53 protein-coding genes and 1 riboswitch (2 of these 54 running past the window's edge) are annotated in these 57,671 nt (G+C 53.6%); of the genes, 18 read left to right on the top strand and 35 right to left on the bottom strand.

What is annotated here, in order from left to right; all coding sequences use genetic code 11:
- From EDM54_RS07070 to EDM54_RS07080, 3 genes are all read left to right on the top strand, one after another.
- A protein-coding gene (locus EDM54_RS07070; RefSeq protein ID WP_122957980.1) for an amino acid deaminase/aldolase crosses the window boundary here: on the top strand, window positions 1-768 show its 3' portion. It extends 420 nt beyond the left edge of the window; only the last 768 of its 1,188 coding nucleotides appear in the window; its start codon lies beyond the left edge, outside the window; its stop codon occupies window positions 766-768.
- Window positions 756-2,084: a D-arabinono-1,4-lactone oxidase gene (locus EDM54_RS07075; RefSeq protein WP_122957981.1), complete on the top strand. Its 1,329-nt coding sequence runs from the start codon at window positions 756-758 to the stop codon at window positions 2,082-2,084. Before EDM54_RS07070 ends, EDM54_RS07075 begins: the two co-directional genes overlap by 13 nt.
- Window positions 2,085-2,258: 174 nt before the next feature.
- On the top strand, window positions 2,259-2,642 hold the full coding sequence (locus EDM54_RS07080; protein WP_122957982.1) for an OsmC family protein: 384 nt from the start codon (window positions 2,259-2,261) through the stop codon (window positions 2,640-2,642).
- A gap of 525 nt (window positions 2,643-3,167) precedes the next feature.
- On the opposite strand, the gene EDM54_RS07090 is transcribed toward EDM54_RS07080, so the two are convergent.
- Complete coding sequence (locus tag EDM54_RS07090; protein ID WP_122957983.1) at window positions 3,168-4,514, bottom strand: uracil-xanthine permease family protein; 1,347 nt, start codon at window positions 4,512-4,514, stop codon at window positions 3,168-3,170.
- A 220-nt stretch (window positions 4,515-4,734) separates the two neighbouring features.
- Here EDM54_RS07090 and EDM54_RS07095 point away from each other — a divergent pair, with 220 nt between their 5' ends.
- Complete coding sequence (locus EDM54_RS07095; protein ID WP_122957984.1) at window positions 4,735-5,709, top strand: aromatic ring-hydroxylating dioxygenase subunit alpha; 975 nt, start codon at window positions 4,735-4,737, stop codon at window positions 5,707-5,709.
- A gap of 174 nt (window positions 5,710-5,883) precedes the next feature.
- Here the strand turns inward: EDM54_RS07095 and EDM54_RS07100 are convergent, their stop codons facing one another.
- The 8 genes from EDM54_RS07100 to EDM54_RS07135 all read right to left on the bottom strand — a co-directional run bounded on the left by EDM54_RS07100 (window position 5,884) and on the right by EDM54_RS07135 (window position 14,927).
- A complete protein-coding gene (locus EDM54_RS07100) occupies window positions 5,884-6,312 on the bottom strand; it encodes a hypothetical protein (protein WP_003388573.1) in 429 nt (142 codons plus the stop codon).
- A 643-nt stretch (window positions 6,313-6,955) separates the two neighbouring features.
- Window positions 6,956-7,897 carry an aminopeptidase gene (locus EDM54_RS07105; RefSeq protein WP_024984484.1) on the bottom strand — a complete coding sequence of 314 codons (942 nt, stop codon included), beginning with the start codon at window positions 7,895-7,897 and terminating at the stop codon, window positions 6,956-6,958.
- 16 nt (window positions 7,898-7,913) lie between these two features.
- On the bottom strand, window positions 7,914-8,591 hold the full coding sequence (locus EDM54_RS07110) for an AroM family protein (RefSeq protein ID WP_031932536.1): 678 nt from the start codon (window positions 8,589-8,591) through the stop codon (window positions 7,914-7,916).
- A gap of 56 nt (window positions 8,592-8,647) precedes the next feature.
- Window positions 8,648-9,580 (bottom strand): DUF1177 domain-containing protein, encoded by a 933-nt coding sequence (locus EDM54_RS07115; protein ID WP_031932535.1) that lies wholly within the window; start codon window positions 9,578-9,580, stop codon window positions 8,648-8,650.
- 39 nt (window positions 9,581-9,619) lie between these two features.
- Entirely contained in the window at window positions 9,620-10,675 is a 1,056-nt protein-coding gene (locus EDM54_RS07120) for an S-methyl thiohydantoin desulfurase family protein (RefSeq protein ID WP_024984486.1), read from the bottom strand.
- Between the two features lie 11 nt (window positions 10,676-10,686).
- Entirely contained in the window at window positions 10,687-12,300 is a 1,614-nt protein-coding gene (locus tag EDM54_RS07125) for an OPT/YSL family transporter (RefSeq protein WP_031932534.1), read from the bottom strand.
- Between the two features lie 19 nt (window positions 12,301-12,319).
- Window positions 12,320-13,069, bottom strand: a complete 750-nt coding sequence (locus tag EDM54_RS07130) for an IclR family transcriptional regulator (RefSeq protein ID WP_003388580.1) — start codon at window positions 13,067-13,069, stop codon at window positions 12,320-12,322.
- A 304-nt stretch (window positions 13,070-13,373) separates the two neighbouring features.
- A complete protein-coding gene (locus tag EDM54_RS07135) occupies window positions 13,374-14,927 on the bottom strand; it encodes a PucR family transcriptional regulator (RefSeq protein ID WP_255320284.1) in 1,554 nt (517 codons plus the stop codon).
- 279 nt (window positions 14,928-15,206) lie between these two features.
- Between EDM54_RS07135 and EDM54_RS07140 the strand changes: the two genes are divergently transcribed.
- Window positions 15,207-16,499 carry a haloacid dehalogenase-like hydrolase gene (locus EDM54_RS07140; RefSeq protein ID WP_122957985.1) on the top strand — a complete coding sequence of 431 codons (1,293 nt, stop codon included), beginning with the start codon at window positions 15,207-15,209 and terminating at the stop codon, window positions 16,497-16,499.
- Between the two features lie 479 nt (window positions 16,500-16,978).
- Here the strand turns inward: EDM54_RS07140 and mdh are convergent, their stop codons facing one another.
- The 16 genes from mdh to EDM54_RS07225 all read right to left on the bottom strand — a co-directional run bounded on the left by mdh (window position 16,979) and on the right by EDM54_RS07225 (window position 31,159).
- Entirely contained in the window at window positions 16,979-17,917 is a 939-nt protein-coding gene (gene mdh, locus EDM54_RS07150; protein ID WP_003388584.1) for a malate dehydrogenase, read from the bottom strand.
- 129 nt (window positions 17,918-18,046) lie between these two features.
- A complete protein-coding gene (eutC, locus tag EDM54_RS07155) occupies window positions 18,047-19,063 on the bottom strand; it encodes an ethanolamine ammonia-lyase subunit EutC (protein WP_024984490.1) in 1,017 nt (338 codons plus the stop codon).
- Between the two features lie 19 nt (window positions 19,064-19,082).
- Window positions 19,083-20,444, bottom strand: coding sequence for an ethanolamine ammonia-lyase subunit EutB (locus EDM54_RS07160; protein ID WP_122957986.1), 1,362 nt, complete (start codon window positions 20,442-20,444; stop codon window positions 19,083-19,085).
- Window positions 20,445-20,446: 2 nt separating this feature from the next.
- Window positions 20,447-21,919 (bottom strand): ethanolamine ammonia-lyase reactivating factor EutA, encoded by a 1,473-nt coding sequence (locus tag EDM54_RS07165; RefSeq protein ID WP_003388587.1) that lies wholly within the window; start codon window positions 21,917-21,919, stop codon window positions 20,447-20,449.
- A gap of 176 nt (window positions 21,920-22,095) precedes the next feature.
- On the bottom strand, window positions 22,096-22,686 hold the full coding sequence (locus tag EDM54_RS07170) for an ANTAR domain-containing response regulator (RefSeq protein ID WP_122957987.1): 591 nt from the start codon (window positions 22,684-22,686) through the stop codon (window positions 22,096-22,098).
- Window positions 22,658-24,121 (bottom strand): sensor histidine kinase, encoded by a 1,464-nt coding sequence (locus EDM54_RS07175; RefSeq protein WP_122957988.1) that lies wholly within the window; start codon window positions 24,119-24,121, stop codon window positions 22,658-22,660. The genes EDM54_RS07170 and EDM54_RS07175 overlap by 29 nt, the downstream gene beginning before the upstream one ends.
- Before the next feature lie 87 nt (window positions 24,122-24,208).
- A complete protein-coding gene (locus EDM54_RS07180; RefSeq protein WP_003388592.1) occupies window positions 24,209-24,652 on the bottom strand; it encodes a EutP/PduV family microcompartment system protein in 444 nt (147 codons plus the stop codon).
- Complete coding sequence (gene eutS, locus EDM54_RS07185) at window positions 24,649-24,990, bottom strand: ethanolamine utilization microcompartment protein EutS (protein WP_003388593.1); 342 nt, start codon at window positions 24,988-24,990, stop codon at window positions 24,649-24,651. The genes EDM54_RS07180 and eutS overlap by 4 nt, the downstream gene beginning before the upstream one ends.
- Window positions 24,991-24,993: 3 nt before the next feature.
- Entirely contained in the window at window positions 24,994-25,281 is a 288-nt protein-coding gene (locus EDM54_RS07190; protein ID WP_003388594.1) for a EutN/CcmL family microcompartment protein, read from the bottom strand.
- A gap of 4 nt (window positions 25,282-25,285) precedes the next feature.
- Window positions 25,286-26,104, bottom strand: coding sequence for a hypothetical protein (locus tag EDM54_RS07195; RefSeq protein WP_031932529.1), 819 nt, complete (start codon window positions 26,102-26,104; stop codon window positions 25,286-25,288).
- A 6-nt stretch (window positions 26,105-26,110) separates the two neighbouring features.
- Complete coding sequence (gene pduL / locus EDM54_RS07200; protein WP_003388596.1) at window positions 26,111-26,890, bottom strand: phosphate propanoyltransferase; 780 nt, start codon at window positions 26,888-26,890, stop codon at window positions 26,111-26,113.
- 6 nt (window positions 26,891-26,896) lie between these two features.
- Window positions 26,897-27,184: an ethanolamine utilization microcompartment protein EutM gene (gene eutM, locus EDM54_RS07205; RefSeq protein ID WP_003388597.1), complete on the bottom strand. Its 288-nt coding sequence runs from the start codon at window positions 27,182-27,184 to the stop codon at window positions 26,897-26,899.
- A gap of 62 nt (window positions 27,185-27,246) precedes the next feature.
- Window positions 27,247-28,740: an acetaldehyde dehydrogenase (acetylating) gene (locus EDM54_RS07210; protein WP_122957989.1), complete on the bottom strand. Its 1,494-nt coding sequence runs from the start codon at window positions 28,738-28,740 to the stop codon at window positions 27,247-27,249.
- On the bottom strand, window positions 28,737-29,255 hold the full coding sequence (locus tag EDM54_RS27225) for a BMC domain-containing protein (protein WP_003388599.1): 519 nt from the start codon (window positions 29,253-29,255) through the stop codon (window positions 28,737-28,739). The genes EDM54_RS07210 and EDM54_RS27225 overlap by 4 nt, the downstream gene beginning before the upstream one ends.
- 16 nt (window positions 29,256-29,271) lie before the next feature.
- The gene (eutL, locus tag EDM54_RS07220) at window positions 29,272-29,922 is read right to left on the bottom strand and encodes an ethanolamine utilization microcompartment protein EutL (RefSeq protein WP_003388600.1); all 651 of its coding nucleotides are present in this window, start codon (window positions 29,920-29,922) and stop codon (window positions 29,272-29,274) included.
- Window positions 29,923-30,253: 331 nt separating this feature from the next.
- The gene (locus EDM54_RS07225) at window positions 30,254-31,159 is read right to left on the bottom strand and encodes a LysR family transcriptional regulator (protein ID WP_039071560.1); all 906 of its coding nucleotides are present in this window, start codon (window positions 31,157-31,159) and stop codon (window positions 30,254-30,256) included.
- A gap of 207 nt (window positions 31,160-31,366) precedes the next feature.
- Between EDM54_RS07225 and EDM54_RS07230 the strand changes: the two genes are divergently transcribed.
- Window positions 31,367-32,434 (top strand): YeiH family protein, encoded by a 1,068-nt coding sequence (locus EDM54_RS07230; RefSeq protein ID WP_122957990.1) that lies wholly within the window; start codon window positions 31,367-31,369, stop codon window positions 32,432-32,434.
- Between the two features lie 127 nt (window positions 32,435-32,561).
- Here the strand turns inward: EDM54_RS07230 and EDM54_RS07235 are convergent, their stop codons facing one another.
- Both EDM54_RS07235 and EDM54_RS07240 read right to left on the bottom strand, forming a co-directional pair.
- Window positions 32,562-32,894: a PepSY domain-containing protein gene (locus EDM54_RS07235; protein ID WP_122957991.1), complete on the bottom strand. Its 333-nt coding sequence runs from the start codon at window positions 32,892-32,894 to the stop codon at window positions 32,562-32,564.
- Window positions 32,895-32,991: 97 nt separating this feature from the next.
- Entirely contained in the window at window positions 32,992-34,038 is a 1,047-nt protein-coding gene (locus EDM54_RS07240; protein WP_122957992.1) for a Gfo/Idh/MocA family protein, read from the bottom strand.
- A gap of 111 nt (window positions 34,039-34,149) precedes the next feature.
- Here EDM54_RS07240 and EDM54_RS07245 point away from each other — a divergent pair, with 111 nt between their 5' ends.
- On the top strand, window positions 34,150-34,848 hold the full coding sequence (locus tag EDM54_RS07245) for an ABC transporter ATP-binding protein (protein ID WP_003388609.1): 699 nt from the start codon (window positions 34,150-34,152) through the stop codon (window positions 34,846-34,848).
- A gap of 6 nt (window positions 34,849-34,854) precedes the next feature.
- Window positions 34,855-36,081 carry an ABC transporter permease gene (locus EDM54_RS07250; protein WP_122957993.1) on the top strand — a complete coding sequence of 409 codons (1,227 nt, stop codon included), beginning with the start codon at window positions 34,855-34,857 and terminating at the stop codon, window positions 36,079-36,081.
- Here EDM54_RS07250 and gltC read toward each other — a convergent pair.
- Window positions 36,053-36,958, bottom strand: coding sequence for a glutamate biosynthesis transcriptional regulator GltC (gltC, locus tag EDM54_RS07255; protein ID WP_003388614.1), 906 nt, complete (start codon window positions 36,956-36,958; stop codon window positions 36,053-36,055). The two genes, EDM54_RS07250 and gltC, sit on opposite strands and share 29 nt — an antisense overlap.
- 189 nt (window positions 36,959-37,147) lie before the next feature.
- Between gltC and EDM54_RS07260 the strand changes: the two genes are divergently transcribed.
- Entirely contained in the window at window positions 37,148-38,425 is a 1,278-nt protein-coding gene (locus EDM54_RS07260) for a Glu/Leu/Phe/Val family dehydrogenase (protein ID WP_003388616.1), read from the top strand.
- Between the two features lie 104 nt (window positions 38,426-38,529).
- On the opposite strand, the gene cshA is transcribed toward EDM54_RS07260, so the two are convergent.
- The 4 genes from cshA to EDM54_RS07280 form a co-directional block, all read right to left on the bottom strand.
- Complete coding sequence (cshA, locus tag EDM54_RS07265) at window positions 38,530-40,032, bottom strand: degradosome RNA helicase CshA (protein WP_003388618.1); 1,503 nt, start codon at window positions 40,030-40,032, stop codon at window positions 38,530-38,532.
- A gap of 117 nt (window positions 40,033-40,149) precedes the next feature.
- Window positions 40,150-40,347: a cold-shock protein CspD gene (gene cspD, locus EDM54_RS07270; protein WP_003388620.1), complete on the bottom strand. Its 198-nt coding sequence runs from the start codon at window positions 40,345-40,347 to the stop codon at window positions 40,150-40,152.
- 206 nt (window positions 40,348-40,553) lie between these two features.
- On the bottom strand, window positions 40,554-41,423 hold the full coding sequence (locus EDM54_RS07275; protein ID WP_024984496.1) for a transporter substrate-binding domain-containing protein: 870 nt from the start codon (window positions 41,421-41,423) through the stop codon (window positions 40,554-40,556).
- Window positions 41,424-41,563: 140 nt separating this feature from the next.
- Window positions 41,564-43,537, bottom strand: coding sequence for a methyl-accepting chemotaxis protein (locus EDM54_RS07280; protein WP_003388623.1), 1,974 nt, complete (start codon window positions 43,535-43,537; stop codon window positions 41,564-41,566).
- 99 nt (window positions 43,538-43,636) lie between these two features.
- Window positions 43,637-43,729: riboswitch (cyclic di-GMP riboswitch) on the bottom strand.
- A gap of 211 nt (window positions 43,730-43,940) precedes the next feature.
- Between EDM54_RS07280 and EDM54_RS07285 the strand changes: the two genes are divergently transcribed.
- The 4 genes from EDM54_RS07285 (at window position 43,941) to EDM54_RS07300 (ending at window position 47,798) form a co-directional block, all read left to right on the top strand.
- Window positions 43,941-44,375 carry a hypothetical protein gene (locus EDM54_RS07285; RefSeq protein ID WP_003388625.1) on the top strand — a complete coding sequence of 145 codons (435 nt, stop codon included), beginning with the start codon at window positions 43,941-43,943 and terminating at the stop codon, window positions 44,373-44,375.
- Window positions 44,363-44,659: a YxcD family protein gene (locus tag EDM54_RS07290; RefSeq protein WP_003388627.1), complete on the top strand. Its 297-nt coding sequence runs from the start codon at window positions 44,363-44,365 to the stop codon at window positions 44,657-44,659. Before EDM54_RS07285 ends, EDM54_RS07290 begins: the two co-directional genes overlap by 13 nt.
- Before the next feature lie 288 nt (window positions 44,660-44,947).
- Window positions 44,948-45,640, top strand: a complete 693-nt coding sequence (locus EDM54_RS07295; protein ID WP_122957994.1) for a response regulator transcription factor — start codon at window positions 44,948-44,950, stop codon at window positions 45,638-45,640.
- A complete protein-coding gene (locus tag EDM54_RS07300; RefSeq protein ID WP_031932520.1) occupies window positions 45,618-47,798 on the top strand; it encodes a sensor histidine kinase in 2,181 nt (726 codons plus the stop codon). The genes EDM54_RS07295 and EDM54_RS07300 overlap by 23 nt, the downstream gene beginning before the upstream one ends.
- Before the next feature lie 263 nt (window positions 47,799-48,061).
- Here EDM54_RS07300 and EDM54_RS07305 read toward each other — a convergent pair whose 3' ends face one another.
- The 3 genes from EDM54_RS07305 to proV are packed head-to-tail and all read right to left on the bottom strand — an operon-like array spanning window position 48,062 to window position 51,253.
- A complete protein-coding gene (locus tag EDM54_RS07305; protein WP_003388631.1) occupies window positions 48,062-49,000 on the bottom strand; it encodes a glycine betaine ABC transporter substrate-binding protein in 939 nt (312 codons plus the stop codon).
- 11 nt (window positions 49,001-49,011) lie between these two features.
- On the bottom strand, window positions 49,012-49,851 hold the full coding sequence (locus tag EDM54_RS07310; RefSeq protein WP_024984499.1) for an ABC transporter permease: 840 nt from the start codon (window positions 49,849-49,851) through the stop codon (window positions 49,012-49,014).
- 1 nt (window position 49,852) lies between these two features.
- The gene (gene proV / locus EDM54_RS07315) at window positions 49,853-51,253 is read right to left on the bottom strand and encodes a glycine betaine/L-proline ABC transporter ATP-binding protein ProV (protein WP_024984500.1); all 1,401 of its coding nucleotides are present in this window, start codon (window positions 51,251-51,253) and stop codon (window positions 49,853-49,855) included.
- A gap of 251 nt (window positions 51,254-51,504) precedes the next feature.
- Between proV and EDM54_RS07320 the strand changes: the two genes are divergently transcribed.
- The 5 genes from EDM54_RS07320 to lplT all read left to right on the top strand — a co-directional run.
- Window positions 51,505-52,053 (top strand): GbsR/MarR family transcriptional regulator, encoded by a 549-nt coding sequence (locus EDM54_RS07320; protein ID WP_003388634.1) that lies wholly within the window; start codon window positions 51,505-51,507, stop codon window positions 52,051-52,053.
- A 255-nt stretch (window positions 52,054-52,308) separates the two neighbouring features.
- Window positions 52,309-53,682, top strand: coding sequence for a sensor histidine kinase (locus EDM54_RS07325; protein ID WP_024984501.1), 1,374 nt, complete (start codon window positions 52,309-52,311; stop codon window positions 53,680-53,682).
- Window positions 53,683-53,712: 30 nt separating this feature from the next.
- Window positions 53,713-54,354 (top strand): response regulator, encoded by a 642-nt coding sequence (locus EDM54_RS07330; RefSeq protein ID WP_003388636.1) that lies wholly within the window; start codon window positions 53,713-53,715, stop codon window positions 54,352-54,354.
- 142 nt (window positions 54,355-54,496) lie between these two features.
- Window positions 54,497-56,608, top strand: coding sequence for an AMP-binding protein (locus EDM54_RS07335; RefSeq protein WP_003388637.1), 2,112 nt, complete (start codon window positions 54,497-54,499; stop codon window positions 56,606-56,608).
- Window positions 56,608-57,671 carry the 5' portion of a lysophospholipid transporter LplT gene (gene lplT / locus EDM54_RS07340; protein ID WP_122957995.1) on the top strand. 136 nt of this gene lie beyond the right edge of the window, so 1,064 of the gene's 1,200 nt are visible here — the first part of the coding sequence; it begins with the start codon at window positions 56,608-56,610; its stop codon lies off the right edge, out of view. The genes EDM54_RS07335 and lplT overlap by 1 nt, the downstream gene beginning before the upstream one ends.

Genomic DNA, 57,671 nt, shown 5'->3' on the forward strand with positions numbered 1-57,671 from the left:
GATGCCGACATGTCCACCGACTTTTTCGGACTCCACTTCGGTGTCTGGCGTTCTTCTGTGCGGTCCATCGAACAAGCCCTCTATGTCCTGCGCCGCATTGTCGCGTCCAATCACCTGGAGGCAGCAGGCTTGATGGGGTACGAAGCGCAGATAGCCGGGGTAGGCGACCGCGCGCCAGGAAGCATTTTCAAAAATATCGCCGTCCGTATGCTCAAGCATGTGTCTCGACGTGAAATTCGCGACCGCCGCGCCTTGCTCCTGGAAACCGTCCGACAGATGGGAATTTCCCTCCGCTTTTTTAACGGCGGCGGCACCGGAAGCCTTCATTGGACGGGAAAAGAAGACGCAATTACTGAAGTGACAGCCGGTTCCGGATTCTTTGCTCCCGGCCTTTTTGACCACTATATCGATTTTCGCTGCCAGCCGGCGGCCGGTTATGCAGTCGAGATCGTTCGCAAGCCTGCTGCTGGTATTTTTACCTGCGCTGGAGGTGGCTTCATCGCTTCGGGCTCAGCCGGGAGAGACAAACTCCCCAAGCCTTACCTGCCGAAAGGTGCTTCTCTGCTTCCAAACGAAGGGGCTGGCGAGGTACAGACACCGGTTCGCTACCGCGGAGGGGAGACTTTGCAGCTCGGCGATCCGATCTTTTTCCGCCACGCCAAAGCGGGCGAGCTGTGCGAACACTTCACCCGGCTCTACTGTGTGTCAGATGGACGTATCGTCAAAGAAGTGACGACTTACAGGGGGGATGGCTTATGCCAATCGTGAGCAAGTCCGGAAAGCTGTGGAGAAACTGGGCCGGCAATGTGCAGAGCCGGCCTGACCAGATCGTTTTTCCGGGAAGCATTGCCGATGTCGTCGCCATCGTGAAGCAATGTGCCGGGCAGGGGCTGCGCATCCGTGTAGTCGGTTCCGGCCACTCGTTTACAGGTCTGGTCCAGACCGATGAATGCCTGTTGTCTCTTGACCGTCTGCAAGGTCTGGCAAGCGTAGATGCCGAAAAAGGAGTCGCCGAGGTATGGGCAGGGACCAAGCTGAAAGCGCTCGGCGAACTGCTTCACTCCCACGGCCTCTCTCAAGAAAATCTGGGGGATATCAATGCCCAATCCATCGCTGGAGCAGTCAGTACAGGAACACACGGCACGGGCATCCGGTTTGGCAGCCTGTCCACGCAGGTTGTCGGCCTGACCATCGTAACTGCAGCAGGTGAGGTGGTGGATTGCTCGGCTGAGAGCCATCCTTCCTTGTTTCCCGCCCTGCAGGTATCGCTCGGTCTGCTCGGAGTGATCGTCAAGGTACGCCTTCGCGTCATCCCGAAGCTGCAGCTCCGATACGAGAGCATGCGGCTTCCCGTGGAAACATGTCTGGACCAACTGGACAAATGGACCGCAGAAAACCGTCATTTTGAATTTTTCCTGTTCCCCTACTCACAGCTCGTCCAGGCCAAACGCATGAATGAAACGGCTGACCCCCCTAGTCCATATCTGCGCTGGAATCATTTCAAACAACTCATTTTGGAAAACGGCTTTTTCTGGCTCCTCTCCGAGAGCTGCCGCCTATTCCCGCCCCTGTGCCCGTCCGCAAGTCAGCTATCCGCCAAAGCTGTGCCTTCCGTCTCGGGAACGGGTTTGAGCCACCGTCTCTTTGCCACCCCTCGTCTGGTGCGCTTCCACGAGATGGAGTACAGTGTACCCGCCGACCGGATGAAGGAAGTAATTGAGGAGATCCAGACAGCGATCGAGCGGCACCGTTTCGCCGTCCATTTTCCCATCGAGTGCCGTTATGTAAAAAAGGACGACATCTGGCTCAGTCCCGCCTACGAACGAGATTCAGCCTACATTGCCGTCCACATGTACAAAGGCATGCCTTACCAAGCCTACTTTTCTTGCGTCGAAGAAATTTTTTGGAAATACGGAGGCCGTCCTCACTGGGGAAAAATGCACAGGATGGACACCGCAGGATTGCACAAGGCTTTCCCTCGCTTGAAGGACTTTCTGGCTGTCAGAGAAGAGTGGGATCCGCAGGCCCGATTTGCCAATGACTATCTGTCGCATCTCCTGGGCATAGCATCCGGCTCTCCGTGACCGTCTATTACGCATGTTTCGGCCTATTGCTTTATTGCTTCTTTGTCCGCCATTGGGGCAAGGCCCCCGGTTCCATCAGTGACCTTTACTCCATTTGTACTTCTTCTGTTCATCCCGGACAGCTCTTTCTTTATAATGGGAGCAGACAAATCAAAGCGAGGAGGCTTCCCTTTCATGGAATTCACGGCCAAGGAACACGGTTTTGTAGCACATCTGTCTTATGGAGATCTTCACGTTTCCGGTGACGAACAGTACGGGTTTCGCCCGTTTCAATTGCTCGTTTCCTCCATTGCGGTCTGCGGCGCGGGCGTATTGCGGAAGGTGCTGGAAAAGATGAGGATGCCCTGCAGCGACATGAAAGTGACTGCGGACGTGGAGCGCAACGAGGACAAGGCAAACCGGGTGGAAAAAATCCATCTTCATTATGTCATCACGGGGGAGCAGCTTCAGGCGGACAAGGTGAAGAAAGCGATTGAGCTGGCTAGGAAAAACTGCCCGATGGCGCAATCGGTCGAAGGAAGCATTTTGATTACGGAGACGTTTGAACTGGTTTCCTGAAATAAAAGATTAAAAGCTCTATAAGGGGTAGGACGGGCTTTGGGGGAGGAGATGAAACAGAAGAAAAAGGCTCAAGGCTCGGTGGGACACTGCTTGGGGGATTGACTGGCCGGCTTCATTTCAAAAGCGGGACCGCGTCCAAAAGCAGATGGTTCGAGGGTGCGTTTTCAGAGGTTGGACGCTGAAAGCGTGTCCCGCTTTTGAAATGAAGCCTGGGAGGTGTCCCAAAGGCCTTCGCATTTTTCTTCTGTTTCATCTCTACAGCTTTGTCCTTTACTGTCTTTTGGCAGGTCAATCAGAGAAGAAGGCTTAAAAGAGTTCCTTCTTTGTTTCGTCCCCTTTCTTAGTTTCTTTGTTGTTCTTTGTTCGTTGTTCTCTGTACTCCTATCTTCACCCCTCGTTTTTCAAAACTTGTATCAAATTGAATTTCTGCTAATCAAATTTTCCTCGGCTACAAAATTAGGGTGCCCGCGTTTTTGGGGCACCCTTTCACATATTTGCCTTTCTTTAAAGGCAAAGCGTTTTTTATGATCTGCTCTCAGCCGGGACTCCTTGCTTGGCCCAGCTTTTTTTGTCCGGGATGACTTGGTTTAGGATCAAGGTTGCCAATGCGCCTACGGTAATGTTGGAGGACAGGATGTAATTGACGAAGTCAGGGGCGCCCTGGAGTGCGTCCTTTGGCAGCACTGTGACAGCGATGGTCAGCAAAATGGGCAGGCCGATGACCATCATGTTGCGCTCGTCGATGGTGATATGCTGAATGACTTTTAATCCGTTGGTCACAATCGCTACGCAGACGATGCCGAAAATGCCGTTGATTACGGGCTCGGGGATGCAGGTAATCGCTGCGGACAGCTTTGGCACCAGGCCCAGCGCGATGAGGATGATGCCTCCGGCCATGATTGCCATTCGGCTGGCTACTCCGGTTACCGCGAGCAGCCCGGCATTGGAGGAATACCCGGTCATCGGCGTTCCGCCAAACAACGCGCCTACAAAGCAGCCGAGACCTTCGCCCAAAGAAGCGCGGTTCAGCCTCTCTTCCGTCAGCTCCTTGCCCGTGACAGAGGAAACGACAAACCATGTACCCGTCGTTTCGATCATGATGATCAAATAAACGAACACCATGGTGAGAATCGCGCTGATGTCGAACACGGGGGCACCGTACGGGAAAAACTTGGGCAAAGAAAGCCAGGCGGCGCTTTTGACCGAGCTGAAGTCAACTCCTCCAAAGAACGCTGCCGTCACCGTTCCGACGAAGATCGCGATCAACAAGGATACGAGGCGGAAAAACGTTCCTGCTTTCCCTGCCTTTTGTCCCAGCAGCATACAAGCGACCAATACTGCCGCCGAAACGGCTGCAATCAGGCTGTTTGTCCCGATGCTTCCCGGCGAATTGTAAATATTGGCCATCGCCGTAGGCATCAGTGCAATCCCGACGATGACAATGACCGTCCCGCCTACCAACGGGGGAATGAACCTGCGTACGGCTTTCGCAAACCACTTCAGCGGATAGCCGACAAAAGCCATCAGCAATGCGCCGGGGATGATGCTTCCGATCATCGCTGCCATACCCAGTTTGCTGCCGATCGCTGCCAAAGCGCCAATCGGAACGTAAGAGGGGCCCTGCACAACCGGCAGTCGAATTCCGAAGCCAGTCTGGATCAATGTGCCGATACCGGTAGCCAAAAAGCACATTTGAATAAAGAAGGACGTACTGGAAGTATCCAATGTCAAAAGTCCTGCAATGATAATCGGGGCAATGTACAAGTCCATGGCCAATACATGCTGCAAACCGAGCAAAAAAGCCTTTCCCACACTAATCTTGTCATCGACGCCCACGACAAGGCGAACGTCATCCCGCTGTTGTTCCACCCTTATGCCTCCCTATGTTTTCTCAGCTATTAACGAATGTTATACGCCAGATTATAGGATAATCGAATTGTTTTGTACACAAAAATCGAATGACTTTCTCCTAACTAAAAATATTGTTCGTGTTTTTGTTGACTCTCTTTATCTACAGGGGCTAAAATATGAAGAAAATGTCCGCAAATAAACGTTGCACGGAAGTTGAGAAGGAAGGGTGTCCCTGACAATGGTTCAAGATACTGTACTGAAAAATGACTGGATCGTCGCTTGCCGCTCCACCGATTTGCAGGATCAGCCGAAGCAGATCGTGATCATGGGCGAGCGAATCGTCCTATTTCGAAACGATGAAGGTGTTCATGCCTTCAAGGATTTGTGCATCCACCGCGGTGCGGCCCTTTCCCTCGGCTGTGTCCGGGACGGCAAGCTCGTCTGTCCTTATCACGGCTGGGAGTACGAGTCCACAGGGGCCTGCGTCAAGATTCCTCAGCTTCCCGAGGATCAAGCCATCCCCGGAAAAGCGCGTGCCCTGTCCTACGGCTGTACGGAGCGCTACGGCTTTATTTGGGTCAACCTGGGGAACAATCAGCCCGAGATGTTCCCTCTCCCGGAGTTTGGCGAGCCCGGTTTTCGCAACGTCATCTGGGGCCCCCAGAGCGTCCATGCAAAACCGCCGCGCGTCGTAGAGAATTTCCTCGATGTCGGGCATTTGGCTGTCGTTCATGAAGGCTACCTGGGCGTGGCTGAACACAGGGAGATCGGCGATTACCGTGTACACCGGAATGAAACCTCCATCTACTCCGACGAGATCGCCGTCTTTCAGCCTGACCCGGATGGTAGCGGACAAGCCAAGCACGTCTATTACACGTATGAAATCCTGCGTCCGCTATCTGTGAAATTTACGAAACGCGACCGGGAAACGGGTCATCTAATGTCCATTCTCCTGACAGTCGCACCGACGGAGGAAGGGAAAACAGTCGCCTACGGTGTCCTTTCTTTTAACTACGAGACTGGTACCACCGACGAGGAAATCGTCGAATTCCAAAACATGATTTTTGCCCAGGACAAGCCGATTGTGGAAAATCAAAAGCCGGAGGATTTGCCGCTCGATTTGCAGATGGAGCTGTCCCTGAAATGCGACCGGGTCAGTATCGCGTATCGGCAGTATTTGCAGGAGTTGGGCGTGACATTGGGGACTGCGTAGAAGTATACGCTCGAGATAGCTATAGAGGTTTGTGAGGTCGGCTAGATGGGGATCTGGCCGATCTTTTGTTTGCTGAAGTTCGGGCTTTAATGGCGGAGATGAAAAAAGGGGACTCTTCACGAAGTCCCATTTTATTTTGCAAAAAGTCATAATAAAAGCGTATCCCCATGGCCTTTAGTTCGTTTTATCAGTTGGCTTTTTTGCAACTGCACTTTCCTCTGTAACCTTGACGAATACACCCTCGCTTTTTTCAAATGCAATATGATCACTCGGATCAACGTTCTTGATCGTGAAAAGCTTAGTCCCTTTCTCCAGATAATTAGAGGCAATAGTTGCTTGCGATGTTTGTTCGTCCCCTTCAAAATCGTATTTCTCTTCTACTGTTCCAATTTGTTCTCCGATATTTTCTTTCTCTACAAGTTCGACTTTGTTTTCATCGCTCTCAATTACATAAACACGGTTTTCAACTTTCACATAAGGGTACGGCCAGCTTGCGATTTCATTTGTTGTTTTTTGTGTATCTGTGGATAGGGAGTTGTTAGCACATGATGAAAGTAGTAAAACGGAAAGGATCAACTTGACTGTGAGCAGAATTCTTCTCATTCTGAGCCCTCCTTACTTCGTACGCTAAATGAATCAAACCATTGAAAATCATAGGTTCGGCGATCGCTAAGACATGACCACATACACGTTTGATGACCGCTAATGTAGCTGAGATGGGCTGAAAATCATCTCCTCTAATGCTAAGCGTACGTTTTTGTCAAAATGTTGGCGGTACCACTTACCTGTAAAAAAGTAGAATGCGGGTGATTTTATGATATCACCCACACCGCAATTGGTAAATATTTACTATTTAGTCCTCCAGGCTCGGTGGGACACTGCTTGGGGGCTTTACTGTCCAGCTGCCATTCCAAAAGCGGGACCCCGTCTAAAAATCGATGACTCGTGGAAAGCATCTCAGAGGTTGGACGCTAAAAGCATGTCCCGCTTTTACCATTCCGCCTGGGAGGTGTCCAAAAGGCCTTCGCATTTTACTTCTGTTTCATCTCTACAGCTTTTGTGTTTGTCGAGCTTTCTTAAGGTTTTTTAAAGAAGAAAGGTTGTTGCTGCCGAAAATCTTCCGTACAGAAGCGCTAACCCTCATTCGCAAAAAAGGATCGAGCAGCATTGCAACGCTGTTCGATCCTTTTTCCTCTCCACTACTGTTATCGTAATTTGACATACTGAAAATCGCTTCGATAGCCGCTTATACCAAAAGCTTGCCGTCCTTCATGATCAACTCATCGTCAGCGTACACATCCGGCGCTTTGACGACCAAATCGATATGAACCCCCGCTGCAATGGTTCCGCCGAAGGTGTTGTTGCTGCCAAAGGCGACGTGGATCGTGCCGTACACTTTTTCGTCCTCCAGCACCACGCCAGTGATCCGCGCTTTGTCATTCGTGCCGATCCCGAATTCGCCCAGCAAGCGACCGTCTCCGTCGCCAAGCGTTTTCAACAACCGGTCAGCCTCGGCCCCCTCTGCCTCGACAATGCGCCCGTCTTTTACAGTCAGGAGCAGCGGACTGTCGATCTTGCCGATTCCGGCGATCGAGCCGTCTACGACGATCTGGCCCTCGGCTGTTCCTTCCACTGGGGCGATATATGCTTCGCCGGATGGCAGGTTGCCCGATTCACCCGGATTGACGTAAACGCCTGTGCTCGGTACGCCGTTGCGTCCGTTGATCGAGAAGGTCAACGCTTTTCCTTCCTTTTCGATGCGGATCGTGTTTGCCCTGGTCAACAGCTCGGTCACCTTTTCAGTCAATGCTTTTACCTGGGAGTAGTCGGCAGTGATCGCTCCCTCCAGGAACATGTCCTCGGTGATGGCAGGCATGGTGGCAAGCCGTGTGCCGTTTGCGGCTGCTTCCTTGCGGGCTTTGGTATGGGTCAGCGAATGCTGGGTCACGCAGACGACCACATCGGAGCGTTTCATCGCTTCGCTGATGGCTGCCGGCGGCTCCTGTCCGGATTTTTCGCGTTGATTCATGACGACGAACATCGCTTCGGCGCCGAGCTGACGGCCTGCTTCCCACAGCGCTTCGCCCAGCTCCCGCTTGGCGTCGTCGGCTACCACCAAAAAGGACTCCCCGGCTTTCAGTGCCATGCAATTGGTCAAAATTCCTTTACTGATTTCGATCAGCTTCATCTTTGTTCAACCCTTCCTAAATCATTTCAGACACCAGTTTCGCCATCATCGCATTGGACAGGATGACCGGCAATCCAGTCAAGTCGGAGACCAGCTCGCGGGCTTCCTCTGTGTATCCCATACAGTCCAGCAGTACGATGTCCGCTTTTTCCTTTAATTCCGCGCAAGCCTCCCGGAAGCTTTCCACATCATTTTTATACGGCGATGCCGCGGCAAAGACGGGGAACAATCCGTGCGGATGATATTTGTCCTTCAGTGCTTCCTTTTGCTCCACGAGCGGTACGAGCACCCCGAGACGGCTTCCCTTGACCATCGCGGCCACCGTCGGAGGAATGACGTGATCCGGTTCGATCAGGAACGCTTTTTTGGCGGACAACCCCGGGAAAACACCTGTACACAGGAGTAGGATCGTCTGGATGCCGCTATTCTCCATATCCTCGATCTTCCGCTGCAGGATCGGCTGGATTTTCTCACGCGACATGACCGCCGCATCTCCGTTAACCATCCGGGACGTCAGCACGTATTCGCCCGGTCCGGGAGACAGGCGTTCTTCCACTTCTTGCTTCGTCATTCCGTCCAATACTCCTGCCTGGACGAGCTCGGCTCTTCCTGCGAGATACTTCTCTACGATTGGCGCGACATCCGGCCGTGGCGCTTGCCCGATCGTAATCATCCCAATGCGTTTCACGGTCATCCTCTCCTTCTTTTCGCGTGTGAAAAAAAGCAAGGGGAAAGCTCCCCTCGCCTTGCTTATTTGCCCAATGTTTGCAGCACTTTCATGGAGCCGTACAGCGATGTGATTCGGGCAAATTCATCGGTGTCGTAAAAACGGCAAGTACCATTGGTGTATTCTTTTGCCACCTCGACAGCGTATTTCACTGCGAGTGCGATGTCCACCTCGTGGCTGGCGCCGGTTCCGCAGCCTGGGACAGCGGACTGAGCCGTCACCGCCACCCCGACTACAGGGGCATCGGTCGCTACGCATGGCTGCAGGATGCTGTTGATATGGTAGAGATCGTTTCCGTATGGAGTAATGTCTTGCATCGTGATCGGGAAGGTAACCGGAAGCTGACCAGTCGTCATTTCCATAATCCGCAGCAGGTCGTCGCTGATGCGCAGGATGTAGCCTTCTTTTACGGTTGCCGAGATCGCAATCCCTCTGTGATTGATCACTTTGTTTCCTTTGGTCGTGTCAATGGACAGGATCGCTTCCATCTCAGGTGTAACCTCATACTTGTTCATGGTCAAAATGTCGACTGGCGAATCCATGAAATCGACCGGCTCATGCGGACGGGTAGGTGCATTTGGGCAAATATGAGTGGTGATCACCACGTCGCCTTTCAGCACATCCCCTTGTTTTTGCATTTCCGCCAACTTGAGCGCACTCGCTACGGCTGCAATGGCACCATCGGCATCGGATACGAGACCGATACGGCTCGGGCGCGCGCCGATACCGCCAAGTCGTCCGATGATTCCAAAGGTTGGCGCCATCCCGCCCTTGGATTTCCCTTCCTTGCCGGGAATGACGATCTTCACGAAGTCTGTGCTGCCCTTTTGCCCGGTAACGGTCTCAACGGTTACTTGCACATCGGAATAATTGGCAAACAGGTTTTTGATCGTTTCTCCACTTACATAGGCACTGTCCATAGCTTCAAATACAGTAATGGTTTGTTTCAACGACATGAAAGATCCCTCCGTCTTGGTTGTTGGTGAGCGTTTTGTTTACAGGTAGGACACGATTTCTTTGCCGATCACGCCTTCAATCGGCTTGAGCAGCCCCTCATTGCGCATTGTAGTGCTCAGGATCAACTTTTCGGCAGGCACGTGAATCACCGCTACATGCTGCCCTTTTTCCATCGCCGCCGTGACAATCGGGCGTGCAGTCCGGGCATCCAAGGTCATGATCAGGTCGGGGAACGTCGCCAGGCGCTTGCCGTCTTGCTCCAGCGTCATGTACTCATTCCAGAACGTCATCTCCGTACTGCCAACGGTGACCCGGCCAACGTCAAAGCCGCCTGTTGTCTCCAGCGAGAACTCGCTCACTTCCCCTTCGATGACGACACGGCCGCCAAGTGCGGCGCATACCGCTTCAATCGCCGCTTCTCCTTTGCTCCCGAGAAGCGCCTCGCCTACCTTGATCGCCTGGGAGATGCCGCCGGGCGCGCCGTTTGCTCTGGCATACGCAACGGTTACCGGATTCCGGGCAACAGCCACCAGGCCGCCTGCTTCCACGGACACCTTTCTGATCATGGACGCCGCTTTTTCAATAGAAGAAGAAATGCTCATTTCCACATAACGGTCTCCCTTTCCGCCAGCAGCAGCCTGATGGGAAACGTAATCCGGCAGCTCATGCAGATTCAGCGACCCCATCGTTCCTGTCGGATGCGCCCGACCGTTGCAAGGCAAATCGACGATTGGAAGACCGGTGACTGCCGCCTGGAACCAGCCGTTTACGCTTGTCCCTGCTCCGTTTTCGTTCGTATGAATCCCTCTGAGCGGTGTTTTTACCTTCTCCGACAAAAGCTCCAGTGCCCGAACATAGTGGATCGGCTTGAGGAATTTATCCTTTGCTGCCGGAGCTCCGACCAGCGAAACGGTGACGAGCAAATCGTCGTCCGCCATTTCGTCGTCGGAAACCAGCACCGGTTGGCCTACCTCCAGAGCAAGCCGCCCGATTTGCAGCCCCTCCTCGATCCAGCCTCCACCACCTCCGCCGAGTACGGCTCCACCGTACACGGCTGCTTCCATCATGCGTTCGTTGAGCAGGATCTTCGTCATTGTACACCCTCCTATTTTTGACTGAATTTGAAAATGGAACTAAAGAAGCTGTAGATCGCGTCACCGGCGATAAAGCCGGCTGCAAGAATGCTCATCGAGCTTTCTGCCTCTTTGCCTTTCAGCTTGAGCACGATGACACGGATCAGAATCCCGACCAGAACCGCCCAACCGGCACCCGGATTCAGGATAAGCAAACCTGTTGCAAACAAGACGCCAAGCTGACGGCTCGGACCGCCTATAAACTGCAGGATGGCGCCCGGAATAGCCCAGAGAAGCAGTTGTTTCGCGACTTCAGCGGACGCTCCCGCTTCGATCGTCTTCACATAGACGGCGTCCACTGGCGGGACAAGCCCACTGGCAAAGAAGCCTTTATAGGTGAACATGACCGTGATCAAAGCAACGCCGAATGCAATCATGCCCGTGATGTACTGCTGCTTGCGGCCGTGAAGTTCAAATTCCTTGTCCTGTCCGTTGCCGCGAAGAATATAGCCTGTCTTGAGGTCGTACCCCATATCGGCAAAGGCAGGACCGGTCGCTGCACTAAAGCCGACCAGCAGGGCAAGCGCTACCGGCGGAAACCCTGCCAGCAGCCCGATGATCAAGGTGATCAACGCCACCGCAAACGCCGGGAACCAACCGGAGTGCATCGCGGCAATCCCTACAATCAGCTCGTGCAAATAAGCGGCAAAAGCGGCGAAGATCAGAAAGCCGATAAACATGCCTGTCGACATTTCTGTCATCAGTCCACCCAAAATCGCGAGGACCAGAGAAATGATCAAATAGGCCACAAATCCGATTCCGAGTACACGTGTCGTCTGCTTGTCGCTGCGCGTGTACGTTTCCGCAGCTACTTCACTGCCATTTCCACTATCTGTCTTCTTGCGCTTCAAAATAATCATCGTGACCTGGATCAGCGCCACAACACCGGCACCGATCATGAAGCCGTGCGGGATGAACATCTGGTTTACATCCATTCCAAACATTGGTATCGAATACTGGCGAAGCAAGAGCCCGATCCCGAACATGGACAGCGCCCAAATGTTTCCGATGAAAGCAACACCAAACGCCGACATCGAAATGCCGAGCCAGGAGCCGAGCAAACCGCCCGCCGCACCGACACCGAGCAGAGCGGCACGTTTGCCCCCTTTGTCCCCGGCGATAATGGCTTCCGCAGTAGCTACACCTGCCGGCCATGTACCGGACGCAGGGAAGACGCGAGAGTCAAACAATTTATAAAGAAGAGCAGCATCGACAAACATCGCCAGAGCCGCACCGATCAGCATCGGCATGATCAATTCTGGTTTTCCCATCACAAACGGAATGCCGATCGGAATCAGCAAGCTGTTGGCCGCCCCGAATGTCGCGGAAGAAATCGAGGTTTGCACCAGATTTTGGCGATGGACCGACTTGTACTTGGAAAAGATGGTGATCGGCAGACGCGCGATCAGCATGGCGATAAGCGCACCGATAATGGCCGTATTTGGAGTAATTCCGAGCGAGGCCACCAGCTGCATCCCGATGACCGCCCCGATAACAGCGGTAACAATATTCAGAATCAACGCAAAAGGTTCAAAAATGGAAGGGTGTTTTTCCTTTTCACTCTTTCCGTTGTTTATGTTGTTCATGCAAGTCCCCTCCTTTGTGCTAGAAAATGCGTTGCAGTATGGCCTGTACTTCTTGCTGTGCAGTCCGCAGCTCCCTCAAGGCTTCCGGTACTTTTTGCTCCGGCATGCGATAGTCCGGCCCGGCAATGGTCAGCGATGCCACGACCTGCCTGTCCCCGGAAAACAGCGGCACCGCGATGCCAAACACCGTATCGGTGTATTCACCTACGGAGTAAGCCCATCCGTCTTCTCTGATCCGTGCCAGGTCCTGCAACAGCTTCTCCTTGTCATGAATCGTATGTTCTGTTCTTGGCCGCAGCCCCTTTTCGATGATGGCTGATTGGGTGCTGGCCGGCAAGTAAGCCATAATCACTTTGTTGGAGGCCCCAGCGTACAAAAGCGTCCTGCTGCCGATAGACATCGCGTACTTCACTTGCTGCCTGCTTTCGGCGATCTCCAGACAAATACCCTCCAAGCCATCCAGCCAAGTCAAGAAAACGGATTCATTTGTTGCTTCGGCAACCCGTTTCATGACCGGGTAAATCAGCTCGGTTATGTCCAGATTGTCCTTGACAGTGGATGCGTACTCCAAAAAGCTAAACCCCAGTTCGTACTTCTTTGTTTTAGGTTCCTGTTTGACAAATCCGTATCGTTCAAACGTAGCCAGCATCCGATACACAACAGTGTGGCTAATATTCATTTCCTTGGCCAGTTCACGAACTCCCCATTGCGGTTTTTCCCGGGTAAAGTGTTTGAGTAAATCCAGAGCGTTATCCAGTGTTTTTAGCATGCTTGGCCACCTATCGTCTCAAGGTTTTCATAAAATGGAATGCAACCGTTTGCGGTCAGCACTTTGTTTTCCCAAGAGGAGAAAACGGTGACGACCTTTTTGTTTCTAATAGCGAACCACTGGTTCTCTCATAGTCCGAAAAAAAACGCAGGGAGCAAGATTGCTGACGTTCCGATCACTGAAGATTTTCCACCCCCGTTGTCAAACAATTTTTTATTATTGCGTTAATTGCAACTATAACAAAAATGGGTCTTTTCCCCCTATGGGAAACGACCCAAAAGAATGCGTTTATTTTTTGGCAGCCTCACAAATCCTCAGGATTCGCTGGCAAATCTCTCATTTTCCAAACCCTCATTACCAGATCGAGACGGAACCGCGTTTCCGCATCGTGCAAATCCACCCCCAAAATTTCCTGTATTCTCTCTAATCGATACAAGACAGAATTCCGGTGGATAAACATCTCTTCTCCTACCTTTTTCGTTTGTCCGCCTGTTCGCAAAAAGGAATCGAGCGTAGACAGCAGCTCGGTCCCGTATTCGGCGTCGTATTTGGCAAGCGGCTCGATAAACATGCCCGACAGAGCAGTCAGCGACGGATGGCCCGCTGCATCTTTGAGCAGGTCCTCGACCAAAATGTCCTCGAAGTGGATCACCGATTGTCCCGGACGGACAAGGCGGCCGATTCGCATGGCCCGTTTTGCTTCGCGGTAGCTGTAGCGAAGATCCTTCATGTGCTCGCGGATACAGCCGATGCCGCAAATCCAGCCGCCTCGCTCCTCCTTCCCGGCTCCCCAGCCGGCCAATTCCTGGAGATAGTGTACCGCTTCCTCTCGCTGTTTGGAAATCTCCTGCTTGTCGGTATAACAAATCACTGCAATTTGATCATTGATCAGGACGCCTTTTCTGGCATGTGGGTCGCCTTGATTCATTTCCTGCAAAAGCCGGAGCAAAGCTTCTTCCTTCCTGGGGTTCGCTTTCCCTGTTTCACTCGGCTTGAGAACCATCACGTACAGATGACCGCTATGCGATATTCCTACCTGCTTGGCCCGGTGGTGCAGCAATTCTTCCTCACCGGCTGTACCTGACAACAGCTCTATCAGAAACGACTCCTGTTCCCGCTCCCGCTGAATCTGCAGAGACTGCCGGATCGTAAATTCGATCGCCAGAACGGTAACGGCCTGATCCAGACACTGCTGCCCAAAGCGATCGTCTTCCTCGATTTTTTTTGTAATCGCCAGGTAGCCGACGACTCTGTTGCTGACCAGGATGCTCCGCTTTTCCGCGATAAGCTCTTTCGTAAAATGGACGGTGCTGCTTTCAATCTCTCCCTGCTGGTTCAGCACAGCTACGTCGCAATGAAGCAATTGCCCGACCATCACCACCAGCTCGGGCGTCCGCCTGTTCAGCACCAACTGCGTGAACTGCTGATTGACCTCCTGCATTCCTCTCATGACGACGACTTGGCGGTTTAAAATATTCTCCATGACCGAGTGCGTCAGGTCTATATAAGGAGTTTCCGCTGGGACATCAATCAAAGGGATGCGATACAAATCACTTTTTCGCAATGCTTCTTCCGGAATTTCCTGCAAAAACCGTTTGGTCTTGATCGCGACAGCCGCGCCTCCCACCCGGTGCATCTCTTCCAGCAGACGGCTCAGCCGGTACGGTTCGTTCCGCAGGGCATAACCGGTTGAAATAATCAGCTCGTTTGGCCGCAGCCAGCCGGTCAGATCGGGAATTTCCATGCTGTCCACATAATAGATTTCATTTTTCAGGCCTTCTATGCCCGCCATGATTTTTGCCCCTTGAAAAGCAGGCAGCTGCATCAACTGTTCTACGGTAAACGGATCTTTTGCCACACGCTTTTGCTCCCTTTTTACGCTCTTGCTATCATGATACCCTTTTTGGAGCACGATGAAAAAAGTCAAATGAGAATAAAGAATGCCATTGAAATCAAACGAATAATTATGTATTCTTTATAAAAGTCAATATTTTCAGACGATGATAGTCGTTTACCTGTGGAAGAATCCGTCCACGGGTAGGCGGCTTATTTTTTTGAGGAGGTGGAGAGACAAGGGAAACTGCCGTATTGCATTTCGTGACATTTGAGAACGTGAGCAGAGAGAGGATGAGGACGAATGTCGATCAAACACACAAAAAGCATGAAATGGGGCTTCTTTGCACTGTTTCTCTGTTTGGCCCTGGTGAGCGTACAAGCCCCGGCGTGGGCCGCAGAACCGCTCCAACAGCTGCAGGTGCTCGACAAGGGGAAATGGGCGCCGGGAACGTACCAGGCTGTGCAAGATTTAATTGATAAGCACGGGGTGAAAAGCCCTTCCTATAATCCGGCAAAAAAGCCTTACGCCGTGTTTGACTGGGACAACACCAGCATCATGCACGATACCGAAGAGGCTTTGTTTGTCTATCAAATCAATCATCTCGCATTTAAAATGACCCCGGAGGAGTTTGCCGGCGTCATCCGTACCGGTGTACCCGCAGGTCCTTTCTCCGACGATTACAAAAACGACGACGGCCAGCCGGTTACACTCGATGACATCGCCGCCGATCTGGCAGCGGACTATACCTTCCTCTACAATCAGTATAAAGGCATGAAGGGAACCAAATCCCTCGATGAGGTCAAAGCGACCGAGCAGTTTGCCGATTTTCGCGCCAAGCTCTATTTCCTCTATGAAGCGATCAATGGCACGCACGGCAGCAGTATCGGCTATCCGTGGGTCCTCTACCTGTTTGCCAACATGACAATCGACGAAGTGCATGCATTGGCCGAAGCGTCGAACGATGCCAGCCTTGGGATGGCGATCGAGAAAGTTTCGTGGACAAGTCCGAAAGCGCTTTCAGGAAAAGCGGGAGTGATCACGGTGTCGCATACGACCGGACTGCGTTTGACTTCTGAGGTCGCCAATTTGATGAACACCTTCCGCTCCAACGGAATCGATGTGTACGTCGTCTCCGCTTCTCTGGAAGAGGTCGTGCGGGTATTTGCCACCCTGCCCAAATACGGATACAACCTGCCTGCCGAAAACGTCATTGGCATGCGTCTGCAGGTAGAGAACGGGAAGATCAAGCCCGTGTACGAGAAAAACTATCCTTTCACCGTTCATCATGGGAAAACAGAAGTGATCGAATCGGTGCTGGTCAAAAAATACGGTCATGGTCCGATCTTTATCGCGGGTGACAGCATCGGGGACTATGAAATGATGACGGAGCTTGACAGCGTGAAGCTGGTGCTGGTCGTGAACCGGGTCAAGGGGGGAACGATCGGACAAGCTGCCGCCAAGGCTGCGTCGCAAATGGGCAAGAACAATCCGGCATTTGTTCTGCAGGGGCGGGATGAAAATACAGGCATGTGGATTCCTTCGGAGTCTACGGTCAAGCTGGGGAAAAAGGAAGCGCAACTGCTGGCGGATTAAGGCATTTCTGGAATGCGGGGCTATGCATGCATGCTATTGGCTGCATGCATGGTTCCCGCTTTTTTGTTTGTCTCGTTCGGAAGAACGTTATTTTGTTTGTTTCGGTTGGACGGGCTTTGGTGGAGGAGATGAAAAAGGAGAAAACGGCTGCAGGTTCGGTGGGACACTGCTTTTCAAAGCCCGTCGAAGCCGTTCTGCTCGCCAGAGAAGCCTGTTTCCATTCGGAGCGACTAGCGGAGTCCGGCCCAGCGGAGCGATGATCCCGAGGAAACAGAATCGCAACCTATGATTACGCTTCGGAGCTGCGCGCCGTTTTGCGATTCCCTCGGGATCATTGCGGAGCGGACAGTCCACTCTCCCTTGCAGGACGCAGACCGGAGCGCAGAATGGAAACAGGCTTCTCTCCACTGCAGCCGCTTTACGGGCAGACCGACTAACCATGCAGTCGCTTTAGAATCTCCAAGTCCAAGCCCTTCGCTTTAATTCAGCGCAGCCATCACATTGCGGACGGAAGCAACCGACTTGTCCAGTGCCGCTTTTTCATCGGCTGTCAGGTCAAGCTCGATGACTTTTTCAATGCCGTTGCCGCCGAGCAGGGTAGGCACGCCGAGATACAGGTCATGGTAGCCGTATTCGCCCTCTAGATATGCAATCGACGGGAGAATGCGCTTCTTGTCTTTCAAAATCGCCTCCGCCATTTGGACGATAGATGCAGCCGGAGCGTAGTAGGCCGAACCGTTGCCGAGCAGAGCGACGATCTCGCCGCCGCCTTTGCGGGTTCTTTCCACGATAGCTTCCAGACGGTCGGCCGGGATCAGCTTGTCGAGTGGAATGCCGCCAGCGTAGGAATAACGGAGCAGCGGAACCATATCGTCTCCGTGTCCGCCAAGCACGAATCCGCTGACGTCTTCTACGGACACGTTCAGCTCCATCGCCACGAAGGTGCGGAAGCGGGCGGTATCAAGGACGCCAGACTGGCCGATAACGCGGTTTTTCGGGAAACCGGATGTTTTGTAGAAGGTATAGGTCATCGCATCTACCGGGTTGGACAAAATGATCACGGTCGAATGCGGCGCGTGCTGCTTTACTTGTTCCGCTACAGAGCGCATGATGGCCGCATTGGTGTTGACCAGATCGTCACGGGACATGCCCGGTTTGCGGGCGATACCCGCTGTGACGATGACCAGATCCGCTCCGGCGATATCCTTGTAGTCGGAGGTTCCGGTAATCGCGGCATCAAAGCCTAGCACAGGGGAAGATTCCATCATATCCAGCGCTTTTCCCTTTGTCGGGTTTTCCAACTGAGGGATGTCGACCAATACGATATCACCGAGTTCCTTTTGCGCCAAAATAAACGCGGTCGTGGCCCCGGTAAAACCGCTGCCGATCACAGCGATTTTTTTCCTTTTGAATGTCATGTTGAATCCTCCTCCAATCCTGTTCATAGTTTAGAGTTGATCGTTAACGCCTTATAGTTTGTAGTTTGTTCGTTTATAGTTCACTGTTCTTTGTTCTTTGTTCTTTGCTCGCTGTTCATCGTCCTTCGACTACAAGACCAGCTTCACGCCGCTCGCCTTCTGCTCCAGCATCTTGCTCAAAATCGTTCCGATATGAGCCCCCGCCTCTACAGGAGACGTACCCTGACGATGAATGTTGGAGATCACGGTGCGCTCGGACTCGACCATCCCTTTGCGCGGGCGATAGCACATGTAGGCGCTCATGGAGTTGGCCGTGACCAGTCCCGGACGTTCCCCGATCAGCATCACCAATACCTCTGGCTGCAAAATCTCCCCGATGTGGTCCATGCTGGCCACACGTCCCCCCTTTACAAAGAAAGGGGTTCCCCAGCTAAGGCCGTAGCTTTGCAGGGAATCGTAGAGGGACGGCAGCACATCTCGCAGGTTGGCGTCGACAGCGCTGGCGCTCAGGCCGTCAGAGACGACGATTTGCACCTGCGGCTTCTTCTGGCAGCGCTCCTCCAGCAGCCGTACGCCTTCGTCATTGATGATCCGCCCCATGTCGGGACGCTTCAAGTAGTTTTCCGTATTGTCGTATTTCGTCTCCACCGTAAACAAGGAAAACTCCTTGAGTGTCTCCTCGCTTACCTCTCCGTATACGGCATCCACCGCAGCGGCATGGTCGCGGCGCAGCTGGAGCATCGTCTTGGTCAACGGCCTGACGCCTGCTCTCCATACCCCGATCCGGGCCGGTGTGCTGGCCAGAAGCTCCTGCATGCCTTCCCTGTATTTCGGATTGGGCACCTGAGAAATTCGTTCAGGCTCTGTTGACGCATTGAGTCCAGCACCTTCACCGGAATGTGCTTGGGAAAAGGCTGTGGAAGCTGCTGCTGCCGAAGCGGACGCAAGCGCCTCTGTTCCTGTCGGCTGGTTTGCCGTTTGCCGGTTGCTGGCTTCCTGAGCCGCCGTTTGCTCTCCTGCCGCCGCAATCCCTGCATGACTTGCCCCCGAAGCTTGCGACTTCGCGCTGCCCGATCCCATCTCGCCCAGCTTCTTTTCCAATTGCTCAAGAACCTTGTCGACTAAAAAGTCTAGCTGTCGTTCCATCCGTCCTCACCTCCATTCCTTACATAAAAATCGTCGGATCGCCCGCAATCGGGGTCAGCTTGCCATTTTCCATGATGCCCATTTTTTCCAGCCACTTTTCAAATTCCGGGGCTGGCCGCAGACCGAGCACCTCGCGGAAAGCCGCGATATCGTGAAAGCTGGTCGACTGGTAGTTGAGCATGACGTCGTCGGCCATGGCCACGCCGATCACGAAGTTGACGCCGGCTGCCGCGAGCAGAATGCCGAGATTGTCCATGTCGTTCTGGTCTACCTTCATATGGTTCGTATAGCAGACGTCGCAGCCCATCGGCAAGCCGTGCAGTTTGCCCATGTAGTGGTCTTCCAGACCGGCGCGGATCACCTGCTTGCTGTCGTAGAGGTATTCCGGTCCGATGAAGCCAACGACCGTATTTACGATAAACGGATTGTACTTCCGGGCCAAACCGTAGCAGCGGGCCTCCATCGTCACCTGGTCGATGTCAAAATGCGCCTCCGAGGAGAGCTCCGAGCCCTGCCCGGTCTCGAAATACCAGAAGTTTGGACCTGTAGACGTGCCTTCTTTTCGCATCAGATCATCTGCTTCATCGAGCAAAGCGACGTCGATCCCGAAAGCCCGGTTGCCCTTTTCCGATCCGGCCAGGCTCTGGAACATCAGGTCGGCCGGAGCCCCCTGGCGGATCGCCCGCATTTGCGTCGTGACGTGAGCCAATACGCAGTTTTGTGTCGGGATGCTCCATTTGGTCATGACATCCTTGGTCATCTCCAGGATGTCCTTCACGCTGTCGGACGTATCGATAACCGGATTGATGCCGATCACTGCATCGCCGATCCCGTAGCTGAGACCCTCATACAAAGCGGCCTTGATTCCCTGCACGTTGTCGGAGGGATGGTTCGGCTGGACCCGGGCAGCAAGTACGCCTGGTTGACCAATGGAGATATTGCAGTGCGTGATATTTTTGATCTTGGCCGCAGCCGTGATCAGGTCCAGATTGGACATCAGCTTGGCGGTCGCGGCGATCATTTCGCTCGTCAGTCCGCGGCTGATCCGCTTGATTTCGCTGTCCCCCGTCTGATGGCTCAGGATATATTCGCGCAGTTCGGCAACGCTCCAGTTTTTAATTTCACTATAAATTTTTTCATTGATGCCTTCCTCAATCACCCGGGATACTTCGTCTTCCTCGGGCGGCAGCATCGGATTGTTGCGTATATCGGCCAACGTGAGATCAGCCAGCACCTGCTTGGCCGCCACCCGCTCCCGGGAGTCCTGGGCGGCGATTCCCGCCAGCTGGTCGCCCGATTTTTCCTCGTTTGCTTTTGCGAAAATCTCTTTTAAATTGCGAAACTGGTAGGTTTGCCCCAGAACAGTCGTCTTCGTATTCATTGTTACACCCCTTTTTGCGGCGCTTCATCAAATGCCAGCGTTTTGACGATGACCGGGATGATGCTTCCCGAGATCGGCTCTCCCAAGTCGATGTAATCCCCGTACTCGACCCGCACCTGATCGATGCAGATGATTTCCGGCTGGCCCTTGCACCTGAGCGCCAGCGCCTGGCCCAAGGCCTTGGCCATATCCGTCTCGCACACCACGATCATGGTCCGGCTCTCCGCGAATTTCTGCCTGTATTGCTGCGAAAGCTCTTCTGCGATCGTCTGCAGCAGGGAGTACGAGCAATACGTGATGCCGGAAATGGCAAGAGCAAACGGGCTTCCCGTCGTCTTTTCAAACAGGCGCAGAGCCAGGTCGTACACATCCGAAACTTCCCGGCGAAGCTGCTGCGGGTCGCCCAGATGCCCCTCGGTCAATTCCAGCTTGACGATCGGCACATTCCGGATCGGCAGCAGCTCCGCCTTGATATGCACCGTCGAACCGCTGATCTCCGTGCTTTGCATGCCTGCCCCGATGACCGTAGCCCGAACTGTTTGTTCCGGGTCGATCCACTGCATCGGATACGTCCCCGCTTCCCTCTCCTGCCGCAAGGCCCAGGCAAGCATCGGGCCGAAATCGCCGTATCGGCTGACATCGGAAATCGTCTCCGGTGTGGGGGCCGACATCAGCTGTCCGACTCCGCCAGAGATCGAGAGCTCGTCGACTGACACGTTTTCCTTCAAAGGCTGGCCCAGCACAAGCAGACCGGAAACTTGTCGTTCCCGCCCGCTCAAATAGTCGAGCATGCCTCTGGCCATCTGTATGGAAAAGTCCTTGATCCGCTCGTACGTCAGCACTTCTCCGACGGTAATTGACAGGCCCTTGGCATTCAGCCACGCCTGGATGTTTGGAGAGACGTATTGCACCTCTCCTTGCGGGCCGAGACGCAGCAAGCGTCCGCCTACGTGAAACGTCACCGTCGCGATCGCCTTCCCCCGGTGAAAGCAAGCGGCATTCGCCGTGCCTCCCCCGATGTCGACGTTGACAATCGTTCCCTGGATGGCGACCGAACGCCTTTCCGCGCCCGAGCCTTTCCCCGCGAGCACGCCTTCCAGATCGGCCCCTGCCGTCGCCACCACGAAATCACCCGATCTTTCCGCGAGCAAGTGCAAGATATGCTGCGCGTTTTTCTTGCTGGCCGTTTCTCCGGTGATGATGACGGCACCCGACTTGATGTCGCCGAGGCTGATTTGTGCCTGCTCGTATTCCTTTTGCAAAATCGCTCCAATCGCGTCCGCGTCGATCTCGTCAAAGCCGTGCAGGGGAGTCGTGTGAACCTTGCTCGCATACAGCAACTGGCGTTCCACGATTTGATAACGCGGAAGGGAGAATGTACTCGACATCCTCCCGAGCCGCAGCCGGCTGACGATCATCTTCGTCGTGCTCGTCCCCACATCTATACCCACGCTTTGGATCCATTGTTCATCCATCATGAACCTCCTTGAAGCAGTGGCATTCCAAACAAAAACAAAAAGGCGCCTGAAAACCGCCGGATCGAATATGGAACCGGCCGATTGTCAAAGCGCCATTGCTTTTCTATTCATTTGCGGATATTTCTGGTGCAGAAGTTCGGAGATCGTACCGTCTCCATCCATCCCTGTTTCTTCTACACGGAAGCAGAATACACCTGTTCTCCTGCGAGAATTTCTTCCGCCAGCTTCACCAGGGGCATGCGCCGTTGCATGCTGACTTTCTGCATCCATTTGTAGGCGACATCCTCTTCCAAGGCGTGTTGGGTCATGATCAGCCCTTTTGCCTTCTCGATCTTCTTGCGGTCCTCCATCTTTTGCTGAATATCCTTGATGTCCTTTTTCAGAGAGACTACCTTTTCTTTCTGGCTCAAAGCGATCTCGACGGCAGGGATCAGGTCATCCTCTGACACCGGCTTTACCAAATAGGCGGTTACGCCAGCCTTGCGGGCATCCTGCACCAGCACCCTCTGGCTGTACGCAGTAAGAAGAAGAATGGAACAATCAGAAAAGGAACGAATGATGTTGCTAGCCTTGATGCCGTTCATGACCGGCATTTTCACGTCCATAATGATCAAATCCGGCTTGTGGCGGTGAGCCTGGGCTACGGCCTCTTCGCCGTTTTTCGCTTCGGCCACCACGAGGTACCCTTCCGCCTCCAGCATCTCGCGCAAGTCCATGCGGATAATCGGTTCGTCATCAACCACCATAATTTTCGGCTGTGTCATCCTGTTCATCTCCCTTATGCAGCGGATAGAGGATCGTTACCTCTGTTCCATTGCCCGTGTTCCTGAAATGAATCGTTCCCTCCAGGTCTTCCTTGACCAGAGTGTCCACGATCTTCAACCCCAGATGCCCTTTTTTCAACAGTTGTTCTGTATCGCCCATGCCGACACCGTCATCGGTTACGGACAGGCTGACAAAATCGTCCTTGGGAACAAGCGAGACAGTGATGGTTCCTTCCTGCCGATCCCGAAAGCCGTGGATCATGCAGTTCTGTATCAGCTCCGTCACGATCAGGGCGAAGGAGGTCGCCTTGCTGGACGGCAAACATACGGATTCACCCGCAATCGTTACTTGTATACTCTGCTCTGAACGCCTCATGGAAGAGACGATTATTTTCGATATTTTGGTCAAAATGTCTTTGAAATCGATTTGCTCCAGCCCATCCTGGGCCAGATATTCATGAATGATGGCAATGCTGTTGATCCGGTTGATGCTCTCCCGGTATACTTTTTCAATTTCTTGCGATTGCGAGCGGCGCATTTGCAGCCGCAGCAGACTGGATATCGTCTGCAGGTTGTTTTTCACCCGATGGTGAATTTCTTTGATCACAGCCGATTTGATCATCAGCTGCTTTTCTTTTTCGCGGATGTCGGATATGTCTCGCAGGAGTACAATCCCTCCCCTGTCGTCTGGCTTGCGGGCAACCGAAACCGCTTTCAGCAACAGAAAGGTTTTTCCTCGCGACAGCTCTTTCTGGATAAAGCCGCCGCTCCTGACGAAGCTTTCCGGAGAAAGCAGCCAGGAAAAGATGCGCTCGACGCTCTCCCCTTTTTCCGGCTGGGGATACCCGATGGAAGCCAGCAGCTCATGCGCCCGCCGGTTGGCGTAGGAAATATTTCCCTGGTAATCAAACAGGATCATCCCCTCGTGCAAAAGCGAGGAGATCGGCATCTCCGGTTCAGCAAACTGCATCAGCGTTTCGCTGAGATGCTCCGTAGTCTCTCTCAAAAGCTCGACGCTCCGCTCCTGCTCCACTTGCTCAGAGATATCCTGTTCGGTAATGAGCGTCCCGATCGTCTCTCCCTGGGCATTGCAGATCGGGGTGACGCTCTGTCTCATCACGACCTGCTCCTGGGAAACTCCTCGCGAGCCGATGACCGGTTTGCCAGTAGTCAGGCAGTACATCACAGCCGGCTCATTGATTGCGGTGGCCAATTGTCCGACGACCGATCCTTTGTACAGCGATTTGGCCGTACGGGGAGATGCTTCGGCCACTACCAGCGCGGAACTTCGATCTGCCGTCAAACAGTCGATAAACATGTCCGCTTGGTACAAGTCCGAGAAAATTTGCAGCTTGTCAGCCAAATCCTCCAAAACCCGAATATCCTCTTCGCGCAGCGTTGTTTGTGATTGGCAAAGCTCTCGTAAGGTTTGCATCTGATCCCTCTTTACCGTCCGATAATACCCATAATTCGATGAAATCAATTAAATTTTCTCACATAACAACTCGGACGAAAAGGAAAACTAGCGAGTTTCCAAGCTTTTCAAATGCTCCATCAGCTCGGGAATGCCTTCCTTCGTATAGGCGGAAGTGGGAAAAATGACGGCATTTCCGATGGATTGACGGAGAAACGCTTCCGCCCGGGCCACGTTGGCAGCGGGATGGTCGATTTTCGTGATGACGCCGATGCACGGCTGAGGAAAACCGGATGAAAAACCCGGCGGAAAGTAGTTTCGCTCACGCGTCGCGTCCTGTACCATCAGGATTGCTCCCGCTTCCAGAGACGTCGCCATCAGCGTCCGGTAGTACATCGGATTTTCGCTGTACTCACCAGGCGTGTCGATCAGCCAGTCGCGAAACTCCAATGCTTGCGTTTTCCTGGCAGGCTGCTCGTCGTTGAACAGCGCTTTGACCAGAGAAGACTTGCCCGCCTCGATCGCACCGATGATCATGACCCGCTTTTTCATGACTTCGTCACCAGCGCAGGGGTAAAGCGCAGTTTTTCGCTCAGTACGCGATTGACGGCGTCTACCGCCATTTCCACCGCAGAGACGTCGCCGACGACGATCAGCGAGCCGGTAAAGCGGTCGAGAAAGCCGAGCTCCACATTGGCTGCCTTGGTGGCGATGTCGGCCGCGATGATCGCGGTCTCCGTCGGAGTGAGGGTCAAAATGCCGATGGCACCCGCTTCGTTGATACCGAGCTTGGTGTACAGCATTTTGTCTGGATTGGCGATCACGTGGGCCAGCGTTACCTGTTTCCCCGGCACAAATTCCTGTATGACGCGTGAACGTTCCTGTTCCATACCCTATCCCTCCCCTTCGGTCGCTCCCGGCACCTCAAACGAATCGACGATGCCCACGATAGCGGCATCGATCGGTACGCTGTTGGAGCCAAACAGGATGCGGGCAGGCGTGCCTCTGGAGACAATCACCTGCTCGCCGATTCCTGCTCCGATCCGGTCTGCGGCAATCACGGTTTGGCCGTTTTCCCGCCCGTTCCAATCAACAGGCTGAACGACCATCAGCTTCAGATTTTCCATCCCGCTTTCTTTTTGGGTGGCCCATACGCTGCCGATCACTTTTCCCAAAAACATGCGATCACCCTTTTCCCAGATAGGAGACTGTTACCCCGCGTTCTCTCAGACTGTCGTAAGCCAGGGGAGAAACAATCGATCCCTGCTTGACGTACAGCGTGGTATTGCGGAGCTGCGGCTGCGAGCGAATCCAGTCAGCCGTCAGCAAGCGTCCCGAAAATACCGCTTCGGTCTCGTCCAACGCTGTCAGTACTGGCTGCCCCGGGGCCGCTTCCTCTTTTTTCTTTCCTGCGTTCAGCTTGGCGATGACTCTGTCGGCCAGCCGCTTTTGTTCGGCAAACTCCACACCGAGCTCCTTCATCTCCTGCACGTGGCGGTGAAACAGCTTTTCGTACGCAGGCGGCAATGTGAGCGTAGCCAGCGTACGGCGGTCCGCCCGCTTGATACCGGGAACATCGGAGCCGACCAGCACGAACTTGCCCGTCACCAGCGCCGAGAAAACCAGCTCGGCCTTGATCGTTCCCTTCAGACCGTTCGCCACGCGGGCGGCGTTGTCCAAATCAATTTCCGGAATGACAATCCCCGCGTATTCCTTGGGGACTTCAAGCGGGATCGGCGCGTATTCATCCGCCGTCAAAATCTTTCCGGCTCCGCCGCACTCGATCTTGTGCATGCCCAGCCAGCTTGACGTCTCGCCGTCCAGGAAGAGAATATCGTGGCAAATGCCGTGATTTTTCAACTGAATAAAATGATCCGCAAACGCTTCGTGCGCCTGGCTGTCGCAAAAGACGTACAGGACGCGCGGAGCTGGCGGCTTCTTCTCTTGGTTCATCGATTGCAGGATTTCCTTGGTGATGGATGCCACCATTTCCCTGATATCCATGGTGTATTACCTCCCTTGACGGGTGTAGAGCTGGCCGTTCTTGCCGATGACCTTGACCCGGTCGCCCGTTTTCAGGTTGGCTGCGTTGCCTTCGTCCAGATCGACGTGAAAATCAAGCGCAAAGCGCGGATTCACGCGAACCACCACATCCGGATAGATGATGGGACGCTCGCCGGTCGTCTCCAGAATCAGCGTGTCGCCATCCTGTACCTGATACTCCTGCGCCTCGGCTTCGGACATGTGCACATGCCGCTTGGCTACGATCACGCCTTTTTCCAGAATCCGCGAGCCCTTGGCCGTCACCAGCACCAGGCCGGGTGTCCCTTCGATGTCGCCTGACATCCTTACAGGTGCGTGAACGCCCAATTGAAAACCATCCGTGCGGGAGATTTCCACCTGGGTCGCGCCACGGGCCGGTCCCAGGATGCGGACGCCGTGAATGGAGCCTTTGGGGCCGACGATCGTGACCGTTTCCTGGCAGGCAAACTGGCCAGGCTGCGACAGCTCGCGAAGAGGGGTCAGCTGATAACCGGGACCAAAGAGTGCCTCCACATCTTCCGGCGACAAATGCACGTGCCGGTTGGATACACCGACCGGGATATATCGTTCCGGCTGACTTTGGACGGCAGGCTGCAGATGTTCTTCAGACGATTTCACTTCAATCCCTCTTCCCTTTAAAAAATCGGCCGCTGCCGGGGTTAATTTGTCCCCTTTCTCCAGGAGAAAGGGGTTGGGAATACCGCTTTTATGCATAGCTCGCAAGGATGTTTCTGTAATGACCGCCATACGGCATTACCCTTCGAGCTTCGGCAGAATCAGTTCAATGTCGCCGTGCGGACGCGGGATGACGTGAACGGATACGAGTTCGCCTACTTTTTCTGCTGCTGCTGCGCCTGCGTCAGTGGATGCCTTTACTGCGCCTACATCGCCGCGGACCATAACGGTTACCAGACCGCCGCCGACATGCACCTTGCCGATGAGCTTCACGTTCGCTGCTTTTACCATTGCGTCTGCAGCTTCCACTGCACCTACCAGACCTTTTGTTTCCACCATGCCCAATGCTGCCATTTCTCCTGCCATTTTCTATTCCTCCTTGGATATTGTCTTTGGATTTATATGGATATTGATTTTGTTAACTTCGCTTATGCCTTTGCGGTCATTTCCGCCAGCACCGACTTGATGATGTCTTTGATCTCATCCCGGCTGAGGCCGACGTTGAGAGACGATACCGCCTCAAGAGCCGCTGCTTCCGTCGCGGCAGTTGCCGCTACTGGCTGGGACGGGGGCATCTCGCGGATGCCAAAGGCGACGCGCTTGACGTTGAGCAAATGCTGCGGCCCGATGTTGTCGGACGTGATGTTGTTCCCAAACGAACCGCATCCGAGCGTCAGCGACGGCTGGATTCCGGTCGTCGCGCCGATGCCGCCAAAGGTGGTGCCGGTATTGACCGCGATCCGCGATGCCGGCTGGGCGAGGCCAAATGCCGTGATGACGGCTTCATCTTGGGCGTGAATCCCCAGCGTATGGCCGAGTCCGCCCAAATCCAGCAGCTCCCGGCAGCGCTTCGCCCCTTCTTTCCAGTCCAGGACCGTATAAAATCCGAGGATCGGAGAGAGCTTTTCCACCGACAGCGGGAACGCCTTGCCCACCTGTGTTTCTTCTCCGATCAGCACGCGGGTGCCCGTCGGAATGGAGATTCCCGCCAGCTCTGCGATGGCTTGCGGGGAGCGGCCCACGACCTTGGCGTTGAGCGAGCCGTTGATCATAATGACAGCGGCCACTCTTTCTTTTTCCTGTTCATTGAGGAAATAGGCGCCTTCCCGCTGCAGTGCGGCAATGACCTGCCGCTTGATCGACTCGTCTACGACCAGTGCCTGCTCGGAGGCGCAGATCGTGCCGTAGTCAAACGTTTTGCTTTGTACGATATGCTTCGCTGCTGCAGCCACGTCTGCCGTGTGGTGAATGTAGACCGGCACGTTTCCCGGTCCGACGCCAAAGGCGGGCTTGCCCGAGCTGTAAGCCGCTTTTACCATCGCCGTTCCGCCTGTAGCCAGAATGACGTCAGTCAGCTTGTGCTTGATCAATTCATTCGTCGCCTGCAGAGTCGGTTTGGTAATGCAGTGGATCAGCCCTTCTGGGGCCCCTGCGCGTACAGCTGCCTCGGCCATCAGCCTTGCCGCTTCCAGCGTGCATTTTGCCGCAGACGGATGCGGGCTGAAGATGATCGCATTGCGCGCTTTGAGCGCGATCATCGACTTGAAGATCACCGTCGAGGTCGGGTTTGTGGAAGGAACGATTCCCGCTACAATCCCTACGGGCTGCGCTACCTCCCAGACCTTGTTCTCCTCGTCCTTGCGAATGATCCCTACCGTTTTGCGGTCCTTGATCGCTTCGTAGACGCGCTGTGCGGCAAACAGGTTTTTCATCCGTTTGTCCGGCACATTCCCAAAGCCGGTCTCCTCCACAGCCATCGCAGCCAATCGCTCAGCAGCTTCCTCGCCCGCCTTGGACATCGCCGCAACGATGGCATCCACCTGTTCCTGGCTGAAGCTCTCCAGCTTGGCCTGCGCTTCTTTGGCTTTGGCGAGGAAAGTCCTTACTTCCTGCACCGAGTACAAATCAGCATCCAGCATCATTTGTCTTCACCTCCATCTTTCCGCTTGGCTTCCAGATGGCGAATCAGGTCTTCTTTTTTCGCCGTGTTGATCTCTTGCTGGGAAAGCGGGAATTCCGCATACGAGCGGGCCAGCTTTCTCAGATCGTTGATCGACATGGCGTCAAGCTCTGCAGCTTCGGTATTGTCGACCGCCGCCTTTTCTGCAGCCGATTGCTCCTGGGCAGCAGCCTGCGGAGCGGATTCCTTTTGACTAAACATCTTTTTGATCATCTGGGGCACAGACTCGTCCGGGCGCGGTATGACGTGGGAATGCAGCAGGCGTCCAACCCGCTTTGCTGCGTCCGAACCCGCGTCGACTGCGGCCTGCACCGACGAGACATCGCCGATGACGTAGACGGTGACGATTCCGGCATCTGCTCCTTCATAAGTTACTACCTGGACATCTGCCGCTTTGGCCGCGGCATCTGCGGCAGCGACTAGTGCCGGAAAGCCCAGCGTCTCGATCATGCCGAGCGCATATGCATGAGCACGCATTTACGTTTCCTCCCGCTTATCGTTTTACTGGCGTTGCAGCGACACTTCGCACCGCTTCGGCAAATGCCTCTGCCGCAGCGCTGCACGCCGACTGGCTGCCGGTCAGGAGCGCTCCCCCGAAGTTGGTTTCTGTAGGCGGGCCAAAGAATTGCTTGAGCTCCACATCCGCCGCCTTGAGTGCGGCGTCGATGCCGTACATGGCTTCGAGGGGAGGGGCGATCAGATAGGCCAGCGGTTCGCCCTCGGGAATACCCGCCACCTGGGACAGATAGCTTCCTGTCCGCGATACGACGTGAGCGTAGTATGCGTGCGTTCCTTCCTCATTGAGCGAATAAAAGCAAGCCCCGTTCGCCATGAAAGCAATCGCCGCATCGAGGCCGCTTTCCACTTCGGAGGGAGTAGCGCCTCCGATCACTCCGATAAACTCACCCGACAACGGACCCGAGGCGTGGGCCGAACCCGCGTAAAACGAACGGGCATAGACCACTTCCACTGCCGCTTTCTTTGTCGCTTCATCAATGGCTGTGTAGCCTACATCATCGATCGTTGAGGTAAGCAGCCCCAAGCTTCGGATGTGGGGAGCCACATTCAGCTTCTCGGCCAGCCGGGGATCCACATTGGGGATCATCCGTACGGCCAGTGGCGTTGCTCTGATCGGTTTTTCCAATGCCAGTCACGCTCCTTTCCGGTAAAGGCACCAACCCTTTGCCAAAAAACGCAAAAAAGGTGCCGAAACACATGGGTGTAACCCTCGTGTTCTTGGCACCTTTGCCTTTGATTGTTCACTTGTCATAAAAAAGAAAGAAGTGGGGAAATTCTGTTTACTCCCCGTGTTTTCACTTTATTATAGCCCACCCGAAAATGCAAGCGTTTTCTTCCGTTTTTCCTGTGATTTCCGTACGTAACGGCTTTACAGACCGTTTGCCTTTTCAGAGAGCAGCGGTCTTTTTTTGCCCCAAAATAACGCCTTACTCAAACCGCAGGAGAAGGAACACTGATCACTTCCGCTCCAGAGAATCGGGGAGCACATCATTTTTCCGCAGCAAATCGAGAAAAATATCGAGTGCTTTCGTCCGAAACGGATTCGCTTGCGTCACCAGGGAAAATTTCCGCATGATCGGCGTTTCAGATAGCTTTACGGTGCTCAGCGACCCCAAGGTAAGCTCTTTGCGAATCGCCCAGGAGGAAAGCAAGCTGACGCCCGTTCCCGCCTCTACCGATTCCTTGATGATCTGCGTGCTGCCAAATTCCATCAGGTTTGCCGGAGACAGACCGAGTCTGGCAAACATTTTTTCGGCGGCTTCCCTCGTCCCTGAGCCCTCTTCCCGCACGATCCACGTTTCTTCCTCCAGCTCCTCTACCGTCACCTTTACTTTTTTGGCCAGCCTGTGGCTGGACGAGACGATGATCTGCATTTCGTCGTCGGCAAACGGCTCAATGCTCAGCTTTTCATGCCGACACTCTCCTTCCACGATGCCCGCATCCAGCTGTCGTCTGGCAATAAGATCGACAATCTCTTTTGTATTGTGGATCGTGATCGTCGGCTTGATTTTGGGGTACCGGTCGCGCAGGCGGGCAACCACGTGGGGAAGCACATACTCGCCAAACGTATAGCTCGCACCGATGATCAAATTGCCGCTTGGCGTATTCATCAGATCGTCCACCAGATCGCGCATGCGCGTGTGAAGTCCGAGAATCTCCTTGGCATGGTGATACACGATCTCTCCCGCTTTGTTCAGGCGTACATATTTGTTGCTTCGCTCCAGCAAGCGAGTGCCGAATTCGCGTTCCAGCGCTTGAATATGCTGGCTGACTGCCGGCTGTGTCATGTGAAGCTGCTCGGCCGCGCGGGAAAAGCTTTCTTTTTCCGCCACTGTTACAAAAACAAGCAACTGCTGATCCATTCTGCCCCCCACCCGTTTTCGTGTGTCTTGGCCCCATTATACTATTTTGCTTATCATCATTATCATAATGATTTATTTTTCTTATTCACCGGTTTGCCGTATGCTGGAGTTGGTTGTAAAACAGTTCGGAGGAAGCCTCTCTTTTGGAGAGTGCGGCACGAGGGCCATTGTCTTTTCCTTCTGCAAAAAAGTAACGGAGATGATGCAATGTCTACTCAATTGAAAAACAGCATGCCCACGGATGACGAAGCCGCTTTGGCAAAAGGCAGGCCCGGCGCGGCAAAAAAAGCGCCGGCAGCCTGGCTGTGGCTGGCGGGAGTGGGTTTTACCTTTATCGTGGCCCTGCTCGGATACGGCCTTGCACAGGTTCCCGGCTTTGACCGCGTGGGCCAACTGGCATGCGCCATCCTGATCGCGGTAGCTTACCGCCAAATCTGGGGATACCCCGAAGCGATCCGGCCCGGTATCCAATTTTCCGCCAAACGGCTGCTGCGTCTCGCCATCATTTTGTACGGACTGAAGCTGAATATCGATGTCGTCATGTCGGATGGCTTGGGGTTGCTCGTATACGATGCGGGCGTTATCGTCTTTTCCATCTTCCTGACCCTGCTGATCGCCAAATGGCTGAAAGCGGACACCTCGTTGTCGCTCATGCTTGGAGTGGGTACCGGTGTATGCGGAGCGGCAGCCATTGCAGCGGTGTCCCCCATCATCAAGGCTAAGGACGAGGATACGGCGATTGGTGTAGGAATTATCGCACTCGTCGGTACCATTTTCGCTATCACCTACACCATCCTGAGGCCGATTCTGCCTTTGTCGCCAATCGAATACGGCACCTGGTCAGGGGTCAGCCTGCATGAAATCGCACACGTCGCACTCGCAGCGGCTCCAGCCGGACAGGACGGTCTGGCGATCGGGCTTTTGGCGAAGTTGGGCCGCGTTCTCCTGCTCGTTCCGCTCTGTTTCATCCTCATGTACTGGATGAAGCGGACAGGCAAAGCAGATGGAAACGCCAAGATCGAGTTTCCCTGGTTCCTGATTGGCTTTATCGCCATGAGTGTCTTTGGCAGCTATGTACTGGGCAAGCAGATTCCCGTTTCCTACGGTTTCAGCAGCGGAATCGCCAGCCTCACTACTTTTGTTTTGACGATGGCCATGGTCGGCCTCGGCCTCAATGTCAACCTGCGCGATCTGCGGACCAAAGCATCCCGCCCGCTCATCGCCATGGCGATTACGTCCGTTTTGCTTTCCGTGTTGACGTTTGTACTCGTGTAGATGTGGATGTCGCCTAAAGGAGCATGGTGACTTGATGGCAATCAGCGGGCACGTCCTGGCGCAGCTTTAGAGCAAAAACGGAAAAGACGGCTTGCTGCGAACCCCTCGCCTAAGCCGTCTTTTTCGATCACACGTCTTCTCTTTCGACCTTGCGCACTTTCCCTGTCACCGCATCGATTTCCACTTCATACGGCTGATTTTGCTCGTTGATCACGATGACCTCATAGACGGGCACGCCATCTTCCGTTTCCAGCTCTACATGGACGACTCGTCCCTTTACCTGCTGCAATGCGATTGTCTTGGCCTGCTCTACGGTGATAAGCTGCCGCGCCGGAGCCAGGTTGGCAGGCTGGTCCACACGACCGGAGTCATTCGCCGCGAAAGCTGGTTGGCCTGCCAAAGCAATCATGCAGCACAACCCCAACACGCCCAACATCCTTCTGGTCGTCGTCTTCTTCATGTTTCCTACCCCCTTTCCACGGCTTGTTACGCACATAGTTTGTCTCCGGCCCGCGCCTTTATTCCTCCAAATCCCTTTTCTTGCTTATCGTCCCAAATCACCGCATCCAGTCTATCCGCTGCACTTCCCCCGTCTCCAGCGACCGCTGGATCGCCGTCATGACCCGGAGAACCTGAACACTCTCCTCGGGAGTGACAACCTGGGGTCTTTCCCCGGTTTTGACACAGTCCACGAAGTACTGCAGCTGATTGACAAAGGGGTCACCCGGCTCGATTGCAACAGGCTGTCTGCTCCCCTCGCCATACCAGAAAAAATGGCTCTGTTTTTTCCCGGAAGCTCTGTCAGACGTATAGGAAAAGTCGAGCGTTCCCACTGGTCCATTCACCCTCATCGCGACGGAAAACGGGAAGTCCTTCCCCATCAGGTGCGAGCCTTCGACGACTGCCTTGCTTCCGCTTGCAAACACGAGATTGGTCACCACGTGATTCCAGGCTCCATTTTCGCTTTGCTTGCCGACAGCGTATACCGAAGCGACCGGCCCCAGCAGGTGGATCAAAAAGTCGATATCGTGCAGATGCAGGTCAAATAAAGCCCCGCCGCTCTTCGCCGGGTCCTGAAACCACGAACTCCAGTCAGGCGGCTGCGAAAGCCGCTGGGCATAGATCATCTCTGGCCGACCGAGCCGCCCCGCATCGATCCACTGCTTGATCGCGACGTACTCCGGCCAAAAGCGCAATACCTGCGCGACCATAAAGAGTACATTTGCCTGCCGGACCTCCTCCAGCATCCGTTCAGCCGCAGCGGGCGTGAGAGTGATCGGCTTTTCACACAAGATATGCTTGCCGGCCCGGGCAGCCTGTACGACATGCTGTTCATGCAAATCCGTAGGCAGGCAAATGTCGATGATGTCGATCTCCTCCTGCTCCAGCATAGCCTCCAGAGCAGGATAATAACGGCAGGCGTATTCTTCAGCCATCTGCTCCCCTCTTTCCCGATTGCGCCCCGCGATTGCCACCACCCGGGCGCTCCTGACTTGCCGGTAGGCGTTCAAATGCGTCTGGCCGATATTTCCGGCTCCGACCAGTCCTATCTTTACGATTCTGTCTTCCTTGTCCGAAATCTGTTCGGATTCAGAGGCTGCCATATGCAATCCCCTCCTTCTTTTGGCATTCTGCTTGTCCCCCGCATTCGTGATATGATAAAGAGGGCCTTATCCGTATATTGGAAAAAAGCACGGCCTTTGAGGTGAAACCAAATGCTTACATTGGAGAGAGTCACAGGGGGCTACTCGACGGGAAAGCCCGCCATTCACGATATTTCCTTTTCCGTCCAATCCGGTGAAATCGTCGGACTGATCGGCTTGAACGGAGCAGGGAAAAGCACCATTTTGAAGCACGTCCTCGGGTTTTTGCAGCCGTCTTCCGGGACGATCGCCTTCTCCACAGATCAGCCGCTGCTCGCCTATGTACCGGAAATGCCGGAATTGTACGAAGAGCTGACTCTGTGGGAGCATCTGCAGTTCATGGCAAAAGCGTACGGGCTAGAGGAACAGCAGTTTCAGGAACGGGCCAAACGGCTGCTGGAGCTATTCAGACTGGACAAAAGGGCGCATCATTTTCCCGGCTCCTTTTCCAAAGGCATGCGGCAAAAGGTGATGATCCTCTGCGCCTTTCTCGTAAAGCCGGATGTCCTTGTCGTGGATGAGCCGTTCGTCGGCCTGGACCCGCTTGCAACCGAGACACTGCTGAACCAGCTTACAGAAATCAAGCAGGAAGGGACGGCGATCTTGCTGTCGACACATGTGCTGAGCCTTGCGGAGACGTATGTGGACCGCTTCGTCATCGTCCACGGCGGGAATATGTCGCTTCACGGCACGCTTGAGCAGATGCGCCAGCAGGCGGGGCTGCCGGATGCTACGCTTGAACAGTTGTTTTTGGCTGCGGTGCGGGGGTGATGTGCCATGGCGTTTGATCCACTCTACGCGACAAGGCTGCAGGCCGCCTGGCAAACAGGGCAGAGGTACGCCAAGAGAGCAGTAGCCGGAAGCAACTCGCTCGGCCTGGTGGTGCTTTATTTTCTGGCCGCTTTCCTGTACATGAGGGTTGCCGAGTCCCTGACCGGCACCTTCTGGACCCAGTTGGCCGCCTGCCTGTTGACCGCTGTGTTTGTGGCTCCGTCCTCCGTTCGCACTTTTTTGCGAAAAGCCGATCTGGCCATGCTGGCGCCTTCTCCTTACCCGATGAAACACTATTTGCGGTCCGCGTTTGTCTACAGTCTGCTGGTGCAAGCTGCCGGCATGCTGCTTTTGGCCGTGATCGTCTATCCGGTGTATAAAAGGACAGCCTTGTCTCCGGGCTCATGGGTGCTGCTCGCCGGCAGCCTCATCCTGCTGAAAATGTGGTGCAGCGACCTGTACTGGCGGCACGTGCGACTGGAGCGCGATTCTTTTCTGCTCCTTGTCGCCATATGGGGGATTGCCGCCCTGTTTCTGTACGGCTTCTGGACAAGCAATAGGGTGTACGCGGCCGCTGCGCTTGTGCTCATGGTGATCCTGACCGCCATGGCGATGAGCAAGGCCGCTCGATACCACCTGCCGTGGCTTTTCCTGATCGAAAAGGAAAACAAGCGTATCGACCTGTACTACACCATCCTGAATATGTTTATCGATGTCCCCCACAAGCGGAAAAAGGTGCGCCCCAGAACGTGGGCCATCCGCCTTTTTGATCGGTTGACCGGAGACAAGGGCGATGCGTATCTCTATGTGCTCGTCCGCCACGTCATTCGGACCGGAGAGACATTTGCGATTTATCTGCGTTTGGCATTCTTGACGCTCGCCCTGATCGCATGGGCAAAAGCGCCTCTTTTGCTGTACGCGCTTTGCCTGCTTGGCCTCGCTGCTGCCGGAAAACAGGTAACACAGCATATCCGCACCATCGTGCATCCTCCGTCCATCCGGCTTTTGCCGATCGCATCGGAAGAGCGGCAGCGGGCAGCTTTCCGGCTTTGCCTGGCCATGCTCGGGCTGATGACCGCCGGAATGACCGTCGTTATTTTGAGCAAGACGGCGCCGCTTTTGGACAAGCTCGCGCTGATTGCGATCTGCTGGATATGGACGTATTTGCTGACGGCGTATTTTTTCCGTCGCAAGAAAACGGCGGCTAACTATCAAATCCCTCTAAAACGCTGAAGAACTGCTTGAGAAAGTCACAGAACAATTTCTCCGTGGGCGGCAGCTCCCGGTCAGCCGGGATAATGACGCCCACGGTGCGGGTAACGGTCGGCTCCGTCACCGGGATCATGACGGTGCTGCGGGGCCGATTGTCTGTCAGCGTGATTTCAGGCAGCAGCGTGACCCCCAGTCCGGCCGCCACCAGCCCTTTGATCGCGTCAATGTCCTCCCCTTCAAACGAGATGGTCGGCCGAAAGCCGAGCTGACCGCACGCCTGTACGACCAGCTCTCGCAAAATGAACCCCTCCGGGAACAAGACGAACCCTTCCTCGCGAAGCTGACTGAGCTGCAGCCTAGCCTCCCCTGCCAATCGATGGTGGGAAGGAAGCAGCGCCACGATCTTCTCCAAAAACAGCGTATGGCCAATCACCTGCTTTTCATCCTTGGGAACCGGTCCAAGGAGAGCCAGATCGATTTCTCCCTTGATCACCGCATCGATCAATTGCCGGTACGATCCCTGGCGCAGGTGAAACTGCACATGCGGATGCTGTTCGCGAAAAGCGGAAATGACGGTGGGCAATGTGTAGGCCGCCAAGCTGCTGGGAAATCCGATGCGGATCGTCCCGCGCTCCGGGTCCAAAAATTCCTCGATCTCCCGTTTGGCTTTGTCAATCACCTTCATCGCCTGCTCCATATGCTCCAGAAACACTTTTCCGATCGGGGTCAGCCGTACGTTGCGTCCATCGCGGATAAACAGATTGACGCCCAATTCTGCCTCCAGATTGACGATCTGCCTGCTGACCGCCGATTGCGCGATATGGAGGGCATGGGAAGCTTCCGTCACATGCTCCCGTTTGGCTACCTCGATAAAATACTGAATCTGCCTCAGTTCCACCGTTCTCCCCCTCTCTATTTTTATTCATCTCATTTCGGCATTAATCTCATCTATATTCTATATTGTTTCGATTAATCCTTACAGATAAAATACTTTTGTATTCCGTTCATCTTTTTTTAAATTGTTCTGATTACTATTACTGCTCTATTTAAAATTATTTAAAAATAGAGAAAAAAGAGGGAGAGAACTATGGCGATTTTCCAGGAGGTTCAACAATCGGCGGGTGAAGTCCTCAATCCGTATGAAATTGTGCAGACCCAAATTGAAACTGCAGCATCCCTGCTCGGATTGGAGCGCGGCGTGGTAGAAATACTGAAAAAACCGAAACGGGTATTGTACGTTTCTTTCCCGGTCAAGCTCGACGACGGCAGTATCCGCGTATTCGAAGGCTTTCGCTCCCAACACAACGATGCGATCGGACCGACAAAAGGGGGCATCCGCTTTCACCCGGATGTGACCCTGGATGAGGTAAAGGCGCTGTCGATGTGGATGACGTTCAAATGCGGCGTCGTCAGCCTGCCCTACGGCGGCGGCAAAGGCGGTGTTATTTGCGATCCCCACGAGTTCAGCAAAGCGGAAATCGAACGGATCAGCCGCGGCTTTATGGAAGCGATCGCGGACATCGTCGGTCCGGAAAAAGACATCCCGGCCCCGGACGTTTATACGAACCCGCAAATTATGGGGTGGATGATGGATACGTACAGCCGGATCAAAGGTTCTTACAGCCCCGGCGTCATTACCGGCAAGCCCCTGATCATCGGCGGATCGAAAGGACGCAGTGAGGCCACCGCACGCGGCTGTGTATACACCATCGAAGAAGCGATGAAGGATATGGGCAAATCGCTGCAGGGAGCGACCGTCGCCATCCAGGGCTTTGGCAATGCAGGGCGCATCGCGGCTGACCTGCTGTCCGGGCTCGGCTGCAAGATCGTAGCTGTCAGCGACTCCAAAGGCGCTCTCTACGACCCGGCCGGGCTGGATCTGGCCCAGGTGGAGAAATTGAAGGATTCGTCCACCATTTTGGATTACGACGCCCGTTTCCACCTCCAGCAGCCAGAGGAGCTGTTGGAGCTGGATGTAGACATTTTGGTCCCCGCTGCGCTGGAAAACGTGATCACATTGAAAAATGCCCATAAAGTCAAAGCGCGCATCATCGCCGAAGCGGCCAACGGCCCGACTACGCCCGAAGCAGACAAAGTGCTGCACCAAAACGGCGTCTTGGTCATCCCCGACATTCTCGCCAATGCAGGCGGCGTGACCGTCTCGTACTTTGAGTGGGTGCAAAACCTGATGAATTACTACTGGAGCGAAGCCGAAGTAAACCAGAAGCTGCGCGACGTCATGACCCAGTCGTACTGGGCCGTTCGTTCAATCGCGCAGGAGTACAAAACGGATTTCCGCACAGCCGCTTACATGATCTCTCTCAAACGCATCGCAGAGGCGATGAGAGCAAGAGGCTGGGTGTAGAGCTCCTGCACATTCCGGATCAAATAATCAAAGCCGCCCGGCATCAGCGCTTGGCGGCTCTTTTTGTGGCCTAGAGTCGGCGCAGAGGTTGCTCTGGCGCTGCTCTAGTCTCTATTGCGGTCACGGTCGCGATCCCGATCCCAGTCTCTTCTGTTCCTGTTGTGTTGGGCCGGTCTTCCTTTTCCATGCCCCGCTCGCGAGAAGCCGCCTCCGCCTCCGCCGCTCCGCTTGGCTCCGGTACGAGGGCCTCTGCCTCTGGACTGATCCATCATTTTTCTCTTGCCTACGCGCAGAGGGGCTTCCTCTGTCAAACGGACAGGAGTGGTGTCGGGTTCCTTGGTAAGCAGCTTCAATGCAGCGGCTACCAACGTTACGGAATCGACCTCATCCAAAAGCTGCTCAGCCAGCGACTTGTACATGCTCAGCTCGCCGCTGCCTGTCGTCTCCATCAGTTTGTCCACTGTCAGACGCTGTTGTCCCTCGATCGCTTCGGCAAGCGTCGGAACAGGCTTTCTTTCCATCTTGCGGTTGGTAGCCTTCTCGATATAACGCAGGTGGTCTGTTTCTCTCGGAGTGACCAGCGTAATCGCCAAGCCTGTTTTACCCGCACGCCCGGTTCTGCCGATGCGGTGGACATAGCTCTCTGAATCCTGCGGAATGTCAAAGTTGTACACGTGGGTAACCCCGCTGATATCCAATCCGCGAGCGGCCACATCGGTAGCGACCAGCACTTCGATCGTGCCTTCCTTGAACTTGCGAAGCACGCTGTCGCGTTTTGCCTGATTCAAGTCGCCGTGGATGCCTTCCGCACCGTATCCGCGCTTGTTCAGAGCCTCTGCCAGCTCGTCTACGCGGCGTTTGGTCCGTCCGAAGATAATCGCCAGCTCAGGCGAATGGATGTCCAGGAGACGGCACAGAACATCAAATTTCTGCTTCTCCGGCACTTCCATATACTGCTGCTGGATATTGGGAACGGTCAATTCCTTCGCCTTGATCGAAATGGTAACAGGGTTTTTCATGAAATTGCGGGCAATTTCCTGGATCGGGCGCGGCATCGTCGCCGAGAACAGCAGGGTTTGCCGCTCTTCCGGCATCTCTTGCAAGATAGCCTTGATGTCGTCGACAAAGCCCATGTTGAGCATTTCATCCGCTTCATCCAGTACGACCATTTCCACACCGTGCAGACGAATCGTCTTGCGGTTCATATGGTCCATGAACCGGCCCGGAGTAGCAACGATAATTTCAGGGCGCTTTTTCAATGCCCTGATCTGGCGCTGGATATCCTGTCCGCCGTAGATCGGCAGAGCAGTCACTTTTTTGTGCTGGGCAATCTTGTTCAGTTCTTCAGCTACCTGAACAGCCAGTTCCCGGGTGGGAGTGAGGACTACCGCCTGGATCTGTTCCTTTTCGCTATCCACTCTTTCCACGAGCGGGATGCCGAAAGCAGCGGTTTTCCCTGTACCGGTTTGTGCCTGCCCGATTAAATCCTGTCCCTGCAGGACGGTGGGGATCGTCTCCGCCTGAATCGGTGTCGCCTCTTCAAACCCCATGTCACTCAGGGCGCGGGCTACCAGATGATGGAGCCCAAAATCATAAAATGTTGCCAATGCGCGTCAATCTCCTTTGCTTAAATCTAAATGTCCTACCACTTAAAATGACCGAAAAAGAGGGCTGTATTCCTGTTGATGGAATAAGCCCTCTTTTCGCGTCTATATCAGAAGGATTTACAGTTTGTTTACGTTTGCAGCTTGTGGACCGCGATTGCCTTCCACGATGTCAAATTCAACGTTTTGTCCTTCTTCCAGGCTTTTGAAACCATTTCCTTGGATCGCGGAGAAGTGAACGAATACGTCGTCACCATCTTCACGCTCAATGAAACCAAAGCCCTTTTCTGCATTAAACCATTTTACTTTTCCGATCACGATTGTGGCCTCCTCATGTAAACAATTGATAAAAAGCAAGAAAACCTCAAAACCGTTTCCGCTTGAAACCTCATGAGAGGCCGCAAAATCGTTCCCGGGTATTCATGTCTTTTTAACATAGATAATATCATACCATCATTTTCGTCAATTAGCAAACATCGCTGCGTGCCTACACGCAGCGATATTTCCACTATAGCAATATTTGGCTATTGGAGCCACTTTTTGTACAGCTCATCAAATTTGCCTTGCAGCTTCATTTCATCCATCCATACATCCAGATAGCTGGCAAAGATAAAATCTCCGCGGTGGATCATGTACGCTTTTTCGCTTTTGGTGAAAGGATTGTCAGTCAAAGCCGCATACAAGCGCGGGTCTGCCTTTTGGTAAACCATGGCTTCCAGCGTGTCCGTAATCATCACATCATAAGTGCCATTGGCTACGAGGCCCGGAATGTCGAGGTTGTTTTCCACTACTGTCACCTTCGCGTTTGTCAGGTGCTCGCGAACAAATTTTTCGTTGGTTCCGCCTGGATTCACGCCAATGCGGACAGTCGGCTTGTTGATGTCTTCAACGGTTTTGTACTTGTCTTTATCCTCTTTGCGGATCAGCGGAGCCTTTCCGAATTGGATGTAGCCTTCGCTCATGTGGGCCTTTTTCTGTCTTTCGGTATTGCGGGTAACGCCGCCAACAGCGATATCGAATTTGTCAGCCAAAAGGTCATCCATCAATGTCGGCCAGGAGGTTTGGACGAAGCGGGCTTCTACGCCCAGACTTTTCGCAAACTCTTTCATGGCGTCGATATCGTAACCTTCAAACTCGCCAGTCTTCGGATTCAAATATGTGAAAGGTTTGTAGTCACCCGGTGTGCCGATGAGGATGTACCCCCGCTTAATGATCGCATCGAGGCGGGACTCAAACTTTTTATTTTCCTGTTTCAGATCGGTATTTTTCGCGTATACAGCATTTTGATTGGCCGCCGCGACAGAGCTCATCGCCGAAGCATTGCCGACTGTGCCTGTCGCAAGCAAAGCAGCGGCTACAGTACTTGCCATCATGAGTTTTTTCCAGTTTTTCATCTTCTTCTCCTCCAGATCCAATGCTTTTGTCTTTGTTTCTGCCTCAACACTTTCCAGATGTTTCCTGCTATCTCCCAGAGGCATCCCCCCTTTCGCAGGAGGCTTTTCCTACTGATATCCAAAATGGCCACAGCGTATGGCTACAGCGTAAATTTCCCAAGCCTCTTCTGCATTTCATCCACCACATCTTGCAGCTTGCCGACGGATTCGGCAATATCTTCAATCGTACGCAGTTGTTGATGTGTCGCTTCCGCCACATTTTTTGCATCCTCGGATGCATGGTTGGCGATGGCGTGCATTTCTGCCACCGATGCGCTTACCTCTTCCGAACCGGCCGACATTTCTTCCGAAGCGGCGGAGACTTCGAGGATGTGGTCTGCTACATTGCGCGAGGCGCTCATGATGCGATCAAAAATGGCTCGCACTTCCTCGATCAGCTCAACACCGTCTTTCACGTTTTTATTCCCGGCATCCATCGCCTCTACTGCTTCCGCGGTATCCTGCTGGATTTCCTGGATCAGCTGAGCGATTTTCGCCGCCGATTCTTCAGACTGATGCGCCAGACTCTTCACTTCACCCGCTACAACCGCGAAGCCGCGGCCATGCTCGCCTGCCCGTGCCGCTTCAATCGATGCGTTCAAGGCGAGGAGATTGATCTGTGAGGTCAGCCCGCTGATCGTGTCAAGAATGCTTTCGATTTCCTGGGACCGCGCATGCAGTTTTTCGATGGCTGTCGACACCTTGGCAGTGCCCTCTCCGATACTCGTCATTTGCTGCACGGCGTGATCTACCACCGTAGCGCCCTGCTCCGCCTGTTTGGCCGCCTCCTGCGCAGATTCCGATACCCGCGAGGATGTCTCCGCAATCTTCACGATGCCGACGGCCATATCATTCATCGAAAGCGCGACTTCCTGCGCACTGCCAGCCTGCGCTGCGGCGCCGTCAGCAATTTGTTGAACAGAGCTGCTGATCCGGTTTACTGCCTGGGTCGCTTGATCTATCCCGGCAGATACTTCCTTGGTGAAGGAGAGCACCTCATCCGAAGACAGGGAGACACCCTGGATCAAGTCCTTCAAATGATTCACCGTTTGGTTGAAATCGCGGGACAACACGGCGATCTCGTCTTTTCCTTGCACGGTCACGCTATTGGTCAAGTCGCCCTTCGCCACCACCTGCACCACCTGGTTCAGACGCTGAATAGGCCGGACCATGCTGACTGCCACGGCATAAACGACGGCGATAGCGAGAACGATAGCGACGCCGGAGATGATCAACAGCTTCACCATCAATTCAGCGATAGGGGCATGCAGCTCTTCAGATGGAGCGGCAATAAATACCCCCCAGTGTTGGTCAGTAGACGCGTAGGATGCGAACATTTCCTTGCCATCCGCCTCGTACTGAACCGTTCCCTCTCCGCCGCTCTGGATCGCTTGGAAAGCCTCCTGCAGCTGCGGAATATCGGTAGTAGCCAGAGACTCCTTCAGGATCAACTCTTCATTTGGATTCCAGACATAGGTTCCTTTTTGACTGACGAGGAAAGCGTAGCCTGTCTGCCCAAAGGTTTCCTCGGAAACGGTTGTCTGAATTTCGTTGATCGGGATGGTAGACCCCATGTACCCGTACTGCTTGTTGTTTTTCATCAGCGGTACGATGATCGTCACGATATTGTTGCCGGTACGCTTGGAGACGACCGGCTCCGAGATGATCACTTTCCCTTCGCCTTTTCCCGCAGCCTGAAAGTGCTCCCTGTCGGAAACCTGTGTCACTTCGCCTTTGAAGTTGATGACACGGTTTCCGGTCAGGTCGTAGGAAAAGAAGAAGGTTTCAAACTCCGGGTGTTGCTTCTGGGCGTCCTGAATCAGCTTCAGGTCCTTTGCCTGATCGTTGTCTTCCGAGATCATTTTGGAAATCGTTTCGAGAATGATAATTTTGCTGTTAAAAAACGTTTCAATCTGTTCAGACAGATTTTTTGCGCTCAGCTCGGCTTCCTTGTCAAGGCTCGTTTCCAGAATACTCGAGGAGCTCCAGTAACTCGCAACAGATACAGAAATCAAACTGATAATTAGCAGGATGCTCATCACCACAATCAGTTTTTGCTTGAGACTGTTTCCCATGGATATGATCCCTCCCTATCCCCCTACACGCGACGACCTGCCTTCTTTTTTGGGCACAAAAAAAAGAAGACTGCCATTCCGACAGCTTCTTTGCTTCGGTCTGGCAACCCGGCTGTCGTAGCCGCATTTTTATGCAGCCTTAGACCCGTGGCTTTGCGTCCCCGCCTTTCAGTGGGTTTGCCTTTTTCAGAATTTTTAATTAGGTTAAAAATACTATAGCAAAATTATAATAACATACTCATAACCTATTGAGCGTAGTAAATGAGGACTATTTTGCGAACAAAAAAATATCATACAATCTGTGACAAATCATCATTTACTATCAATACCGGTTGAATAAGCCGGAAAATAATCATAGACTTATATATAGACGGAAAATAAAAAGGAGATGACTTTTCCTATAATGAAAAAATTACTGATGTTGGTCATTGCGTTTGTCCTTGTACTGGCTCCAACTGGCTTTGTAACCGATCACGCCGATGCCAAAGGCTACAAATCCGGCAAAAAGTCTATCGCTCCTACAAAAACGACGCCGAACAAAGCGGATTCCAATGTAAATGCGACGACGAACAACAACACCACGAATTCCACAACACCGGTAAAAAATACATCTACTGCTGCACCGAGCAAAGGCGGTTTCATGAAAGGCCTGCTCGTCGGCGGTCTGGCAGGATTGCTGTTTGGCAGCCTGTTCAGCGATTTGGGCGTACTCGGCTCCATCCTCGGATTCATGATCAACATCCTCGCGGTCATCGTGTTGATCGCTGTGATCCGGAAGGTTTACTTGCTCTTTAAAAACCAGCGTAAAAAGCAGGAATGGGATACATGGAAACGATAAAAATTCTTGAGCAGGACATTATAAACGCCATTTGCATGCATGTGGCGAGCAAAAAGCAGATTCAGCCGCAAGAGGTTGCCGTCGAGCTGATGTGGGACGAGGACTACGGTTTTTCCGCTGAAGTGTACGCCAACGACCGCAAGCAGATCTTTATCAAAATCAACATTATTGAAGCGATCCGTTATTGGCTGCAGACGTACATGCACCGCGATCCTTATTCGGCCAGACTGGAACTCGTTCTAGACGAAGAAGAAGGCATTATCGCCTATGCGAGCTACGGCTGATAAAAACGCAGCACAATTCTGCACGATCATTGTTTGCCATAAAAAAGCATCATCGGAAAATTGCTGAGCTATGATCCGAATGTTGAGCTTTGACCCGCAAGCCGGACACTTTACCAGGTGCCCTGTCTTGCGGGTCATTGTTTTCTTTTTCGCCTATCATTTCTTTTCGTAAGAATTTTGTAAGGATTTTCAAAGCCCTTTTGTAAAAAGTACCCGGTATGATAGAAATATCTCCTCGGTTCGGGAAATGAACAGACACAAGAAAGATTCGTAAGGTGGGAAGCTGGCGTGTCCAAGTATAATGTGCTTGTCGTGGACGATGAAGCAGAAATCCGCGACGCGATCGAAATTTATCTCAAGAACGAAAACATCAAGGTATTCAAAGCGGAGAACGGACTTCAAGCTTTGGAAGTGTTAAACAGCGAGGATTTGCACCTCATTATCATGGATATTATGATGCCGCAGATGGACGGGATCAAAGCGACCTTTGCCATCCGGGAAAGCCGAAACATTCCGATCATCATGCTGTCGGCAAAATCGGAGGATACGGACAAAATCCTCGGGCTTAACGTCGGAGCGGACGATTATGTAACGAAGCCGTTTAACCCGATGGAGCTGGTAGCGCGGGTCAAATCGCAGCTGCGGCGCTATACCCATCTGGGGACGTATGTTGCGGGCGAAGACGAAATTCACGTCAGGGGGCTGGTCCTCAACACGACCTCCAAGACGGTTTTTGTCGATGACGAGGAGGTTCGCCTGACCCCTACGGAGTACAAAATCCTCGAGCTGCTGATGAAAAACAAGGGCCGTGTCTTCTCCATTGAAGAAATATACGAGCTGGTCTGGAAGGAACCGTACATGAACGCCGAAAATACGGTGGCTGTACATGTGAGAAGAATCAGGGAAAAGATCGAGATCAACCCGAAGGAACCGAAATATTTAAAGGTGGTATGGGGAATTGGATACAAAATCGAAAAATAAGCTGGGGCTGATTCTGGTTTCCCTGCTGTTCCTGTGTATGACCTCTCTTTCTTTCCTGGCGTCGGCGGACATCGCTTTGCGGACCGATTACCTTCAACAGGACCGCTACTACAAGACAAATGGCTTCCAGGAGGAGCTCAGCCAGTTTATCGACATGGTCAAAAGGCTTCATTTCAACTACCGGGGGTATCCCGACAAAACAGATATGGAGAAGCTCGGAGAAGATCAATACGAGCAGCTCAAGAGCGATTTCGCGAGCAGCTCTGCGGGGCAAATGGAAGAAATCAACCAGCATTACGCTTCACTGATCGCGGAAGCCGAGGCTTCCGGAAAAGCGGCGAATGTCCCCAAGCTGGAACAGGCAAGAGACCAGGAACTGCAAAAGATACGCCAGTCTCAGGAAGAATCGTTCCGGCAAGCGGTGAAGCAAGCCGTTGCCGCAAAGGACCAGGAATACAGGGATCTGGAGGATAGCATCGCTTTGCGGAGCGGGTCATTCCGCTACTACATCGTGAACAAGAACAGGGACGAGGTGTACACCAATGTACCGACCCCTCCTTCGGTGGAAGAACTGAAATCCAACTCTGTCTATTCCATCCGCTTTCCTAACAGCGACAACGAAACGGATAACAGCTTCCGTTGGATCAATCACTTTTTTCAAACCAATCACTGGGAAGGGATCATCTACGTCCCGAAAAATGTGGAAGGATACAGCCTGATCCACTCCAACGCGCAGTATTATGCGGCGATCCGCGAAAGGCTGTTCAAGGAATGCGCCCTGCTCGTCATCACCGCTGTAGCTGCGGTCGGACTGTTCCTGTATTTGCGCAAGCGCGCAGCCGAGCTCTCCTTTGTCGAAGGCTCGCTCTTCTTGCTGCGGCGCATTCCCGTTGACCTGCGAATCTTCGTGCTGTTCTTTGCCGTCTTCTGCGCGGTTGTGCTGGCCATCTCCGTCTCGTTTTTTTCGCTGCCTCTTCGTCCCGAGCAGCTCATTATCCTCGGGCTGGAATCGTTCGCCGCAGCCTACGTTACGCTCTGCTTGATAGAGGCCGCTCGGATGCTACGGGACCGAGAGCTGTGGCAGCGGCAATGGCAGAAAAGCTGGTTTGTCAAATACCGTGAACTGCTCACGGATGTATTGGCCAATCGAAACATCTTGGTCAAGCTCATCCTGATGGTTGGCCTGTCGCTTGCCTTTCCCGTGAGCGCATTGGTCGCTCTCATTTCCCTTGATCGTCGCGAAGAGCTCTTTCTGTTGGTTTCAGGAGCTTACTGCCTGTTTTACGTCACTATCGTGCTTCCGTACATTCTCAGGAGAATCAGCCTGATGAACAAAATCTTCCGCGGTGCCGAAGAGATGGCAGCCGGAAATCTGGACCACCAGATCATCGCGACAGGCAAAGGAAAAGGAAACCTGTCCCGCCTGGCCGACAACCTGAACAATATCAAGCAAGGCTTCAAGGAATCCGTCGAAGGCCAGATAAAAAGCGAACGGCTCAAGTCGGAGCTGATCACCAATGTCTCCCACGACTTGAAAACGCCGCTCACCTCTATCGTCAACTATGTCAATCTCTTAAAAGGGGAAAATCTGAAGCCTGAAGAAGTCGCAAGCTACATCGAAGTGCTGGACAGAAAGACCCAGCGGCTGAAGGTGCTGATCGACGATCTGTTCGAGGCGTCCAAGATGGCCAGCGGAGCGGTAGAGCTGCAGGTGGAGAACGTCAACGTGGCTTCGCTTTTGAATCAGGCCCTGGCGGAGTTCAGTGACAAGATCGAGGAGTCCTCGCTCACCTTCCGCGTGCAGGTCGAGCAGCAGCAGATGTTTGCCAAGCTGGATGGCAACAAAACGTGGAGAGTGCTGGAAAACCTGATCGTCAATGCGCTGAAGTATTCCATGCCGAATACGCGCGTGTACGTCTCCCTGTCCGAGCAAAACGCAGAAGTCATCCTCACCATGAAAAACGTCTCCGCCTACGAGATCGACTTCGATGCCGAAGAACTCTTCGAGAGGTTCAAACGGGGTGACAAATCACGGCATACCGAAGGCTCCGGCCTCGGTCTGGCGATTGCCAAAAGCATCGTAGAGCTCCAGGGAGGACGTCTCGAGATTGAGATCGACGGAGACTACTTCAAGGTCACGGTCGCGTTTCCGAAGTAACCCGGGTAGGTCGTGTTCCGTGTTCCTTAGCTTCCTCACCTCTGCAGCTTCCAGGTCTATAAATACAAAAAAGTACAGCCCTGCACCCGAATGAATCGGGAACAGGGCTGTCTTTCTTTTAGATACCTTGCTTGCATCTTTGTTTGCTTACTTACTCACTTACTTGCTCACTCTTACTTGCTTACCCGCTAACTTATTTGCTTTTTTGCTTATCCGCTTCCCTACTTGCTCGCTTACCTAGCCTTTTCTCACCGGATTTGTCCTTACTTCTTCAAATCCTCAATCGAGTCGATGTCCATATAAGCAGGAACGACGAGTCCAACCTTGGTTCCTTCCAGATTCGCGCCCAGGTCTTCGACGTCTTTACCCAGCTTTTCATAGTAATCGGCGTGAGTGGTCGGCAGCCATGCCGCTACCATTCCGTCCACATCGCCATTGGCTACGCCAGCCCACATCGGACCTGCTTCCACCTGGCTCAGCTCGACCTGGTACTTCAGCTTTTGTTCCAGAACGGTCTTGACGACATTCGTGCTGGCAATTTCCGAATCCCACGCTACATACGCCAGGGAAATCTTCTTGCCGTCCGCAGGCTGAATGCCCTCAACCCACTTGTTTACCTTTTCTTCGTTGTTTTTCACCCATTCGGCTGCTGCTTCCTCGGGCTTTTTCCCGTCTGCAATGTCCAGCATCACTTTTTCCATGTCCTCGGTCGTCCAATGGAAATTGTCGAGGAAAGCATACGCGCTTGGCTGATCCTCCTTCAACCCTTTACGCACAACCGTATGAATCTCTTCACCTGCTCCGAACACGCCTTTCGGGTCCTTCAAGTATTTCAGCTCATACTTGGAGAACTTCCAGTGCGGTGTCCAGCCTGTGATGATGATTGGCTTTTTGTCCTTGTACGCCTGTGTCAAAGCGGCGGTCATCGCGGCACCGGAGCCCTCGACCAGCTCCCAATCCTTCAGGTCGTATTCCTCGATGGCTTTTTCTGCCGCTTTCATAATGCCAGCACCCGGATCGATCCCGATGATTTTGTAGTCGACCTGGGCTCCGACACCGCCGGAACCGCCGGTTGAACCTTCTGCGGACTGGCCGCCCTGGCTATCTTTTGGCAGCTCCGCGGATGGCGCTCCCGAGCAGCCTGCCATCAGCAAGCTAATTCCCAATACGGCTGCGATTCCTGTGCTCCATCTCTTTTTCATGAAGACCCCTCCTAGGCGTTTTTCTTTTTCCCCATGCTTTGGGTGATCCTATCCAATAAAATGGCCATGATGACGATTGCCAGACCGGCTTCGAAGCCTGCACCGATCTTGATCTGGGTAACGGCGCGGTACACGTCCGCCCCGAGTCCTTTGGCACCAATCATCGACGCGATCACGACCATGGACAGCGCGAGCATGATGCTTTGGTTGATACCTGCCATAACGGTTGGTCTGGCAAGCGGCATCTGTACTTTCACCAGCTTTTGCCACGCCGTGGAGCCGAATGCATCCGAAGCCTCGATCAGCTCGGCTGGCACTTGTCTGATCCCCAGATTGGTCAGCCGGATCGTCGGCGGCATCGCAAAAATAACGGAGGCGATGACCCCGGGCACTTTGCCCAGACCAAAGAAGAAGATCGCCGGAATCAGGTAGACAAACGCCGGCATCGTTTGCATGAAATCCAGAACAGGCGTCACGACATTGCGGACGCTATCCGTTCGCGCACACCAAATCCCGACAGGAATACCGATAATGACAGAGATAAGACCAGCAGTCATAACCAATGCCAGGGTATCCATGGCGTGCTCCCAATACCCCAGATTTTCGATCAGAAGAAGTCCGATAAACGAGAACAGGGCGATCGGCCATTTTCCTGCACGATAAGCGAGCAGCACCAGGACGATGATCAAAAGCCACGACGGCAACCCCGAAAACAACAGGGCAAACAAATCGACAAGACCGCCGATCACTGTCGTAATCATGTCAAAGACGATGCCCAGATGATCATCCAGAAAATCAACCACATTTTCTATCCAACGGTCTACCGGCAACTTAGGAAAAAGCTCTCCCATCCTACTTCACCTGCCTTTCTTCCGCGAAAGCATGCTCCTCATCCGTTTTCACGTCCGCGGCAGCCTGCTTGTTTTCGCTTTTGTTCACACCGATATTCACACGCGTATTCGCGCTTGCATTCAAGCTTGCAGGATTCATCGCATTCGTCCCTGCATTCTCACCGCTATTCGCACCTTCCATCGCAGCGGCAGTCTGATCGGCATGGGGAGTGCTGCCCACTTCCGGATTTACCTTCCCTGCCAGACCTCCCAACACGCTGCCCTTCACGACAACACCGAGCAGGCGGTTTTGTTCCCCGACTACTGCTACCGGAATGTCTGAAAAAGCGACCAGGTCAAACAGCTCGTGAAGCAATGTCTTTGGCGAGACCGTCGGAATCTCTTTTCGCATCACAGACTCCAACGTCAAGGACTCCTGCTTGGCCGTATTCACCGCATCGGCCGTCACTACGCCAAGCAGCGTTTTTTTGCGGTCCACCACATATAGGCTGGAGACGCCGCTGTCTCTCATAAGCTGCAGGGCGACCCGCGGCCCCTTGTCTAGCGTAATCGTTTGGGCCCGCTTCATCACGTGCTCGGCAGAAAGAACCTTGGAGCGGTCCACGTCTTCCACGAATTTCTCCACGTACTCATTGGCCGGATTGGTCAGAATTTCTTCCGGCGTTCCGATCTGAACGATCGTCCCGTCCTTCATCAGCGCGATCCGGTCCCCGATCTTCAGCGCCTCATCCAGATCGTGCGTAATAAAGATAATCGTCTTTTGCATCGTCGCCTGCAATTCCAGAAGCTCATCCTGCATGTCTTTGCGAATGAGCGGATCAAGCGCACTGAACGCTTCGTCCATCAACAGCACATCCGGATCGTTTGCCAGCGCTCTGGCGAGTCCCACCCGCTGCTGCATCCCGCCGCTCAACTGATCCGGGTAGCTGTCTTCCCAGCCGGCCAGCCCGACAAGCGACAGAGCTTCACGCGCTTTCGGCTCGCGCTCAGATTTTGGAATATTCTGTATTTCCAAACCGAACTCTACGTTCTCCAATACGGTCCGGTGGGGGAAAAGGGCAAACTTTTGAAAGACCATACCCAGTTTTTTTCTTCTGACCTCTTGCAGCTGCTGTTCGTTCATCTGCACGATATCCGCATGGTCAATCAGAACTTTTCCCTCTGTAGGCTCAATCAGCCGGTTCAACAGCCGCACCAGCGTCGACTTCCCGCTCCCGGACAATCCCATAATGACAAAGATTTCGCCCGCCTCTACTTCAAAGCTGGCCTGGTTGACCCCGACGGTCAGACCGGTTTCCTTCAAAATCTCCTGCTTGGTTTTACCCTGCTTTACAAGAGGAAGGGCGCGCTGCGGCTGACGCCCGAATACTTTCGTCAACTGCTCTACCTTGATTTTTGGCATAACGTCACCTCCGAATAAATTGTTCGCACGAATCTGACCCTCTTATTGTATCGGTCGGCCCTTTGTTTCCACAAATTTGGTAAGGGGCCATATTCGAGCGTAATCTTTGTTCAGAAAAAACTTTACGTACTTTTTGTTCCGTATTCTCAGTATATCTAGCATATACGGTAAGATTCGTTTATTTACTTTCGCAAACTTCATTAGTACAATCGTTAACAGGTAAATTGACCAGAGGAGCTGCTCTTTTCAAAATGGAAGACAAACATGAAGAAAAATTGAATAAGGCCCAGGAACGGGTCATCGAGACACTAGCCAAGAACATGGAGCTGTATGGGATTACGATGTCTACTGGTCTGTTGTATGGCACAATGCTGTTTCAGGATAAAGCCATGACCTTGGACGAGATGGGCGAAGCGCTCGGCATGAGCAAAACGAGCATGAGCACAGGTGTCCGCACCTTGATGGATTTGCAGATGGTGGACAAAATCTGGAAAAAAGGCACACGGAAGGATCACTACGAGGTCAATCTGGATTGGCACCAGACCTTTATTGATTTCTTCTCCTTGAAATGGAGAGCTGCTTCCGAGCAAAATGTGCATGCGATGAAAAAGTCCCGGCTGGAGCTCCAATCCCTGCTCCAGAACGAAGAGCTTTCCGAAGATTTAAAGGCGCGCGTGGAGAGAAGCATCACCCGCATAGACAACGCACTGGCTTACTACGACTGGCTTTCCCGGTTCATCGACACGATGGAGTCGCATGAGATTTTTGAGCTTGTTCCGAAAGATCCGGTAAAAAAATAGAGAAGCACGAAGCAAAGGAAAAGGCTCCTTTCTCTACTTATCATGTAGAAAAAGGGGCCTGTTTTTATTTGTCCATCAGAAAGCTTGAAGCGTTTTGCCGGCGCTTTTCCTTTTCTCTGTCAGCCATGCTTGTTTCCGCTTGATTTTGGACGGGGCGAAGCAAAAGTTTCCGCAAAAGAGAACCTTGCCAATAAGGCGCCTGCCGCTCCGGTACGGTATAATGGAATCTATACAAATGACAGGAGAAAAGCCGCCATGATGGTTCTCATCTTATTGGCCATATGGGCCTTCGGGGCCTTTGTCTTGTACACGGATCCGAAAAACACGTCTACACGCTGGGCCAGCGCCACCGCATTCGTCGGAGGATGCGGGTTCTTGTCCGCCGTATTCGACGAGACGCTCCTGCCGCTCGTAAAGGACTCGTTTCCGCTTTCCGCTGCCCTGTCCGCCGCGCTGCTCATGGCCAGCAGGGTCTCGTCCTTTATCTGTCAGGTGGGCTTGCCTTACGCGTTTCTCATGTTCGCCGTACACTCCGGAGATTTTCTGAGGCAAAAGACCAAGACCATTCTCCAGTATGCGGCTCTGCTCCCGCCCCTGATCATGCTGCTCATCACACCGATCTACCCGGTGCTGCAGTTTGACTACTGGCTGATGGTGGCATGGGTGATTCCGTATTTTATCGCCGCCAGTCTGATCCTCATCTTGCTGTACAAAAAGGAAAAAGACCCGCTCGTGAAACAGAGCAGGCTGTTTACCAATATTCTCGTCATTTTCCCGGTGCTTCTGGTGTTTATTACCATTTACGTGATGCGGACGCAAAACCACTATGAAGCCTGGAGGTACAACAGTCTGATCGTCGGAATTCAGTTTCTTCTGATTTTGGTGATCAGTGTCAAGTACGGCTTTCTCGGAGTCAAATGGCGCGTGGAAAAACGTCGTCTGGACAGCACACTCCGGGCGATGACGTCAGGGGCGCAAATCATTAACCACACCATCAAAAACGAAGTGGGAAAAATCTCGCTCTACACGGAACGGATGCAGGATTATGCGGAGAAAACCAACCAGCCTGCCCTGCAGGAAGATATACAAGTGATCAAGCAGTCCACTTCCCACCTGCTTGATATGGTCAATCGCATCCAAGGGCAGCTTCGGGACATTGCCCTGCGCGAGGAAACGATTCAGCCCGCCGCCTTGATCGAGCACGTCCTGCAAAATTTGCGCCCCCTCGCGGAACAACAGCAGGTGGATATCCGGACAGAGCTGGACGACCAGTGGCTGCTTCGCTGCGATCCTGTGCAGGTCCGCGAGATTTTGATCAACCTGACCATGAACGCCCTGGAGGCGATGAAGCAGGGCGGCACGCTAACGCTGCACCTGTTTTTATCCAAGAAACACCTCGTCATCGCCGTAGCCGACACCGGCGTAGGGATCGCCAAGGAAAACCTTCCGCATGTACTCGATCCCTTCTTCTCGACCAAGAAGACGGGGACAAACTTCGGGCTCGGGCTTTCCTACTGCTACAACGTGATGCAAAAACACCAGGGCACCCTGGAAATTTACAGCGTCAAGGACGAGGGAACAAATGTCTTCTTGTACTTCCCGCACCAGCGGGTGGAGTCAGTCGAATAAAGAAAGCACCTGTGAAAAGGAGGGAGACCCATGGAACAAATCCGCGTCTATATCGTGGAGGACGACCCTGTGTGGCGAAAGGGATTGATTGATTTCATCAGCAAGGAGGCCGATCTCTCCATCGTCGGCGAGGCCGCCGCCAAGGACGATGCGCTCGCCTGGTTTCAGGACGGCGAAGCCGACGTCGTGCTGATGGACATCAACCTGACCGAGAACAATCTCGACGGGATCGAAACCGCGCTGGCGCTGACGGAGATGGGCCGCGAGCTGGCCATCATCATGCTCACCTCGCTGACGGCAGAGGAGGTCATCGTCGAATCCTTCTCCGCCGCGGCGGTCGTCAATTACATCAGCAAGTCCAATTTCAAGGAAATACCCGGTGCGATCCGCGCCGCCTATCAGCGCCAGTCCGCCATCCATCCCACCGCCGCCGCCGCGCTTCGAAACGAATTCATGCGGCTGAAAAGCGGCGAGGACCAGAAGCTGCTGTCTCCGGCGGAAAAGGACATCCTGCAGCTCATCCACCAGGGCCAGACGCAATCCCAGATTGAGCAGACCCTGCACATCACCAAGCGCACGATCAAAAACCACATCAACCGCATCCTGAAAAAAATGGGCGTCAAAACGAGCAAGGAAGCGGCGGCCAAGGCCAAACAAAAAAAGCTGTTTTGAGCGGCTTTCCAGCTCCTCACAGCCTTATCCGGTAGTCTTATGACCAGGTACCAATGAAAGTTGGTACTTTTTTTACTTCTGGCGCCGCGTAGAATGAGAACTAACAAGACCGGTCCTTATCACAAGAAAAGGTGTGGTTCAGATGGTTCTCATTTATACCTTTATCAAATGGCTTCTGATGCTCTGGTTTCGCCCGCGTGTCCATGGCCTCGGCAAGCTGGATCTCTCCCAGCCGGGCATCATCATTCCCAATCACGTCTCTTTGTTGGATGCGGTGCTCCTGTCCTTCTGCCTTCCATCCAACACGACCTTTGTAGCCAATACAGAGATCGCAAAAAAGTTTTCACTTTTCCTGCGTTTCCGAAAACATATCACCGTTGACCCGATGAATCCTTATTCCATTCGCCATATGATCCGCGTCGTCAAAAACGGCGATTCGCTGGTCATCTTCCCGGAAGGCCGCATCACGACAACCGGCGGCTTGATGAAGATCTACAGCGGCGTAGGCTATCTGGCGATGCGAACCGGCGCTACCGTTTACCCGGTCATCATCCAGGGCCTCGAGCGCTCCGTATTCTCGTATCTGAAAGGCAAGCTGCGCATCGTCTGGTTCCCGAAGGTAGACATCACGGTCGGCACTCCATTTACGATGCATAAAAAGGAAAACGTCTCGATGCGGGAGCAAAAGGCAGCCGGAAGCGACCTGATCCTGCGCACGATGCAGCGCGAGCTGTTCCAGGCTCGGATGAAACAGAATGTAAACATGTTCAACGAAGCGCTGGAGGCTTCCAGGATTCACGGCAAAAAGCTCGTCATCGCCAAAGACATGACATCGTCCATCAACTACCGGACGCTTTTCATCGGCAGCTATCTGCTCGGCGACAAAATGCAGAACCTGTTGAAAGGCGAGCGGACGGTAGGTGTGCTCCTGCCGACATCCGTCGGGCATCTGGTTACACTGTTTGCCCTGTTCCGGATCGGCGTGACCCCGGCGATCCTGAATTTCTCGCTCGGCATCCGCTCGCTTCTGGATTGCTGCGAAACGGCCGGGATCAAAACAGTATTGACCTCCCGCGTGTTTATTGAAAAAGGAAAGCTGCAGCATCTGATTGACGGACTGGAAGGGCGCGTACACATCGTTTACCTGGAGGATGTCAAGGCGTCCGCTACGACAGGCAACAAGCTTTCCGCCCTGGTCTCCTACCTGACCGGCAAGCGGTCAAAGGCTGAGACAAACGAGCTGATCCTGTTTACCTCCGGCAGCGAAAGCAAGCCGAAGGGCGTCGTCCTGACGCATACCAACCTGTACGCCAACATCATGCAGGTAAAAAGCGTGATCGATCTGACGAACCAGGACAAGATTTTAAACGCGCTGCCGATGTTCCACAGCTTTGGCCTGACGGCGGGTTCGATGCTGCCAGTCATCGCGGGCATTCCGGCCTATCTGTATCCGAGTCCGCTTCATTACAAGGTCATCTCTGAGCTGTGCTACGACCAGAACATCACGCTCATGTTCGGGACATCGACATTCCTCGCCGGCTACGGCAAATATGCTCATCCGTACAACTTCTACTCGCTCCGCTATATTTTCGCCGGAGCGGAAAAGCTGAAGCCCGATGTACGGCAGATGTGGATGGACAAATTCGGGGTACGCATTTTCGAAGGCTACGGTGCGACAGAGACATCCCCGATCCTCTCGCTGAACACGCCGCTGGCCAACAAGCCGGGTACGGTCGGGCGTCTCTTGCCCGGCATGGAATACCAGCTAGAGCAGGTAGAAGGCATCACCCAAGGCGGCGAGCTGCTCGTCAAAGGCCCGAACGTCATGAAGGGCTACCTGATTCACGGCAAAGGGTTTATTCCCTGCGAGGAATGGTACCACACAGGCGACCTCGTGGAAGCCGATGCCGACGGATATTTGACCATTCAGTCGCGTCTGAAGCGCTTCGCCAAAATCGGCGGAGAGATGGTTTCGCTCAATCTCGTGGAGGAGCTGGCTGCCCAGTGCTTTGGCCATTCCGATTTTGCCACCGTCACGATCAGCGACGCTCGCAAAGGAGAGCGCATTCTCCTCTACACGACAGATGAAACGGCAAAGCTGGATCGGCTTCGGGCTTACCTGGCGGAGAAGCAATTCTCTCCCCTGCTGCTCCCGTCCTCCATCCGCTGGACCAAAGCGCTGCCCTTGCTTGGCAGCGGAAAAACGGACTACGTCACGCTGAAACAAATGGCTGAAAAAGGAGAACCCGCATGATGAAAAATCGAATGCGACCGCTGCAGGCCCTCTACTTTACCCAGTTCCTGTCTGCCTTTGCCGACAACATGATCCTGTTTGTCATCGCCAATTTGCTGCAGGACAACGGCTTTTCACCCGTGATGCTGGCGCTTGTTTCGATGGCCTTCTTTCTTCCTTATATCGCTTTGGCCCCGCTCGTGGGGCCTTTCGCCGACAAGCATCCGAAGTCGCTCGTGCTGGTGGTTGGCAATCTGATCAAGGTGCTGGGTGTCCTGATTCTTCTGGTTATTGACCAAAGCAGTATCCTGATGCTGATGCTCGCTTACTTTACCGTCGGGGTGGGGGCGGTCGTCTACTCTCCCGCCAAGTACGGCATCCTGCCGGAGCTGACGCAAAATGAAGACCAGCTCTTCCATGCCAACGCCCGCATCGAAGCGTATACGATCATCGCCATTTTGACCGGGATCGGGGGCGGCGGCGCGATTGCCGCCATGACCCCCACCCTCGTATCGTCCGCCATTTGTCTGGTTCTGTACGGCTTGTCCGTGTTGATGACGTTCAACATCCCGAGGATCAACGGAAACGCGATGATTCGCTACGGCACGGAAACCCGTTTGTTCTTTGCACACTTCCGGCAGCTGCTCAGAAAGCCGGAGACCGGATTCGCCATTGTCGGAACAGGCGCCTTTTGGATGAGCTCCTCGGTCCTTCGCGTAGCGGTTATCGCCTGGATTCCGATCGCGCTCGGGATCGATCCGAAAAGCTCTGCGGTCTCGCTGATTTTGGCAACGACATCCATCGGGATTATCGCCGGTGCGTTTCTCGCTCCCAAGCTGATTCCGCTGCAGCGGTTTTACCGCTCGATCATGTACGGCTTTCTGATGTTTGTGCTGATCCTGCTGTTCCCGCTGTTCCATATCACGGCGGTTGCCATCCTGTTTTTGCTCCTGGTTGGCTTTATGGGCGGCGTGTTTATCGTCCCGATGAACACCGTCCTGCAGGAGGAAGGAAAGAAGATGGTCGGTACGGGAAAAACGATTGCCATTCAGAACTTTGTCGAGAACGCGCTCATGCTGGTTGG

The organism is Brevibacillus borstelensis, from assembly GCF_003710865.1.
Lineage (GTDB): Bacteria > Bacillota > Bacilli > Brevibacillales > Brevibacillaceae > Brevibacillus > Brevibacillus borstelensis.

Bases quoted from the DNA above. Each gene is read 5' to 3' on its own strand.
- EDM54_RS07075 (WP_122957981.1), top strand. From the start codon at position 756: ATGCCAATCGTGAGCAAGTCCGGAAAGCTGTGGAGAAACTGGGCCGGC.
- EDM54_RS07080 (WP_122957982.1), top strand. From the start codon at position 2,259: ATGGAATTCACGGCCAAGGAACACGGTTTTGTAGCACATCTGTCTTAT.
- EDM54_RS07095 (WP_122957984.1), top strand. From the start codon at position 4,735: ATGGTTCAAGATACTGTACTGAAAAATGACTGGATCGTCGCTTGCCGC.
- EDM54_RS07100 (WP_003388573.1), bottom strand. From the start codon at position 6,312: ATGAGAAGAATTCTGCTCACAGTCAAGTTGATCCTTTCCGTTTTACTA.
- EDM54_RS07105 (WP_024984484.1), bottom strand. From the start codon at position 7,897: ATGAAGCTGATCGAAATCAGTAAAGGAATTTTGACCAATTGCATGGCA.
- EDM54_RS07110 (WP_031932536.1), bottom strand. From the start codon at position 8,591: ATGACCGTGAAACGCATTGGGATGATTACGATCGGGCAAGCGCCACGG.
- EDM54_RS07115 (WP_031932535.1), bottom strand. From the start codon at position 9,580: ATGTCGTTGAAACAAACCATTACTGTATTTGAAGCTATGGACAGTGCC.
- EDM54_RS07120 (WP_024984486.1), bottom strand. From the start codon at position 10,675: ATGACGAAGATCCTGCTCAACGAACGCATGATGGAAGCAGCCGTGTAC.
- EDM54_RS07125 (WP_031932534.1), bottom strand. From the start codon at position 12,300: ATGAACAACATAAACAACGGAAAGAGTGAAAAGGAAAAACACCCTTCC.
- EDM54_RS07130 (WP_003388580.1), bottom strand. From the start codon at position 13,069: ATGCTAAAAACACTGGATAACGCTCTGGATTTACTCAAACACTTTACC.
- EDM54_RS07140 (WP_122957985.1), top strand. From the start codon at position 15,207: ATGTCGATCAAACACACAAAAAGCATGAAATGGGGCTTCTTTGCACTG.
- mdh (WP_003388584.1), bottom strand. From the start codon at position 17,917: ATGACATTCAAAAGGAAAAAAATCGCTGTGATCGGCAGCGGTTTTACC.
- eutC (WP_024984490.1), bottom strand. From the start codon at position 19,063: ATGGAACGACAGCTAGACTTTTTAGTCGACAAGGTTCTTGAGCAATTG.
- EDM54_RS07160 (WP_122957986.1), bottom strand. From the start codon at position 20,444: ATGAATACGAAGACGACTGTTCTGGGGCAAACCTACCAGTTTCGCAAT.
- EDM54_RS07165 (WP_003388587.1), bottom strand. From the start codon at position 21,919: ATGGATGAACAATGGATCCAAAGCGTGGGTATAGATGTGGGGACGAGC.
- EDM54_RS07170 (WP_122957987.1), bottom strand. From the start codon at position 22,686: ATGACACAGCCGAAAATTATGGTGGTTGATGACGAACCGATTATCCGC.
- EDM54_RS07175 (WP_122957988.1), bottom strand. From the start codon at position 24,121: ATGCAAACCTTACGAGAGCTTTGCCAATCACAAACAACGCTGCGCGAA.
- EDM54_RS07180 (WP_003388592.1), bottom strand. From the start codon at position 24,652: ATGAAAAAGCGGGTCATGATCATCGGTGCGATCGAGGCGGGCAAGTCT.
- eutS (WP_003388593.1), bottom strand. From the start codon at position 24,990: ATGGAACAGGAACGTTCACGCGTCATACAGGAATTTGTGCCGGGGAAA.
- EDM54_RS07190 (WP_003388594.1), bottom strand. From the start codon at position 25,281: ATGTTTTTGGGAAAAGTGATCGGCAGCGTATGGGCCACCCAAAAAGAA.
- EDM54_RS07195 (WP_031932529.1), bottom strand. From the start codon at position 26,104: ATGGATATCAGGGAAATGGTGGCATCCATCACCAAGGAAATCCTGCAA.
- pduL (WP_003388596.1), bottom strand. From the start codon at position 26,890: ATGGCGGTCATTACAGAAACATCCTTGCGAGCTATGCATAAAAGCGGT.
- eutM (WP_003388597.1), bottom strand. From the start codon at position 27,184: ATGGCAGGAGAAATGGCAGCATTGGGCATGGTGGAAACAAAAGGTCTG.
- EDM54_RS07210 (WP_122957989.1), bottom strand. From the start codon at position 28,740: ATGATGCTGGATGCTGATTTGTACTCGGTGCAGGAAGTAAGGACTTTC.
- EDM54_RS27225 (WP_003388599.1), bottom strand. From the start codon at position 29,255: ATGCGTGCTCATGCATATGCGCTCGGCATGATCGAGACGCTGGGCTTT.
- EDM54_RS07225 (WP_039071560.1), bottom strand. From the start codon at position 31,159: ATGGATCAGCAGTTGCTTGTTTTTGTAACAGTGGCGGAAAAAGAAAGC.
- EDM54_RS07230 (WP_122957990.1), top strand. From the start codon at position 31,367: ATGTCTACTCAATTGAAAAACAGCATGCCCACGGATGACGAAGCCGCT.
- EDM54_RS07235 (WP_122957991.1), bottom strand. From the start codon at position 32,894: ATGAAGAAGACGACGACCAGAAGGATGTTGGGCGTGTTGGGGTTGTGC.
- EDM54_RS07240 (WP_122957992.1), bottom strand. From the start codon at position 34,038: ATGGCAGCCTCTGAATCCGAACAGATTTCGGACAAGGAAGACAGAATC.
- EDM54_RS07245 (WP_003388609.1), top strand. From the start codon at position 34,150: ATGCTTACATTGGAGAGAGTCACAGGGGGCTACTCGACGGGAAAGCCC.
- EDM54_RS07250 (WP_122957993.1), top strand. From the start codon at position 34,855: ATGGCGTTTGATCCACTCTACGCGACAAGGCTGCAGGCCGCCTGGCAA.
- EDM54_RS07260 (WP_003388616.1), top strand. From the start codon at position 37,148: ATGGCGATTTTCCAGGAGGTTCAACAATCGGCGGGTGAAGTCCTCAAT.
- EDM54_RS07275 (WP_024984496.1), bottom strand. From the start codon at position 41,423: ATGAAAAACTGGAAAAAACTCATGATGGCAAGTACTGTAGCCGCTGCT.
- EDM54_RS07280 (WP_003388623.1), bottom strand. From the start codon at position 43,537: ATGGGAAACAGTCTCAAGCAAAAACTGATTGTGGTGATGAGCATCCTG.
- EDM54_RS07285 (WP_003388625.1), top strand. From the start codon at position 43,941: ATGAAAAAATTACTGATGTTGGTCATTGCGTTTGTCCTTGTACTGGCT.
- EDM54_RS07290 (WP_003388627.1), top strand. From the start codon at position 44,363: ATGGAAACGATAAAAATTCTTGAGCAGGACATTATAAACGCCATTTGC.
- EDM54_RS07305 (WP_003388631.1), bottom strand. From the start codon at position 49,000: ATGAAAAAGAGATGGAGCACAGGAATCGCAGCCGTATTGGGAATTAGC.
- EDM54_RS07310 (WP_024984499.1), bottom strand. From the start codon at position 49,851: ATGGGAGAGCTTTTTCCTAAGTTGCCGGTAGACCGTTGGATAGAAAAT.
- proV (WP_024984500.1), bottom strand. From the start codon at position 51,253: ATGCCAAAAATCAAGGTAGAGCAGTTGACGAAAGTATTCGGGCGTCAG.
- EDM54_RS07320 (WP_003388634.1), top strand. From the start codon at position 51,505: ATGGAAGACAAACATGAAGAAAAATTGAATAAGGCCCAGGAACGGGTC.
- EDM54_RS07325 (WP_024984501.1), top strand. From the start codon at position 52,309: ATGATGGTTCTCATCTTATTGGCCATATGGGCCTTCGGGGCCTTTGTC.
- EDM54_RS07330 (WP_003388636.1), top strand. From the start codon at position 53,713: ATGGAACAAATCCGCGTCTATATCGTGGAGGACGACCCTGTGTGGCGA.
- EDM54_RS07335 (WP_003388637.1), top strand. From the start codon at position 54,497: ATGGTTCTCATTTATACCTTTATCAAATGGCTTCTGATGCTCTGGTTT.